The sequence below is a fragment of the Pseudomonas sp. GL_139_B genome, from assembly GCF_057834475.1.
This window is the reverse complement of the sequence record NZ_CM174403.1, coordinates 5970893-6026928: the sequence shown is the minus strand read 5'-3', so window position 1 is coordinate 6026928 and position 56036 is coordinate 5970893. Positions and strand designations below refer to the sequence as shown.

Sequence of the window (56036 nt, the reverse complement as noted above, 5' to 3'; positions counted from 1 at the left end):
TTGGGAGCATAACCTTGGGGTGTTGAAGGCCAAGTTCGACCGGCCTCAGGTGTTGATGTTGCCAGAGGCGCGGCATCATCTGGCGAATGAGACGCGGGTGATGCGGGAGGAGTATTTCGGGTTTTTGACCAAGCGGATCAAGGGCCGGAATCTGTAGGAGCTGGCTTGCCAGCGAAGGCGATTTATCAGGCGCCGATGATCATTGGCTGAGGTTCGAAGTATCCTGCCCCACCGCCAACCCCGCCCGAATCGCCGCCAGCGCCGCCTGGTAATAAGCCTGGCCCTCGGTGGACTCGGCAAACGTGGCGAACTCTTCCAGTTCGTCATCCGAGAGGTCACGATAGACATACAGCAGCGTGTTGTTCAGGTCGCTGGCGATCTGGTCCATCAGGCGCTGGCGTTGACCGTTCAACATCCCTTGCGCCTGACCGCCACCGAGCAACCCTGGGATCATTGAACTCAGGCTGTCGGCTGCAACGCCAGCAATCGCCAGACTGACTTCGGCCCCCGCCTCGCGAGCGGGCAGGGCCTGGGCCAGGTGGCCGATGATCAGTTGACGGCTGTCGCTGGCCTGAATCTTCGGCAGGCCCTTGGCGTTTTTCGCCAGTTGGTCGCGACGGGTTGCCAGCAGTTCGGCAGCTACGACTTTTTTGCCCAGCGGCGATTGAAAGAAGGTCAGTGCAGGTTTTGGATCGGCGAGGCTCTTGCGCATTTGCGCTTCGGCACGCTGATCGACGGACTGGGCAGCGAAACGCTGATTGCTGTTATTGACCAGCGCCTGAAACACCGCCGGTGGCAGGCTGCTCTCATAGCGTTTTTGTGCGGCTGAGAGGGCATCGTTGAAATGCGCGCGTTGCTCTGGCCAGCCGGCGACTTTATACAACTGGTCGTGGCCGTCTGCCCAAGCGGGCAAAACACAGAGCATCAACAGTAAAAAAAGCAACCGGCGCATAGGGACTCCTGTCAGCAGCCGACTATTCTCCGTGTGGCATCCGCACTTGTCGAGAATTCGTATCAACCCGCTGCGTGGCTCTGTCGGATTTTCAGACACAGGAATACTATGCGCGGCATGCAAATACCCTCTGATCACCCGCTGCTGTTACGTATCGTTGACGACCTGGCTGCGCGCGGCTGGTCACAGCAGAATATTTTCCTGCCTCAGGATCTGACCCGAGCGCTGGCGGCTGAGTGCCGCAAACGTGCGGCCGAGGGTGAACTGGCCCCCGCCGCCGTGGGCCGAGGTCCCTCATCGGAGGTTCGCGAAGGAATTCGCGGTGACCATATTCAGTGGATCGACCCCGGCCAGGCCGAGGCGTGCGACAGCTATCTGGCGTTGATGGACAGCCTGCGCCAAGCGATGAATCGCGGTTTGTTTTTGGGCCTGGAAGATTTCGAAAGTCATTTCGCGCTGTACCCGCCCGGTGCGTTCTACCTCCAGCACCTCGACCGTTTCCGCGATGACGACCGGCGCATGGTGTCGGCGGTGGTGTACCTCAATGACGCCTGGCTGCCCGAGCACGGCGGTCAGTTGCGCATGTTTCTGGATGAAGGTGTCGAATACGATGTCGTGCCCACCGGCGGATGCCTGGTGGTGTTTCTGTCGGGCGAGGTGCCCCACGAAGTCCTGCCCGCCACCCGGGATCGCCTGTCGTTGACTGGCTGGTTCCGGCGTCGGGGTAATGAGCCGTTCTGATCATGCAAAAGATTCTGGTAAGCCGCTGCCTGCTGGGTCACCGCGTCCGTTACGACGGCGGGGCGAGCGGGCCATTTGATCAACTTCAGCAGTGGCTGGACGAAGGTCGGGTCATACCGTTGTGCCCCGAGATTGCTGGCGGCTTGCCGACACCCAGGGCTGCCGCGGAAATACCGGGCGGGCAGGGTGGTGAAGTGCTGGATGGGCAGGCCCGCGTGATCACCACCGAAGGCGAGGATGTTAGTGCCGAGTTCCTTTCGGGGGCTTATCAGGCGCTGGAGCTGGTGCAAAAGCACGGCATCCGCATCGCCGTGCTCAAGGCCAACAGCCCGTCCTGCGGGAATTTGCAGACGTATGACGGCAGCTTCAGTGGCGTGAAGGTCAGCGGCGAAGGTGTGACGGCGGCTTTGCTCAGGCGCAATGGCGTGCAGGTTTTCAGTGAGCTGGAGTTGCCTGAAGCGGCGGCAGCGCTGAGTTCTCTCGCTTGACGCCGAGCAACTGTGGGAGCGGGCTTGCCCGCGATGGCGGATTAACATTCAACATCTGTGCTGACTGATATACCGCTATCGCGGGCAAGCCCGCTCCCACAGGGTTATTCGTTCAGCCTCAAATCAAGGCTTCGGCGCCACGCTCGCATCCGCCGCAAACCACTTCTTCTCCAGTGCTGCCATCCGGCCATCGTCCTTGATCCGCTGCAGGGCGTTCTCCAGGCTGGCATGAAACGCCGGGTTACCTTTCTGAAACGGAATCGCCAGGCCCACCGGCAGGCTGGCCTTGGGTTTCTCTTCTGCAAACGACTGCACCAGCAGCATTGAGTGCGGTTGTTCTTTCTGCGCGATCAATTGGGCATTGGTTTGAAGGTAAGGCTCGCTGAAGTCGAAACGATCTTTCAGATCCGGAGTCATTGCTATGTGATTGATGGCGACGTCGTACCTGCCGCTTTCAACGCCGGTCAACAAGTCACCCGAATCGGTGACGACGAAGTCGGCCCGGACATCGAGCTCGTTGGCCAGCAGTTGACCCAGCTCGACTTCGAACCCGGTGAGTTTGCCTTCATCCTTGAAATTGAAGGGCGGTGTATTAGCCTCAAGCGCAATGCGCAGTTCACCACGGTCGTTGATGTCGTCAATCAGTTCGGCGTGAGCGAAAGGGCTCAGAAGGGGTAGCAAGCAGATCAGGCCAGGCAGAAAACGCATGGTCACTCCTTTGAATTCATTATCGCGATGCTCTGAGTCAGGCTCGCTTTGCTATGGTTATCGAGTGCCTTCGACAACGATTGACCATGAAGTTGTCATGGTCACGCGGATTTTACGGAAAAACTGGAGAAGAGAATGAAAACCTTTATGTCTCGTGCTGCATTGGCTGGCCTGCTAATGGGTGTTTCGGTGCTGGCCAATGCTGCAACGCCGGCTCCCGCGGGTGCTGAAGTGCACATCGTTACTCCCGAAGACGGGGCCACGATTCCACAAGTCGTCATCGTCAAGTTCGCCGTCGAGAACATTGCGCTGGCGCCTGCGGGCGACCCCACCAAGAACACTGGCCATCACCACTTGCTGATCGATGTCGATGAACTGCCAGCGGCCGGTGCACCGATCCCCAAAGACGCCAACCACATGCACTTCGGCAAGGCGGAAACTCAGGGTGAAGTAAAGCTGACCCCGGGCAAACACACCTTGCAGCTGGAACTGGGCGACAGCAACCATATGCCGTTTGATCCACCGATCGTGTCGGAGAAAATCACCGTCAACGTCAAGTAACCTGCTCGGAATAAAGAACCGCGCCCATGAAAAAGGAGACCCGAAGGTCTCCTTTTTTGTCGCTCAAGTCGCTATCAGAACAACACGCGGCAACGAATGGTGCCGTTGATGTGCTGCAGTTTCTCTTGGGCGATTTCCGAGTAGTCGGCGTCGACGTCGATAACGACGTAGCCGACTTTCTCGTTGGTCTGCAGGAACTGACCGGAGATGTTGATACCGTTTTCGGCGAACACCTTGTTGATCTCGCTCATCACACCCGGAATGTTCTCGTGGATGTGCAGCAGACGGTGCTTGCCAGGGTGAGCCGGCAGGGCCACTTCCGGGAAGTTCACCGACGATACGGAGGTACCGTTGTCGCTGTACTTGACCAGTTTCTCTGCCACTTCCAGACCGATGTTGGCTTGCGCTTCAGCGGTGGAGCCACCGATGTGCGGGGTCAGGATCACGTTGTCCAGGCCACGCAGCGGGCTTTCGAACTCTTCTTCGTTGGAGCGAGGCTCCACCGGGAATACGTCGATGGCCGCGCCGATCAGGTGCTTGTCCTTGATCGCGTCCGCCAGGGCTTGCAGTTCGACCACGGTGCCGCGAGCGGCGTTGATCAGGATGCCGCCCTTCTTGATGGCGCGGATTTCCTTCTCGCCGATCATCCACTGGGTCGCAGCGGTTTCCGGAACGTGCAGGGTGACGATGTCGGACATGCCCAGCAGCTCGTGCAGGTTGCCGACCTGAGTGGCGTTACCCAGTGGCAGCTTGGTCACGGTGTCGTAGAAGTACACCTGCATGCCCAGGCCTTCAGCCAGGACCGACAGTTGAGTACCGATCGAGCCGTAACCGACGATGCCCAGTTTCTTGCCGCGGATCTCGAAAGAGTTGGCCGCGCTCTTGATCCAGCCGCCACGGTGGCAGGAAGCGTTCTTCTCAGGGATGCCGCGCAGCAACAGGATCGCTTCGGCCAGCACCAGCTCGGCTACGGAGCGGGTATTGGAGTACGGGGCGTTGAACACCGCAATCCCGCGTTCGCGCGCTGCGTTGAGGTCAACCTGGTTGGTGCCGATGCAGAAACAGCCGACAGCGACCAGCTTCTTCGCGTGATCGAAGATCTCTTCGGTCAGTTGAGTGCGGGAGCGAATGCCGATGAAGTGCGCATCAGCGATCTTTTCCTTCAGCTGGGCTTCCGGCAGAGAACCGGTGAGGTACTCGATGCTGGTGTAGCCCGCCGACTTGAGAACGTCGACAGCCGATTGGTGGACGCCTTCGAGAAGAAGGAACTTGATCTTGCTCTTATCGAGAGAAGTCTTGCTCATCTGCGTAAACCTGTATCCCGGAGAAAAATGGCAGGAAATGGTCAACAGATGCTGACCCGGACGGCAAGAAGGCCGTCACCGCAGATTGGCCGTTGGGCACTATGCTGCGGGGTCGTTATGCTAGCATATGCACCCCGCTAAACACTCATTCCTGCGACGTGAAGCGTTCTCAGGATGACCATGAATTGTTCGAGAGTTCTGTCGATGACCAATCCCGCCTTGATTGAAGAGCTGAAGACCCTGGTTGAGCCTGGCAAGGTGCTGACCGATGCCGACTCCCTGAATGCTTACGGTAAGGATTGGACCAAGCATTTCGCCCCGGCCCCGACCGCCATCGTGTTTCCCAAGACCACCGAGCAGGTGCAGGCCATTGTCCGTTGGGCCAATGAACACAAGGTGGCGCTGGTGCCGTCCGGCGGTCGTACCGGGCTTTCCGCCGCAGCGGTGGCCGCCAATGGCGAAGTGGTCGTGTCCTTCGACTATATGAATCAGATTCTTGATGTGAACCTCACCGACCGCACGGCCGTTTGCCAGCCAGGCGTGGTCACCGAGCATTTGCAGAACGTCGCTGAAGAAAAAGGCCTGTATTACCCGGTGGACTTCGCTTCGGCAGGTTCCAGCCAGATTGGCGGCAATATCGGCACCAATGCCGGCGGGATCAAGGTCATTCGCTACGGCATGACCCGCAACTGGGTCGCCGGCATGAAAGTCGTGACCGGCAAGGGCGATTTGCTGGAACTGAACCGCGACCTGATCAAGAACGCCACCGGCTACGACTTGCGTCAGCTGTTCATCGGTGCGGAAGGCACCCTCGGTTTTGTGGTTGAAGCAACCATGCGCCTGGACCGAGCCCCGAAAAACCTCACTGCCATGGTCCTCGGCACCACTGATTTCGACTCGATCATGCCGGTGTTGCACGCGTTCCAGAGCAAACTCGACCTGACCGCCTTCGAATTCTTCTCCGATAAAGCCCTGGCCAAAGTCATGGCGCGCGGCGATGTCCCGGCGCCCTTCGAAACCGATTGCCCGTTCTACGCGCTGCTGGAATTCGAAGCGACCACCGAAGAAGTGGCCAACCACGCCCTGGAAACCTTCGAGCACTGCGTCGAGCAGGGCTGGGTGCTGGACGGCGTGATGAGCCAGAGCGAAACCCAGCTGCAGAACCTCTGGAAGCTGCGCGAATACATCTCCGAAACCATTTCCCACTGGACGCCGTACAAGAACGACATTTCGGTCACCGTGTCGAAAGTCCCGGCGTTCCTCAAGGAAATCGACGCGATCGTCGGTGAACACTACCCGGATTTCGAAATCGTCTGGTTCGGCCACATCGGCGACGGCAACCTGCACTTGAATATCCTCAAGCCGGAAAACCTGAGCAAGGACGAGTTCTTCGCCAAGTGTGCGACGGTGAACAAGTGGGTGTTCGAAACCGTCGAGAAGTACAACGGTTCGATTTCCGCCGAGCACGGCGTGGGCATGACCAAGCGTGATTACTTGACCTACAGCCGTTCGCCGGTTGAGATCGAGTACATGAAAGCGGTAAAAGCGGTGTTCGACCCGAACGGCATCATGAACCCGGGCAAGATCTTCGCTGTTTGAATCAACACACCAGGAGTCGGTCAATGAGCTATCAGCACCAGTATGTCGACGGTACGCGTATTCATTTCCCGCTGGGGAAAGTGGTGTGCATCGGCCGTAACTACGCCGAACACGCCAAGGAGCTGGACAACCCGGTGCCTACCGAGCCGCTGCTGTTCATCAAGCCGGGCAGTTGCGTAGTGCCGCTGGAAGGCGGTTTTGCCATTCCAACCGAGCGCGGTTCGGTGCACTACGAAGCGGAAATCGCTGTGTTGATCGGCAAGCCGTTGTCGACCAAGCCGAGCCGCGAAGAAGTGCTGGACGCTATCTCCGGTTTCGCCCCGGCTCTGGACCTGACGCTGCGTGACAAGCAGGCCGAGCTGAAATCCAAAGGCCTGCCATGGGAAATCGCCAAGTCGTTCGACGGCGCGGCGGTGATTGCGCCGTTCGTGTCCGGCAGCACCTTTGCGGACCTGACCGATATCGGCATTCGCCTGACCATCAACGGCGAAGTGCGCCAGGATGGCAACAGCAGCGCGATGCTCAACCCGATCGTGCCGATGATCCAGCACATGGCCGGCTGCTTCTCGCTGCAGGCCGGTGACGTGATCCTGACCGGCACGCCAGTGGGCGTTGGTCCGTTGAATGTCGGTGATGAACTGGTGATCGAACTCCCAGGCGCTAGCCGCTTCACCAGCAGCGTGCGCTAAGTCCAGCGCAAATCCCTGTAGGAGCTGGCTTGTCGGGTCGCCGCATCACAGCGAAAGCGGTGCAACAGTCAACATGGATGTTGAATGTAAGGGCCTCTTCGCTGACAAGCCAGCTCCTACAAGGGCTTAGGGCAATCCCGTCATTTCCCGCTTTTTTCACATTTTGTCAGGATAATTCCAGCGCTTGCGGCGTCTGATCCGGCCCCAATTGTGCTATTCCTCCTCGCCTGAAATTCTGGAACGCATCCCTCAATGGCTACCCAACCACTGCCCACGCTCAAAACTGCCCGCCGCTCCCGTTTCGGGATGCGTTGGTATTCCTGGCTTTTGCTGATTGCAGTCATCGCCTACGGCTTGGCGTTTGCGATGCGTTGGGATGCCCGGGGTGTGCTCTGGGTGAAAGAGCAATTCAAAAGCCCGGCCGAGCGTCAGGCCAGTATCTGGCTTCCAGACTACCGGGCAGTGATCGATGCCAAAACATTGCCGGGCATGGAAAAGGACGAAGCATCGGATCTCGCCTACGACCCTCAGACCAAAACGCTGTTTTCGGTCATGGGCAAGAACCCGTTTCTGGTCGAGCTGACATTACAGGGCGATGTGCTGCGCAAAATTCCATTAGTGGGCTGGAGCAACCCTGAAGGCGTAGCCGTGTTGGGCAACGGCCTGCTGGCGATTGTCGATGAGCGCGAACACCTGATCACCATCGTCAAGGTTGATGCCGATACCCGTGAATTGAACGCCGCCAACTTTGCGAAGTACGACCTAGGGCCTTCGAAAGACCAGAACAAGGCCTTTGAAGGTGTCACTTGGGATGCCAGCAACCAGCAGCTGCTGCTGGGCGAAGAACGTCCGCCGGCATTGTTTGCCTGGCAGGGTGACGGCAAGGTCCTTACCGGTGACAAGCTGAAGCTGGCCAGTCATGCGCTGGACATGCGCAACCTGTCGGCCCTGGCCATCGATCCGAGGACTGGCCACATGCTGGTGCTGTCCGCTGATTCCCACTTGTTGATGGAACTGGACAAAAAGGGTGAGCAAGTCAGTTTCATCGCCCTGTTGAGCGGCTTCAACGGTCTGAAAAAAACCATTCCTCGTGCCGAGGGTGTGGCCATGGACGAAGCGGGTACGTTGTACATGGTGAGTGAGCCGAACCTGTTCTATCGCTTCGAAAAGCAGAAGTAGGCGGCAAAAATCGCGCAGTTGTGGTCGAAAGCCACTGGCCATTAAGCTTGAGTTCATACAGGCGTGATATTTCATCCGCCTGTTTTGTTTTCGAGCTTGCCTGAATGCGCCGACTTGCCCGTCCCAAACCCCTTCTTTTGATCCTGTCAGTGATTGCGCTGATCGTACTGGTTGCGGTTGTGCAATACATGCGTCTATTCGAACGAGCCTGGTTCAACCTGCATACCCATTGGCAGCCGCAGAGCAGTGAATCCATCGGCCTGGATCAATATCGGGTGGACATCGAAGCGCGGGTGATCGACGGGTTGGACGATAACGTCTCGGCGCTGACGTTCGATCCTGTGCGCAAAAGCCTGTTCACCGTCACCAATAAAAACTCCGAGCTGATCGAGCTGTCCCTTGAGGGCAAAATCTTGCGCCGTGTGGCGTTGATTGGTTTCGGCGACCCGGAGGCGGTGGAATTTATCAGCCCCGACACCTACGTAATCACGGATGAAAGCCAGCAGCGGCTGATCAAGATTCATCTGGAGGCGGACACCACCTTCCTCGATGAGGCGGACGCCGAGCAGATGACCCTCGGCGTGCACATGGGCAGCAACAAGGGTTTTGAGGGGCTGGCTTACGATTCGGTGGGCAAGCGGTTGTTCGTCGCCAAGGAGCGCGACCCGATGCTGATCTACGAAGTGCAGGGTTTCCCGCATTACAATCCAGAGAAATCCTACGCCGTGCACGTGGTGAACAACCCCAAGCGCGACGCCGGAATGTTCGTGCGAGACCTGTCGAGCCTGCAATACGACGAGCGCAGCGGTCATTTACTGGCGCTGTCTGACGAGTCGCGGCTGATTCTGGAACTGGATGTGGATGGGCGACCGTTGAGCACGATGTCTCTGAACAAGGGGCGTCAGGGCCTGCAAAAGGCCGTGCCGCAAGCGGAAGGCATCGCCATGGACGACGACGGCACGATGTACCTCGTCAGCGAGCCCAATCTGTTCTACGTCTTCAAAAAGCCAACACAACCCTAAAAAACACCCCAAAGCCACTGTGGGAGCCGGGCTTACCCGCGATGGCGGTATATCAGTCACATATTTATAGACTGACACGACCTCATCGCGGGCAAACCCGGCTCCCACAGGTTTTGCGTTGTGGCGAGATTACTCAGCGCGCAGGGTTTTCACGCCTTCGCTGGTGCCCAGCAACAGCAAATCCGCCGGACGCGCCGCGAACAGCCCGTTGGTGACCACGCCAACAATCGCGTTGATCTGGCTTTCCAGTTCCACGGGGTTGGTGATCTGCATGTTGAATACGTCGAGGATGATGTTGCCGTTGTCGGTCAGCACGCCTTCGCGGTAAACCGGGTCGCCGCCCAGTTTCACCAGCTCGCGGGCCACGTGGCTGCGGGCCATCGGGATCACTTCGACCGGCAGCGGGAACGCGCCGAGCACCGGCACCAGTTTGCTGGCATCGGCAATGCAGATGAAGGTCTTGGCCACGGCGGCAACAATCTTCTCGCGGGTCAGGGCTGCACCGCCGCCCTTGATCAGGTTCAGGTGTTCGTCACTTTCATCGGCGCCGTCGACGTAGAACTCCAGGTCGCTGACGGTGTTCAACTCATACACCGGAATGCCATGGCCCTTGAGACGGGCGGCAGTGGCTTCGGAACTGGCGACCGCGCCGTCGAACGCGCCTTTGTGCTTGGCCAGGGCGTCGATGAAGCAGTTGGCGGTGGAGCCGGTGCCGACCCCGACAATGCTCTTGTCGTCGAGTTTCGGGAGGATGAAGTCGACGGCGGCCTGAGCTACTGCCTGTTTGAGTTGATCCTGTGTCATGCGGGCTCCGGAAGCGGGCAATGTAAGAACGGAAAGGCCGGCATTATAGCTCCATGCCGAGCTAAAACCTCCGGAATCGTGTGGTCGTACGCCCAAAAGCCGGGTTAGACTCCTTGGCCCTGCCCAACCCGCTCAGTGATGCTTTCCGATGCTCGAACAGTACGTCAAAAAGATCCTCACCTCGCGCGTTTATGACGTTGCCATAGAAACCCCGTTGCAGACTGCCCGCCAGCTCTCCGAGCGGCTGGGCAACAGTATTTGGCTCAAGCGTGAAGACCTGCAGCCCGTGTTCTCGTTCAAGATTCGCGGCGCTTACAACAAGCTGACCCAGTTGAGCGATGAAGAACGTGCTCGCGGCGTGGTGACGGCTTCGGCGGGCAACCACGCGCAAGGCTTGGCCTTGGCGGCGAAGGTGTTGGGTGTCAAAGCCACTATCGTCATGCCCAAGACCACCCCGGAAATCAAAGTCGAAGGCGTGCGTTCGCGTGGCGGCAAAGTGGTACTGCACGGGGATGCGTTCCCGGAAGCCCTGGCCTATTCGCTAAAACTGGTCGATGAAAAAGGTTACGTCTACATCCACCCTTACGACGATCCCCATACCATTGCCGGGCAGGGCACGGTGGCCATGGAGATTCTGCGCCAACACCCCGGGCGTCTGGATGCGATTTTCGTTCCGGTGGGCGGCGGCGGACTGATCGCCGGCATCGCGGCCTATGTGAAATACCTGCGCCCGGAGATCAAAATCATCGGCGTCGAGCCGGACGACTCCAATTGCCTGCAAGCCGCCATGGCGGCGGGTGAGCGCGTGGTGTTGCCGAGTGTGGGTCTCTTCGCCGACGGCGTGGCGGTGGCGCAAATCGGTCAGCACACCTTCGATATCTGCAAAGACTATGTCGATGAAGTGATCACCGTCAGCACCGACGAGATCTGCGCGGCGATCAAGGATATCTACGACGATACCCGCTCGATCACTGAGCCGGCCGGCGCCTTGGGCGTGGCTGGGATCAAGAAATACGTGGAGCAGAACGGTGTCACCGGCCATACCTTTGTGGCCATCGATTCCGGCGCTAACGTCAACTTCGACCGTTTGCGCCACGTCGCCGAACGCGCCGAACTGGGTGAGGGTCGCGAAGCAATCATCGCCGTGACCATCCCAGAGAAACCGGGCAGCTTCAAGGCGTTCTGTGAAGCCATCGGCAAGCGCCAGATCACCGAATTCAACTACCGCTACAACACCGGCGGCGAAGCGCACATCTTCGTGGGCGTGCAGACGCACCCGGAAACCGATCCGCGCAGTGCGCTTTTGGCGAGCCTGGCCGAGCAGGGTTTCCCGGTGCTGGACCTGACCGACAACGAATTGGCCAAGCTGCACATTCGGCACATGGTCGGTGGTCGTGCAGCCCATGTCGTCGATGAAGTGGTGCTGCGATTCGAATTCCCGGAGCGCCCGGGGGCGTTGTTCAACTTCCTCAATAAGTTGGGCGGACGCTGGAACATCTCGATGTTCCACTACCGCAACCACGGTGCGGCGGATGGCCGGGTGGTGGCGGGCCTGCAAGTGCCACATGACGAGCGCCATCTGGTGCCGGCGGCCCTTGAGGACATCGGCTACCCGTACTGGGACGAAAGCGACAACCCGGCCTATCAGCTGTTTCTCGGCTGAGTGGCTACTCTGAAGGGCAGGTCATAAGGAAACCGGACAATGGAAACGTTAACTGCCCTTAAAGCGGCGCACATGGTTGCAACGGTGATGTTGCTGATCGGCGCGCTGGGCCTGGGGATCTGGGTCTGGCGCACGCGGCGCAATGGCGACGCGACGGCGGCAAGCCGCACTTTGCAACGACCACGCGTGTTTATCTGGCTGTTGATGGGCCTGGCGCTGCTGAGCATGCCGGTGACTGGCTGGTGGATGGTGCATCTGGTGGGCTGGTCGTTGGGGCAGACGTGGTTATTGGCTTCGAGCGTGCTTTACACCGTGGCGGCGCTGGCGTGGTTTTGGCTGTTGGTGCGGCTGAATAAGTTGCGCAAGGCGCCGGGAGGGGTGGGGAGATTTACCTTTGCCTTGGCGCTGTTCAGCTTTGTCTGCTTTATCGCTATTGCGGGGTTGATGGGTGCCAAGCCTGTTTAAGGCTTGAGACCGGGTTGACCCAATCGCGGGCTTGCCCGCGATGGCGTAATCAGTCGCGCAGACTGATCACCGGCCAGCCACGCTTCTCGGCTTCAGCACGCAGATTTTGATCAGGATCGACCGCTACCGCATGTGTAACCTGCTCCAGCAACGGCAAATCATTCATCGAGTCGCTATAGAAATAGCTGTCCTCCAGCGAATGTCCGGTCTCTTCCAGCCAACGATTCAACCGCGTCACTTTGCCTTCCCGGAAGCACGGAACGTCAGTGCTGCGCCCGGTATAACGACCATCGACCATCTCGCACTCGGTGGCGATCAAGGTCTCAACACCCAGGCGCTGGGCAATGGGTCCGGTCACGAAGCGGTTGGTCGCGGTGATGATCACCAGCTTGTCGCCCGCCTCGCGGTGTTTGGCCAATAGCGCCATGGCCTTGGGCAACACGATCGGTTCGATGCAGTCGCGCATGTAATCCAGGTGCCATTGATCCAGCGTGGCCATCTCGGTGCGGCCGAGGACTTCCAGGCAGAAGTTCAGATACGCGGCGTTATCCAGCTTGCCGGCCAGGTAATCCTGATAGAACTCGTCGTTGCGGGCCTTGTAGGCGACGGCGTCGAGAAAGCCGCGCTCACACAGGTAATCGCCCCAGGCGTGGTCACTGTCGCCGCCGAGAAGGGTGTTGTCCAAGTCGAATAAAGCCAGGCGCATTGCAGTTACTCGCTGAAAAGTCTGTAGAAAGGCGCCCAGAATACGGACTTTTCACAAGAGTGCACATAAGGTCGGTCGGCGCGTTGCTGCTTTCACAACCTTTGTGGAACAATGCGGCGACATGCGTTTGCGAGGTTGTTGCCGTGATCGACCCCGATGGTTTCCGCCCCAATGTCGGGATCATTCTCACGAATGATGCCGGACAGGTGCTATGGGCTCGCCGTATCAATCAAGATGCGTGGCAGTTTCCTCAGGGTGGGATCAACCCCCAGGAGACGCCGGAAGATGCCTTGTACCGCGAGTTGAACGAAGAAGTGGGTCTTGAGCGCGAAGATGTTGAAATTCTCGCCTGCACCCGGGGCTGGTTGCGCTATCGTTTGCCGCAACGTCTGGTCCGTACCCACAGCCAACCGCTGTGCATCGGCCAGAAACAGAAATGGTTTCTCCTGCGCCTGGTCTCCAACGAGCAGCGGGTGCGGATGGATTTGACCGGTAAACCGGAGTTCGATGGCTGGCGCTGGGTCAGTTATTGGTATCCGTTGGGCCAGGTGGTGACATTCAAGCGCGAGGTGTATCGACGCGCTCTCAAAGAGCTTGCCCCGCGCCTTTTAACGCGCGACTGACGACGGAGTTCGACCCCGAGCCATGCTCAATACGCTGCGCAAGATCGTCCAGGAAGTTAACTCCGCCAAGGATCTCAAGGCGGCGTTGGGGATTATTGTGTTGCGCGTCAAAGAGGCCATGGGCAGCCAGGTCTGCTCGGTCTACTTGCTGGACCCTGAGACCAACCGCTTCGTGCTGATGGCCACCGAGGGCTTGAACAAGCGCTCGATCGGCAAGGTCAGCATGGCGCCCAACGAAGGTCTGGTCGGCCTGGTCGGCACGCGTGAAGAACCCCTGAACCTCGAAAACGCCGCGGATCACCCGCGCTACCGTTACTTCGCCGAGACCGGCGAAGAGCGCTACGCCTCCTTCCTCGGGGCGCCAATCATTCACCACCGTCGCGTCGTCGGTGTGTTGGTCATTCAGCAAAAAGAACGCCGCCAGTTCGATGAAGGTGAAGAAGCTTTCCTCGTGACCATGAGCGCGCAGCTCGCCGGTGTTATCGCCCACGCCGAGGCGACCGGTTCGATCCGGGGTCTGGGCCGTCAGGGCAAGGGCATTCAGGAAGCCAAGTTCGTCGGCGTCCCGGGTTCACCGGGTGCGGCGGTCGGTACGGCGGTGGTCATGCTTCCGCCAGCCGATCTGGACGTGGTGCCGGACAAGACCATCACCGACATCGAGGCCGAGCTCGGGCTGTTCAAGACCGCCATCGAAGGCGTGCGCGCCGACATGCGCGCATTGTCGACCAAGCTCGCGACGCAGTTGCGCCCGGAAGAGCGCGCCTTGTTCGACGTCTACTTGATGATGCTCGACGATGCCGCGTTGGGCAGCGAAGTCACGACCGTGATCAAGACTGGTCAGTGGGCCCAGGGCGCATTGCGCCAAGTGGTCACCGATCACGTCAACCGTTTCGAATTGATGGACGACGCCTACCTGCGTGAGCGTGCCTCGGACGTCAAAGACCTCGGTCGCCGCTTGCTCGCCTATTTGCAGGAAGAGCGTCAGCAAACCCTGGTTTACCCCGACAACACCATTCTGGTCAGCGAAGAACTGACGCCGGCGATGCTCGGCGAGGTGCCGGAAGGCAAGCTGGTGGGCCTGGTGTCGGTACTCGGTTCCGGCAACTCCCACGTGGCAATCCTGGCGCGTGCCATGGGCATCCCGACGGTAATGGGCCTGGTCGACTTGCCGTATTCGAAAGTCGACGGCATTCAGATGATCGTCGACGGCTACCACGGCGAGGTCTACACCAACCCGAGTGAAGTGCTGCGCAAGCAGTTCGCTGAAGTGGTCGAGGAAGAAAAACAACTGGCCCTGGGGCTGGATGCACTGCGTGACTTGCCGTGCGTGACCCTCGATGGCCACCGCATGCCGCTGTGGGTCAACACCGGCCTGCTGGCAGACGTGGCGCGGGCGCAGAAGCGCGGCGCTGAAGGCGTGGGTCTGTACCGCACCGAAGTGCCGTTCATGATCAATCAGCGCTTCCCGAGTGAAAAAGAACAGCTGGCGATTTACCGCGAGCAGCTCGCCGCGTTCCACCCGCAACCGGTCACCATGCGCAGCCTGGACATCGGTGGCGACAAGGCGTTGTCGTACTTCCCGATCAAGGAAGACAACCCGTTCCTCGGCTGGCGCGGCATTCGCGTCACCCTCGACCATCCGGAAATTTTTCTGGTGCAGACCCGCGCCATGCTCAAGGCCAGTGAAGGCTTGAACAACCTGCGGATTCTGTTGCCGATGATCTCCGGCACCCACGAACTCGAAGAAGCCCTGCACCTGATTCACCGGGCTTGGGGCGAAGTCCGCGACGAAGGCACCGATGTTCCGATGCCGCCGGTTGGCGTGATGATCGAGATTCCGGCGGCGGTGTACCAGACCAAGGAGCTGGCGCGGCAAGTGGACTTCCTGTCGGTCGGTTCCAACGACCTGACCCAGTACCTGCTGGCCGTGGACCGTAACAACCCGCGGGTGGCCGATCTTTACGACTACCTGCACCCGGCGGTGCTTCAGGCGTTGCAGAACGTGGTGCGTGACGCCCATGCCGAAGGCAAGCCTGTGAGCATCTGCGGTGAAATGGCCGGCGATCCGGCAGCGGCGGTGCTGTTGATGGCGATGGGCTTCGACAGCCTGTCGATGAACGCCACCAACTTGCCGAAAGTGAAGTGGATGCTGCGGCAGATCAACTTGAGCAAGGCCAAGGATTTGCTCGCGGAGCTGATGACCATCGACAACCCGCAAGTTATCCACAGCTCGCTGCAACTGGCGCTGAAGAATCTCGGGTTGGCGCGGATGATTAATCCGGCTTCGGTCAAGACTCTCTAAAAGGCTGATGCCGCCATCGCAGGCAAGCCAGCTCCCACAGGATTTGGGTTGGTCCACTAATTTGTGATCAACACCAAACCCTGCGATGGGGCCCGTCCCACAACACAAAACTAAACCCTGATCTCCACTTCCCCCAGATGCCCGCCATACGGCCCGAAACTCCTTTCGACCATATGCCGCGACCCATCCGCCTGAACAATCAGCGCCGTACTCGCCCGCGTCCCATAACTCTGACTGGCAATAAACACACTCGACAACAACGTCTCGGTCGCCAGCCCAACCCCGGTGTCCGGCAGTTCGGCAAACGGCGCGGTCTGGGAATCTGCCAATAACGCCAACAATGCCTGCGGCTGCGGGTCCTCCAGCACTTCTTTCAGCGCCGCCCGCGCCTTGAGCAATTTCGGCCACGGTGTATCCAGCCCGGCATTCGACAGTCCATAAACACCGGGTGCCAGCATCACCGCCTCAGACGCCCGCGCATTGAAATACCACAGCTCGTTGGCATTGCCGATCAACAGATTAAACCCGGAATATTCCAGCGAACGTCTGACAACATCGTCCAAATAGTCATCTATAGGTTTGTCGCCTAACAGAAAACCAGCCACCAGCTCACCCCGCGATTTGCGCGACGGCGGTTGATGGGGATCACGGATGTTGGTCAGCGCGGCGAAGCGCCCGTTCGCGCCGATACCGAGCCAGGTGCCGCCGGCTTCCTGGTCTCGGCCGGCATAAACGTGTGGCGCTTCGGGCCATTGCGCCAGGGGCAGGCTCGGGCGGGCATAGAACTCGTCGCGGTTGGCGGCCACGATCAGCGGCTGGGCGTGGCCGGGTCGCCAGGCGAAGACAATCAGGCACATAAGGTGGTCCTTGTGTGTTTTTTGCCCACTCTACGCAGACATCACGCGGGTATCCATCGCCATCCAGTGGAGCCCAAGGCCATGCATCCGTTACCATGCCGCTCCGGTTTGGGTGAAGAGTGGGATGCAGGCATGGAATTTCTGCTCTATCTGGCGCTGGGCGCCTGCGCAGGCGTGCTGGCCGGATTGTTTGGGGTGGGTGGCGGGATCATCATCGTCCCCGTGTTGGTATTCAGTTTCACCTTGCAGGGCTTTGACACGTCGATCCTGACCCACTTGGCGGTCGGCACGTCCCTGGCGACGATTATCTTTACGTCGATCAACGCTGTGCGCGAACACCAGCGTCGTGGCGCGGTGCGTTGGCCGATTTTCGTCTGGATGACCGTTGGCATTCTGATCGGCGCCGGTTTCGGCGCGCTGACGGCCGAGGCGATCTCCGGGCCGAACCTGCAGAAGATCATCGGTGTATTCGCCCTGGTCATCGCTGCGCAGCTGGCGCTGGACGTCAAACCCAAGGCCAGTCGAACGGTGCCAGGTAAACTCGGTCTGACCCTCGCAGGCAGCGTGATTGGCTGGGCTTCGGCGATTTTCGGGATTGGTGGCGGCTCATTGACCGTACCGTTTCTGACCTGGCGCAGTGTGCCGATGCAACAAGCTGTGGCCACATCATCGGCCTGCGGTCTGCCCATCGCGTTGGCCAGTGCATTAAGTTTCATGATTCTGGGCTGGCACGATCCGTTGTTGCCGGCCCATAGTCTCGGATTTATTTATTTGCCGGCGCTGCTGGGGATCGCTCTGACCAGCATGTTTTTCGCCCGTATCGGTGCGCGATTGGCCCACAGGCTGTCGCCGAAGTTGCTGAAAAGACTGTTTGCCGCTTTGCTGTTCTGCGTTGGCCTGAATTTCTTGCTCTGATGCACGGCACAATCCTGGCTTAATCCTGAGGTGGCAGCGTCGCCCGGGAATTTTGGTTTCAACTCTAACGAGGAGTCGCAATGCTGCCTTACCCGCAGATCGACCCGGTGGCCCTGGCCATCGGTCCGCTGAAAATCCACTGGTACGGGTTGATGTACCTGGTCGGCATTGGCGGCGCTTGGCTGCTGGCGTCTCGCCGGTTGAACCGGTTCGACCCGACCTGGACCAAGGAGAAACTCTCCGACATGGTCTTCTGGATGTCGATGGGCGTCATTGTCGGCGGCCGTTTGGGGTATGTGCTGTTCTACGATCTGCACGCCTACCTGGCCAACCCGACGCTGATTTTCGAAGTCTGGAAGGGCGGTATGTCGTTCCACGGTGGGTTCATCGGCGTGATGCTCGCGGCGTTGTGGTTTGGTAAAAAGAACAACAAGTCGTTTTTCCAGCTGATGGATTTCGTCGCGCCAATGGTGCCGATTGGCCTGGGTGCCGGGCGTATCGGTAACTTCATCAACGCCGAATTGTGGGGCAAGCCGACCGACGTGCCATGGGCGATGATCTTCCCGCCGTTCAGCGATCCGTCGCAGTTGCCGCGCCACCCGTCGCAGCTGTACCAGTTCGCGCTCGAAGGCGTGGCGCTGTTCCTGATCTTGTGGTTGTTCTCGCGCAAGCCGCGGCCAACCATGGCGGTGTCCGGGATGTTTGCGCTGTTCTACGGCATCTTCCGTTTCATCGTCGAATTCGTCCGCGTACCGGACGCGCAACTGGGCTATCTGGCCTGGAACTGGCTGACCATGGGCCAAGTGCTCTGCGTACCGATGATCGTCGGCGGCCTGTTCCTGATCTGGCTGGCGTACCACCGCGCCCCGGCGACCCCAGCGGCGGCCGTATAAATTCGAATCCCGGAGGCGACGGCCTCCGGGTTCAAGGACACAGGTAACTCATGAAGCAATATCTCGAACTGGTCGCCCACGTCATCAAGAACGGCACCAAGCAAGCCAATCGCACCGGCGTGAACACCATCAGCTTTCCCGGCGCGATGCTGCGTTATGACCTGAAAGAAGGGTTCCCGGCGATCACCACTCGCAAAATGGCGTTCAAATCGGCCATTGGCGAGATGTGTGGTTTTCTGCGTGGCGTGAATAACGCCGCCGAATTCCGTGCGCTGGGCTGCAAGGTCTGGGACCAGAACGCCAACGAAAATGCGCAGTGGCTGGCCAACCCGTTCCGTCAGGGCGAAGACGACCTCGGCGAGATCTACGGCGTGCAATGGCGCAAATGGCCGGCGTACAAGCAGATCCCGGTCAGCAACCAAGCCGCAATCGAGCAGACGCTGAACCAAGGCTACCGCCAGATCGCTGAAGGCGAAGAAGACGGTCAGGCTTATGTGGTGCTGTACAAGGCGATTGACCAGATCCGCCAGTGCGTCGACACCATCATCAAGGATCCGGGCAGCCGCCGTATCCTGTTTCACGGCTGGAACGTCGCCCAACTCGATGAAATGGCCCTGCCGCCGTGCCATTTGCTGTACCAATTCCATCCGAATGTCGAGACCAAGGAAATCTCCCTGACCCTCTACATCCGCTCCAACGACCTGGGCCTGGGCACGCCGTTCAACCTCACCGAGGGCGCCGCGCTGCTGAGCCTGATCGGTCGCCTGACCGGCTACACGCCGCGCTGGTTCACCTATTTCATTGGTGATGCGCACGTCTACGAAAACCATTTGGACATGCTCAATGAACAGCTCAAGCGCGAGCCGTTCCCGATGCCGAAACTGGTGATCAGCGACCGTGTGCCGGAGTTTGCCGAGACTGGCGTTTATCAGCCGGAGTGGCTGGAGCTGATCGAACCGGGCGATTTCTCGCTTGAGGGTTATCAGCACCACGCGCCGATGACGGCGCCAATGGCGGTCTAAAAAACCCCCGTAAACCTAATGTGGGAGCGAGCCTGCTCGCGAATACGGTGTGTCAGTCGACATCAATGTTGAATGATTGACCGCATTCGCGAGCAGGCTCGCTCCCACAGTGGTTATGGAGTGTGCTCAATGGCCGTGGCTCCTCCCGACATGGGAATGCTCCACCTCCGTCGCCACAACCCCGCCACTGACTTCCAACCGCTGCAAAATCCCACACTGTTCAATCTCCGGCCCTTCGCCACAGCGTTGGCGCAGGTCGAGCAGTTGTGTCTGCAATGCCAGTAATCCATCGATCCGCGCTTTGACGTGGTGGATGTGCTCGTCGATCAACGCATTCACGCTTTCACACTGATCCTGCGGACTGTCGCGCAGGGCCAACAAGCTGCGGATTTCCTCGAGCGTCATGTCGAGGGTGCGGCAGTTGCGGATAAACGTCAGGCGTTCGGCGTGGGCCTGGGTATAGACGCGGTAGTTGCCGTCGCTGCGGGCCGGTTCCGGCAGCAGGTTTTCGCGTTCGTAATAGCGGATGGTTTCCACGGCGCAGTCGGTGAGCCTGGCCAGTTCTCCGATCTTCATGACGGCAATCTCCAAATGGGTGCTTGACCCTATAGTGGCTACAGGGTCTTTACTTGGCAACAGGCACCTTCATGGACGCGACCCGATGAGCGATTCCCGACACACCCACACACACGAGGCTAGGCACGATCACAGCCACAAGCTGCAGCCTGTGCAGAAGCATGAGCATGGCGGGCACGGCGATTCCTGCTGTTCCGCCAAAGTGGCGGCACCGTCGCTGATCAAGTTGAGCGAAACGCCAAACGCCGGTGCACGCCTGAGCAGCTTTCGCATCGATGCGATGGACTGTCCGACCGAGCAGACGCTGATTCAGAACAAACTCGGCAAACTCGCCGGTGTGCAGCAGCTGGAGTTCAACCTGATCAACCGGGTATTGGGCGTGACCCACGACCTGCCAGGTACCGCGCCGATCATCGAGGCGATCAAGTCGTTGGGCATGGTTGCCGAGCCGCTGGAGCAGGGCGTCGAAGCACCTGCGCCGACTCCCGAGAAAAAACCGTGGTGGCCATTGGCACTGTCTGGTGTGGGAGCGCTGGCCGCCGAGGTCATCCATTTCACCAATGCCGCGCCCAACTGGGTGGTGGCGGTCATCGCGCTGGTCTCGATCCTCTGCGGCGGGCTGACCACGTACAAAAAGGGCTGGATCGCCCTGAAGAACCTCAACCTCAACATCAACGCACTGATGAGCATCGCTGTGACCGGCGCGATCCTGATCGGGCAGTGGCCGGAAGCGGCGATGGTGATGTTCCTGTTCACCGTGGCCGAGTTGATCGAAGCCAAATCCCTGGATCGTGCGCGTAACGCCATCAGTGGCTTGATGCAGATGACCCCGGAACAGGCCACGGTGCAGTTGGCCGACGGCAGTTGGGTCGAGCAGGACGTCAAAACCATCGAACGGGGTGCGCGAGTTCGAGTACGTCCCGGTGAGCGGATCGGTCTCGACGGTGAAGTGGTTGTGGGCAGTTCGACCATTGATCAGGCGCCGATTACGGGCGAAAGCCTGCCGGTGGAGAAGACCGTCGGCGACAAAGTCTTCGCCGGCACCATCAATCAGGCGGGATCTCTTGAATATGCCGTGACCGCAGCGGCCAACAATTCGACGCTGGCGCGCATCATCCACGCCGTCGAGCAGGCTCAGGGCGCGCGGGCGCCGACCCAGCGTTTCGTCGACAGTTTCTCGAAAATCTACACGCCAGCGGTGTTTATCCTGGCCCTCGCGGTGGCCGTGATTCCGCCGCTGTTCATGGGCGCCGTCTGGTTCGACTGGATTTATCGCGCGCTGGTGTTGCTGGTGGTCGCGTGCCCCTGTGCACTGGTGATTTCTACCCCGGTGACCATCGTCAGCGGCCTCGCGGCAGCGGCTCGTAAAGGGATTCTGGTCAAGGGGGGGGTCTATCTGGAGGGCGGTTACAAGCTCGATTACCTGGCCTTGGACAAGACCGGCACGATCACCCACGGCAAACCGGTGCAAACCGATTACCTGTCGCTTGACCCGACTGCCGACGAAACCGCTCCGGCAATCGCCGCAGCGCTGGCCGGTCGTTCGGATCACCCAGTGTCGCTGGCAATCGCCAACGCGGCTGTGGATAAACCATTCGCGCCGCTGATTGTGGATAACTTCGAAGCGCTGGCCGGTCGCGGGGTGCGCGGTGACATCAACGGCCAGACCTACCACTTGGGCAACCATCGTCTGGTGGAAGAGCTGAACCTCTGCTCGCCAGCGCTGGAAGAGAAGCTGTTCGCGCTGGAGAAACAAGGCAAGTCGGTGGTGCTGCTGCTCGACAAATCCGGTCCGTTGGCGTTGTTCGCCGTTGCGGATACGGTCAAGGAATCCAGCCGCGAAGCGATCCAGCAACTGCATGATCTGGGCATCAAAACCCTGATGCTCACCGGCGACAACGTCCACACCGCTCAGGCGATTGCCGCGCAAGTGGGCATCGACGAAGCCAAGGGCGATCTGTTGCCCACCGACAAACTGCAAGCCATCGAAGCCCTTTATGCGCAGGGGCATAACGTCGGCATGGTCGGCGATGGCATCAACGACGCGCCGGCACTGGCCCGGGCCGAGATCGGTTTTGCCATGGCCGCAGCCGGTACCGACACTGTCATCGAAACCGCCGATGTCGCCCTGATGGACGACGATTTGCGCAAGATTCCAGCGTTCATTCGGCTGTCGCGACAAACCTCCAGCATCCTTAAACAGAACATTGCCCTGGCATTGGTGATCAAGGCGATCTTTCTTGGGGTAACCTTCGCCGGGATCGCCACCATGTGGATGGCGGTGTTCGCCGACATGGGCGTGAGCCTGTTGGTGGTGTTCAATGGTTTGCGCCTGTTGCGCAAATAAGCGATGAGGGACGGGTGTGCTGAGTGCCGAGCTGAAGGCGTTTTACATGGTGGCCCGCCTGGGCAGCATTACCCTGGCGGCGAAGAAGCTCGGTCTGAGCCAGCCCACGGTGACGACGCAGATTCGTAACCTGGAAAATCAGTATTCGGTTGAACTGTTTTACCGTGGCGGCCGCCGCCTCAGCGTCAGCGATGAAGGCGCGCGGTTGCTGCCGATGGTCAAGGCGTTGTTGCAGCAGGAAGCCGACATCGAGTTTTTCCTGCGTAACAGCGGTCAGGTCCAGGGCACGCTGCGTATTGCGGCCACGGCGCCGTATTACATCCTGGATCTGGTGAAGACTTTTCGTGAGCGCTTGCCGCAAGTGGAAGTGTCGGTAGAAATCGGCAACTCTCAACAGGTGCTCGAAGCGCTGGAGGATTACCGGGTCGATGTCGCTGCGTCGTCGCAGTTGCTGGACGACGCGCGACTGATTCGCCGGGTGCTCGGCAGCGATCCGCTGGTGCTGGCGGTGCATCGCAATCATCCGCTGGCGGTTCACGACCATGTGCCGCTCAGTGCGTTGGCCGGGCATACATTATTGATGCGCGAGTCGGGCTCGACCACTAGGCGCTTGACCGAAGAGTTGCTGGCCAGCGCCGGGGTGAGTTTCGGGCCGCTGCTGGAGATTGGCAGCCGCGAGTCGATTCGTGAGGCGGTGCTGCGCAACATCGGCATCAGCATCATTGCCCGGCAGGAAGTGCCGCATGATCCGCAACTGCGGGTGCTGACCATCGAAAATGCGCCGCAGATTCCCGAGTACCTGTATTGCCTCAAGGAGCGCAAAGGTGCGCGGCTGCCGGCGGCGTTTCTCGGGTTGGCACAGGAAATGGCCCCGGCCTGAGACGTGTGGTGACTGTGCGGGCCTCTTCGCGGGCAAGCCTCGCTCCTACAGGTTGATCGCCTGCCCCTGTAGGAGCGAGGCTTGCCCGCGATGGCGTCAGTCCAGACAACGCATCGCTCAACCCAAATCCCTGAATACCACTATCAGCCTTTTTTGCCTCACTGCCACATGACGGACGCATTACATCCCTAGGATGGCCTTCATCTGCTTGATGAGGCCTGTCCATGAACCACTCGATCGCAACTGCCCTGACCAATCCCGGCGCCCCGATGAAGGTGCGCGGCGTACAGAAACGCTTCGGTGCCTTCACCGCACTGGATAATGTTTCCCTCGACGTGGCGGCCGGTGAACTGGTGTGTCTGCTCGGTCCATCAGGTTGTGGCAAAACTACATTACTGCGCTGCATCGCCGGCCTGGAAAAACAGGACAGCGGCGAGTTGTACCTCGGTGATCGCGACGTTTCCCACCTGGCACCCCAGGCGCGGGACTACGGCATTCTGTTCCAGTCCTACGCGCTGTTCCCCAATCTCACCGTCGAAGCGAACATTGCCTACGGCCTCGCGGGCAGCGGTCGTGATGAAGTGCGCAAGCGTGTCGGTCAGATGCTGGAACTGGTCGGCCTGATCGGCAGTGAGAAAAAGTACCCCGGCCAATTGTCCGGCGGCCAACAGCAACGCGTCGCCCTGGCCCGAGCCCTGGCGCCAGCGCCCTCACTATTGCTGCTGGACGAACCGATGTCGGCGCTCGACGCCCGGGTTCGCGAGCACCTGTGCACCGAGCTGCGCCAATTGCAGCGCAACCTCGGCATCACCACCCTGATGGTCACGCACAATCAGGACGAGGCCATGCTGATGGCCGACCGCATTGCCGTGATGAACAACGGCAAGGTCGAGCAGTACGCCACGCCGCAGGAAATCTACGACCGTCCGGCCACACCGTTTGTGGCGGAGTTCGTCGGCCAAGGCAATTGGCTGCCGTTCCGCCGCAGCAGTGACAGCCACGCCCAGGTCGGCGGGCTGAATATGCGCCTGGCCGATGGCAGTGCGAAAACCGCCTCCGGCCGGTTGTTCTGCCGCCCCGAGGCGATCAACGTCAATCCGCTGGTACACGAAGAAAACCTGTTCCCGGCCAAAGTGCGCGAAATCACCTTCCTCGGCAACCGTTGCCGCATGAGCTTCGAACTCGACCAATTGCCAGGTCACCCATTGCTGGCCGAACTGGCGCCGGAAGCCATGCCGCGCCTCGGCGCGCAGCAGATTATGGTCGCCTTGCCGCCTCGCAGCTTGCAGGTGTTTGCCTGATGAGCGCGAACATCGCGCTGCCGATACCGCACAAGCAGGTTCGGCAGATCTCCCGTGTCGGAATCGGCGACCGGGTGTTCGTGGTCGGCGGCAAAGTCCTGTTGCTGATATTGCTCGGCGTCGCTGTGTTGATGCCGTTGCTGGCGATCTTCTGGCGCGGCTTCAGCTCCGAAGCCGGGCAGGGCGGTGGCCTGGTGGCCGCGTGGGATTTGGTGACCAGCGAGAATTTCCACTGGCTGTTAGGAAATAGCCTCAAGGTTTCCCTCAGCGTCGCGGCGATTGTCGTACCGCTGGCCTATCTGTTTGCCTACGCCCTGCAACGCACATTGATTCCCGGCAAGGGGATCTGGCGCGGGATTTCGCTGCTGCCATTGATGGCGCCGTCGATGCTGCCCGGTATTGCACTGGTCTATCTGTTCGGCAATCAGGGCCTGTTGCGCAGTTTGCTCTCGGACAATATCTACGGCTTCTGGGGCATTGTGCTGGGCGAGGTGATCTACACCTTCCCACACGCCTTGATGATTCTGCTGTCGGCGCTGTCCCTGGCGGATGCGCGACTGTTCGATGCCGCCTCCAGCATGGGCGCGAGCCCGGCGAAAGCCTTCCGCAGCATTACCTGGCCGGCGACGCGTCAGGCCGTGTTCGCCGCGTTCTGCCTGGTCTTCACGTTGACCATCACCGACTTCGGCGTGCCCGTGGTGGTCGGTGGCGACTATCAAGTGCTGGCCCTGGAAGCTTACAAAGCCGTGGTCGGTCAGCAGCAATTCGGTCGAGGCGCATTGATTGGCATGGTGTTGTTGCTGCCGGCGTTGTTCAGCTTCGGCGTCGATGCCTGGTTGCGTCGACGTCACGGCGACTCCATGAGCGGGCGTGCGCAAGTCTTCAAGCCTGCGCCATCGAAACTGCGCGACGGCTGCTACCTGGGCATCGTGTTGCTGATCAGCGCGGCGTTGCTGCTGGTGTTCGGCATGGCGATATTCTCTTCGCTGGTCAAATTCTGGCCGTACAACCTGTCGCTCTCGCTCAACCACTACCAGTTCAACGACACGGCGGGCGGCGGCTGGCTGGCGTACGGCAACAGCGTGAAGATGGCGTTGTGCACAGCGTTGATCGGCAGCGTGCTGATCTTCACCGGCGCGTACCTGATGGAAAAAACCAAGGGCCAGCGCGGACTGAACCTGACCCTGCGCATGCTCAGTTTCATACCGATGGCGGTGCCGGGACTGGTGCTGGGCCTGGGTTACGTCTTCTTCTTCAATCTCACCGGCAACCCGCTGCATGTGCTCTATGGGACCATGACTTTGCTGGTGGTCTGCACCATTGCTCACTATTTGACCACCGCACAAATGACCGCAACCACTGCGCTGCGTCAGCTCGACGCCGAGTTCGAAGCCGCCGCGTTGTCGCTCAAGGCGCCGCTGTACCGGCACTACCTGCGGGTCACCGTGCCGATCTGCCTGCCGGCGCTGCTGGACATCGTGCGCTACCTGTTCGTCTCGGCCATGACCACGGTCTCGGCAGCGATCTTCCTCTACAGCCCCGACACCATCCTCGCGGCGGTGGCGGTGCTGAACATGGATGACGCCGGCAATGTCGGCGGCGCGGCGGCAATGTCGACCCTGATTCTGTTCACCTCGGCGGGCGTGTCCCTGCTGCTGGCCTGGGCTTCGCGCGGTTTGCTGCGCCGCTCTCAGGCCTGGCGGCAGACCGCGCCTGGCCATTGATTTTGTACAACCCACTCAACTCAACAACAGGAAAACGATCATGTTCAAGCCCCTGGCCCTGGCCGCTGCTGTTCTCTCCGCTTTCAGCCTGAACGCCTTCGCGGCGAAAACCGAGTTGACGGTGTACACCGCCCTCGAAGCTGAACAACTGACCGCTTACAAGGCAGCGTTCGAAAAGACCAATCCGGACGTCGAAATCAAATGGGTACGTGATTCCACCGGGATCATCACCGCCAAGTTGCTGGCCGAAAAAGCCCGCCCACAAGCCGACGCCGTCTGGGGCCTGGCCGCTTCGAGCCTGGCGATCCTCGACCAGCAAGGCATGCTGCAAAGCTACGCGCCGAAGGATCTGGGCAAAATCGGCGGCAACTACCGCGATGCTGCTAACCCGCCAGCCTGGGTCGGCATGGATGTCTGGGCCGCGACCATTTGCTTCAACACCGTCGAAGCCGAGAAGCAGGGTTTGACCAAACCCGTGAGCTGGCAAGACCTGACCAAGCCTGAGTACAAAGGCAAAATCGTCATGCCTAACCCGGCCTCGTCCGGCACCGGTTTCCTCGACGTCAGCGCCTGGCTGCAAACCTTCGGCGAGAAGCAGGGCTGGGCGTACATGGACGGTCTGCACCAGAACATCGGCCAGTACGTTCACTCCGGTTCCAAGCCTTGCAAACTGGCAGCTGCCGGCGAATTCCCGATTGGTATTTCCTTTGAATACCCGGCCGTTCAGCTGAAGCGCCAAGGCGCACCGCTGGACATCATCCTGCCGAAAGAAGGCCTGGGCTGGGAGATCGAAGCAACCGCCGTGATCAAGGGCACACCGCATGAAGACGCGGCGAAGAAGCTGGCTGACTTCTCGGCCAGCCCTGCGGCGATGGAGCTTTATAAAGAGAACTTCGCTGTTCTTGCCCAGCCTGGGATCGCCAAGCCGCAGACTGAATTGCCGGCCGATTATGAGCAGCGCTTGATCAAGAACGACTTTGCCTGGGCTTCCAAGAATCGCGATGAAATCCTGACCGAATGGCGTAAGCGCTATGACGGCAAGTCCGAGAAAGTGGTTGCCAAGTAAGATCTTCATTGGCTGACAGGGTCTCTTCGCGAGCAGGCTCGCTCCCACATTGGATCTCCAGTGGATGGAAATTTGGGGCTATCCCCGATCAAGTGTGGGAGCGAGCCTGCTCGCGATAGCGGTCTCGAATTCAGAGCAAAAACACCATGACACACCACAACCACATGCTGATCGTAGGCGCCGGCATCCTCGGCCTGTCCCACGCCTACGCCGCCGCCAAACGCGGTCTAAAGGTCACCGTCTTCGAACGCAGCGAAACACCTTTGGGTGCCTCGGTGCGCAACTTCGGCCAGGCCCTTGTCACCGGCCAGCCACCCGGCCCGATGCTCGAACTGGCCAAGGCCAGCCGCGAGATCTGGGGCCAGTGGGCGCAACTCGCCGGCCTGCAACTCAAACGCAACGGTTCGTACCTGTTCGCCCGCACCGAAGCGGAAGAACACCTGCTGGAAGCCTTTTGCGTCGGCCGCGCTGTGGAGCACGGTTACCGCGTCGAGCTGCTGCGCGGCGCGGCGTTGCGTGATCTGTACGGCGGCCAGTTCAGCCATCACCGCGCCGCGTTGCACGGGATGGACGATCAGCAACTGTATTCCCGGGAGGCGATTCCGGTGCTGATTGATTACCTGCGCCACGAACTCGGCGTCACCTTTCACTTTTCGACCCTGGTCCGCGACATCGAGCCGGGTCGTTTGCACAGCACTGCCGGCACCTTCAGCGCCGAGCAGATCATCGTGTGCTCCGGACACGATTATCAGACCTTGCTGGCCGAGCCAATCGCCGCACTCAACCCACAAATTTGCCGTCTGCAAATGCTCCGCGCTCGCCCGCAGATCAACCTTAACCTGCAACATGCGTTGCTCACCGGATTGAGTTGCGTGCACTACGGCGCCTTCGCCGATCTGCCGGAAGCGGCGGCGGTGCAGGCGCAGATTCTGCGAGACGAGCCGCATCTGCATGACAACGGCATTCACTTGCTGATCAGTCCGACGCCATATGGCGAATTGATCATCGGCGACTCCCACCACTACAGCAGCGATCCGTCGCCGTTTAACGTCGAGCAAGTGGACGACTGGATGATCGAACTGGCCGAGCAGACGCTGCGTTGCAAGGTGCAAGTGGTTGAACGCTGGCAGGGTGTCTATGGATCACGAGGGCCTGGGCCGTTTTCATTCCTGCGACCAGCACCGGGATTGAGCGTGGCGCTGATGCATACCGGTGTTGGCATGAGCGTCGGGCCAGCGATGGCTGAACGTAATGTGGCGACTTTGTTGGGAGAGCGTTGATGAGTAACCACGAACAGGTGATCACCGAGGTGTTCGGTCTGTACGAACGCTTTGGCGCCAGCGATTACATTGGCGAACCGGTGTCACAGATCGAGCACATGTCCCAGGCGGCGCAACTGGCGATGGCTGAAGGCTTCGATGATGAAGTGGTGCTGGCCGCTTTCTTTCATGATATCGGGCACATCTGCGTCGAAAGCGCCGAGAACATGGGCGGCTTTGGCGTTGTCAGCCACGAACGACTGGGTGCCGATTACCTGCGCCGTGCCGGTTTCAGCGAACGCATGGCGCGACTAGTGGAATACCACGTGCAGGCCAAGCGCTATCTGACGCTGAAAGAGCCGGGGTACTTCGAGCGTTTGAGCGAGGCCAGTCGCCGTACTCTGGAATATCAGGGCGGGGTGATGACCTCTGCCGAGGCAGAAGCCTTCGAGCAAGATCCTCTGTGCGAAGTCAGTTTGCGCATGCGGCAGTGGGATGAGTTGGCTAAAGAGATGCGCGTGCCGGTGATCGACCTCGATATCTTGAAGCACAAGGCTGTCGGTCTGTTATCTCGCGAAGTGAGTTGAATTGTCCCACGTGCAATAGAGAACGGGCGCATGGACCGTAGGGACGATCAGGTCCAGGCTGATCTTTTCGACAGGAGCGCATGGATGCGTTATCTAAAAGTCATCGCACAGGATCGAAGTGGTAACGGGCAAGCCGATACGCTGGATTTCCGCTTTTATGAAGATGAGCAGCTACAGCGCGTAGCCACGCAAGCGGACCTGCAAAGACTGAAGCGCTTGGGTACCACCTATTTGAAATGTGCCTGGTACAACGCTGGCGAAAGCGAGGCGCGGCATTTGCGAATCTTCTCGCAAAACCCCAGCGCCGATGGCACCCCGGAAACGGTGCGGTTGCACTTTCATGAAGGGTCGCAAATTGCCTATAAAGCGGCGGTGCACGACCTTGATAACGATGGAGCGTATGAGGTGGTGTTGAGTACTGACGTCGACAACGATGGCCGGGCGGATCGCACGGATCGAAACCGGGTTAGTGCGTTGGTGCGTGAGTTTTTGAAGGTTGGCTGGTGGTGAGCGAAGCTGAAACCGCGTCGTGGCCATCGTCGGAACGCCGCCCGGGGCCGGCTCACTCCTACAGGGGGAGCGCATTCCAATGCAGGAACGAGCCTGCTCGCGATGGGGCCAGCCCAAACACCACAAGCATCGAAGCTCACAACTGCTGCGCCAACACCTCAATCTGCTCCTGCCTTTGCGCCTGATTCAACTTCGCCTGCGGATTCAGTGAAGACCATTGCGGATGCGCCCGAGCCTTGTTCAATGCCTCGGGCAGCTTGCCTTCGCGCCAGGTTTTATCTTGGGGTGTAGCAACATGAATGCTGTTCATTGCCGCGTGCCCACGCGCATTCAGCGCCTGTAGCAACTGGCGCTGACGTAATGCCAACAACCGCAGCACGCTGTCATCGATGGTCAGTTCTCGCTGGCCTTTAATCTTGCCTATTAACCGGCTGCCATAGCTGCGAACGGTTTGCAGTGCGCCACCGGCAATCGCGCCGGCCAGTGCTGCTGCGCCAAGTGTCAGGCCGCCCACCAGCAAGTCGACTCCGGCCCCGGCTGCCGCGCCGGCTGCGATCCCGCTGCCGACCCGCACACCGAGCTGTTTCAGGGTTTCCGGGTTGAACAGATCATCGCCCCAACGGCCATCAAGCAGCGGCAGATCACTGGCCGCAGCATCCTGTGGACGAAACGCGTAAAGCTTGAGCAGCGCTTCAACGCAACGTTGTTCCCGTTGGCGCACGGCTTTGTGCAGATCGATGATGGCGTGCTGTTCCAGCTCCGCATCGCTGGCCACGCTGCGTCGGCAGGCGGCGCAATCAATCAGCAATTCGGCAATCAGCCGCTCTGCGCTTTGCTGGCGGGCCAGGCGTTGAGCCTGTTGATCGGCGATCAATCGCTCAAGCTGTTCACGGGAGTTTTCCAGCAACAAAGCGAGGCTTTCATAGAGGCGACGTTCGCCATCTTCCGGCGGTGCGACGCTGTCGAAACGCACCAGGGCATGCAAGCCCAGACGCGCCAATGCTTCACGCCAATCCGGCTCGCGGTGATTGGCACTGCTGACGAAGTTCAGCACCGGCAGCAGCGGTTTGCCGCAACTGGCCAGCACTTCCAGTTCATCGCGGTACTTGGCCAGCACCGGTTCGCGGGCATCGATCACATAGAGGCCGGCGTCGCAGGTGAGCAGTTGCCGCAACACTTTGGCTTCCTGCTCAAAGCGCTGCCGGGCTTCACTGCCCTCAAGGAATCGCGCCAGGCGTGCCGGGCCGTCGAGGCGTTCGCCAGGACGCTCCAGGCGTTCGAGGTAGTCGAGCAGGGCAATGGCGTCTTCCAGACCGGGCGTGTCGAAGAGGTCGAGCAACGGCTCGCCATCCACCGACAAACGTGCGCCTTCGACATGGCGCGTGGTGCTGGGACGATGGGACACTTCGCCGAAGCCGACATCACGGGTCAGGGTGCGCAGCAATGAGGTTTTGCCGACGTTGGTGTGGCCGACCACAGCGAGTTTCAATGGGGCCTTCCAGGCGTTACTCATGACCGGTCTCCAGCCAGTTCATCGGCGCGCAATCGGCGAACGGTAACTCCAGCTGCTGCAATGCGACGTGCCAGTCACCCAGTCGTTCGGCATCCAGCGCTTCGCCGGGTGGCGCTTGCAGCAGCCAGACACGGGTGGCGCCAGCATTGCGCGCCAGTTCGGCGATCAGCGCGAGGCTGCCACGGTCCGGCGAGCGACGTGGGTCGCAAGCGATGACCAGACGCGCGGGTGGAAAACGGCTCAATTGTTCGAGGAGTCGGTTACGCGATTCACGGCTGTCGAGGACACCGGCGTTGGCCACGCTTTTCGGCAATTGCGGAGGCCATGGACGCTGGCCATCCAGTTCGATGGCGACCAGCAGGGCGCCGTCGCTTTGCTGGTCAGTGACACCGCGTTCCACGCGATGAATTTGCTCCGGCGCTGCATCACTGATGCCCAGGCGCTCGCTGGTGGGCATCAATCGCTCGCGCAGTTGGGCATAGCCGGGCAGGTTCAGGTCCAGATGCAACTTCGCCTGCCCGGTTTTCCAGCGCCACCGGCAAAACAGCATCAGCAGAAGGCGCGGCAGCACCCCGTAGATCAACAGGACACCCACCAGCCAAGCGGCCCAGGCCTGTCGAGCGCTTTCAATGCTCAGCGCGCCATCGCCACTGGCGCGGATCATCTCCACACTGGGCACGCTGAAGCCGAGCAGGGCTGGCAACGCGCCGAGAGCCTGGGTCATGGCGACGAAGGTGTCAGCGCTCAAAATAGTGGTTTCCCAGACGAAGCCGTAGCGCCGGGTGGCCATCAACGTCAGCAGAATCGCCAGCGCGCTGAGCATCGCCAGCAGCCACAAGCCATTGACCAGCGTGCCAATGGCCCAGCGATTGAGTTTCTGTCGTTGCAACAACAGCAATAGGGCCGGGGCCAGTTGCGCGGCTTTGGCATCGCGCGCGAGTTTTTCGCTGAGCCACAGCCACAAGCGCCCGAGGGTGGCGCCGTGTTCGCCGGCGAAGACCAGGCCCAGCGCCCAACTCAGCAACAGAATCAGATTCAGCCCGAGCAAACTGCCCAAGGCCCAGAACACGTTCACCGGGGTTTGCCCGTCACCCATCGCGGCGAAGGACAGACCTGCACCGCTGATCACGGCCAGCACCGCCATTACGATCAGCGCCAGTCGCGCACCTTGCAACCAGTGTTGCAGGGCGTTGGCCAAACCATCGCGTTCGGCCAGCCACACGGCTCGTCGTTGAATCCGTGTCGGCAGGTCGCCGCCAGCGCTGCGGGCCAATCGGTTGGCTTCCAGATCTTCAAGGGGCCCGGCGTGTTCTTCGCGCAGGCGGATGGTTTCTGTCAGCCAGAGGTTGTTCAGTTCAGTCACGCGGCATCCCGTCGCTTAGATTGAGTCGTGAGCATAACCGCTGTGGCGCTTATCGGGGTACGGATGGCTCTGGTATCCTCGGCGGCATGACTAAATCACTCCCCCTCAGCCTGATCGCAGCCCTCGGTGAAAACCGCGTGATCGGCGTCGACAACAGCATGCCCTGGCACTTGCCGGGGGATTTCAAATACTTCAAGGCCACCACCCTCGGCAAGCCGATCATCATGGGTCGCAAGACCTGGGATTCCCTCGGTCGGCCGCTGCCGGGCCGATTGAACATCGTGGTCAGCCGTCAGGTGGATCTGGTGTTGGAGGGCGCGGAGGTCTATCCGTCGCTGGAAGCCGCGGTGGTTCGCGCCGAAGCATGGGCGAAGGCGCAGGGCGTCGATGAGTTGATGCTGATTGGCGGCGCGCAGTTGTATGCGCAGGGGATGGCCCAGGCGGACCGGTTGTATCTGACCCGCGTGGCGCTGAGCCCGGAAGGGGATGCGTGGTTTCCGGAGTTTGATTTGGGGCAGTGGAAATTGGTGTCCAACACTCCGAACCCAGCTGAAGGCGACAAGCCTGCGTACAACTTCGAAGTCTGGGAAAAAGCCTAAAAGCATCGCGAGCAAGCTCGGCTCCTACAGGGTTTTGAGGTGGTACACACACCGTGTGAACACCACTGATCCCTGTAGGAGCCGAGCTTGCTCGCGATGAGGCCCGCCCGATCGCTGGAAGACTCAGGCGTGAGCCAACTCCGAATGCTCATCCGCATCCAGCAATTCTTTATCCGTCTGCTGCATGATCTGGCTGGTAATCGCCCCCGCTGTCATCGACCCGCTGACGTTCAAAGCCGTGCGCCCCATATCAATCAGCGGCTCGACCGAAATCAGCAACGCCACCAGTGACACCGGCAAACCCATCGCCGGCAACACGATCAGCGCGGCGAACGTCGCGCCACCACCCACGCCCGCCACACCGGCCGAACTCAGCGTCACGATTGCCACCAGCGTCGCGATCCACAACGGGTCCAGCGGGTTGATGCCCACGGTCGGCGCGACCATCACCGCCAACATCGCCGGGTACAGACCGGCACAGCCGTTCTGGCCAATGGTTGCGCCAAACGATGCGGCGAAGCTGGCGATGGACTGAGGAATGCCCAAACGGCTGGTCTGCGCTTCAATGCTCAGCGGAATCGTCGCCGCGCTAGATCGGCTGGTAAAGGCAAACGTCAGCACCGGCCAGACCTTGCGGAAGAATCGCAGCGGGTTGATCCCGGCGAGGGACACCAGCACACCATGAACCACAAACATCAGGCCCAGTCCGAGGTAGGACACCACTACAAAACTGCCGAGCTTGATGATGTCTTGCAGGTTGGACCCGGCGACGACTTTGGTCATCAGCGCCAGTACGCCATACGGCGTCAGCTTCATCACAAGCCGAACCAGACGCATCACCCAGGCCTGCAGGGTGTCGATGGCGTTGATCACTTTCTGACCTTTCTCGACGTCATCCTTCAGCAATTGCAAGGAGGCGACGCCGAGGAACGCCGCAAAAATCACCACGCTGATGATCGAGGTCGGTTTGGCGCGCGCCAGATCGGCAAACGGATTTTGCGGAATGAACGAGAGCAGCAGTTGCGGCACGTTCAAGTCGGCGACCTTGCCGGCGTAGTCGCTCTGGATGGTTTGCAGCCGCGCCATTTCCTGGGTGCCGGCCACCAGGCCTTCGGCGGTCAGGCTAAACAGGTTGGTCAGACCGATGCCGATCAACGCCGCGATGGCGGTGGTGAACAGCAGCGTGCCAATGGTCAGGAAGCTGATCTTGCCCAAGGACGACGCGTTATGCAGACGGGCCACAGCGCTGAGGATCGAGGCGAACACCAGCGGAATCACGATCATTTGCAGCAGCTGCACGTAACCGTTGCCCACCAGATCGAACCAGCCAATCGAGGCTTTCAATACCGGATTGCCGGCGCCATAAACGGTGTGCAGTGCCACACCAAACGCCACGCCCAACACCAGGGCGAGCAGGACTTTTTTCGCCAGGCTCCAGGTGGTGTGGCGGGTTTGTGCCAGGCCAAACAGCAGGGCAAGGAACACCAGCAGATTGAGGATCAGCGGTAGATTCATAAAAACTCCGATCAGACGTGTGCCAGCTACCTTCCGGGGCAGCCGCGAGCCGGCAAGCCTAACAGCTTGATATCTAATGAATTAATATCAAAAACAGAGGTTAAGTGTCGTTTTTGGAATAAGCGGGTGTCGCTGTCAGGGATGCAGCTGGCGCGATAGGTACGGTACTGGTCGCTGGCAGACGGGGACTGTCACACTTATTTGTTAGCGTCGATGTCTTTCACATTCAGGGAGAATCGTCGATGAAGTTCGTACCGAAATTACTGGCTGCAGCACTTTGCCTGGGCCTTGCCGGCCAGGCACTCGCCACCGACTTGAAACACTGGCCCGCCGATCAGGCCAAGGCGCTGGATGCAATGATTGCCGCCAACGCCAACAAAGGTAACTACGCGGTGTTCGACATGGACAACACCAGTTACCGCTACGACCTGGAAGAGTCGTTGCTGCCATTCATGGAGAACAAGGGCCTGATCACCCGCGAGAAACTCGATCCCTCCCTGAAACTGATGCCGTTCAAAGACACCGCCGACCACAAGGAAAGTCTGTTCAGCTACTACTACCGCCTCTGCGAAATCGACGACATGGTGTGCTACCCATGGGTCGCCCAGGTGTTCTCCGGCTTCACGCTCAAGGAACTCAAAGGTTATGTCGATGAGTTGATGGCGTCCGGCAAGCCGGTGCCGGCCACTTACTACGACGGTGATGTGGTCAAGAACCTCGACGTCAACCCGCCGAAAGTCTTCACCGGCCAGGCCGAGTTGTACAACAAGCTGATGGAGAACGGCATCGAGGTCTACGTGATGACCGCCGCGTCCGAAGAGCTGGTGCGAATGGTCGCCTCCGATCCGAAGTACGGCTACAACGTCAAACCGCAGAACGTCATCGGCGTGAGCCTGCTCCTCAAGGACCCGAAGTCCGGCGAGCTGACCACCGCGCGTAAACAGATCACCGCGGGCAAGTATGACGAGAAGGCTAACCTTGGCCTCGAACTGACCCCGTACCTATGGACCCCGGCGACCTGGATGGCCGGTAAACAGGCGGCGATCCTGACCTACATCGATCAGTGGAAAAAACCGGTGCTGGTCGGCGGCGACACCCCGAGCAGCGACGGCTACATGCTGTTCCACAGCGTCGACGTGAAAAAGGGCGGCATCCACTTGTGGGTCAATCGCAAAGACAAATACATGACCCAGATTAACGGCATGATGGCCACAAACGCCGCGGCCCAGGCCAAGGAAGGGCTGGAGGTTACGGCGGACAAGAACTGGGTGATCGTGAAGCCGGAAGAAATCCAGTAAGCCCACACAGATCCAAATGTGGGAGCGAGCCTGCTCGCGAAGACGGTGTGTCAGTTGTCATCTCTGTTTCTGACATACAGCTTTCGCGAGCAGGCTCGCTCCCACAGGGGATCTACAGTGTTTGGGAGTTTTGATCAGACAAAAAAAATGCCCCGCACTTGGCGGGGCATTTTTATTGCTGCGATTGACGCTTACAGCCCATCGAGCATCGCCTTGTTACGCACGGCACCCTTGTCGGCGCTAGTCGCCAGCAGGGCGTAGGCTTTCAGTGCGGTGGTCACCTTGCGTGGACGTTTTTCCACAGGCTTCCAGCCTTTCTGATCCTGCTCGGCACGACGCCCGGCCATTTCTTCGTCGCTGATCAACAGGTTGATCGAGCGGTTCGGAATGTCGATCAGCACTTTGTCGCCGTCCTGCACCAGACCAATGGCGCCGCCCGCCGCTGCTTCTGGCGAAGCGTGGCCGATGGACAGGCCCGAGGTGCCGCCGGAGAAACGGCCGTCGGTGAGCAGGGCGCAGGCTTTGCCCAGGCCTTTGGATTTAAGGTAGGACGTCGGGTACAGCATTTCCTGCATGCCCGGGCCGCCTTTCGGGCCTTCGTAACGAATGATCACGATGTCGCCGGCCTTCACTTCGTCAGCGAGGATGCCGCGCACGGCGCTGTCCTGGCTTTCGAAGATCTTCGCGTTGCCTTCGAAGACGTGGATCGATTCGTCGACGCCAGCGGTTTTCACCACACAGCCGTCCAGCGCAATGTTGCCGTAGAGGACGGCCAGGCCGCCTTCTTTCGAATAAGCGTGCTCGACACTGCGGATGCAGCCGTTTTCACGGTCGTCGTCCAGGGTTTCCCAGCGGGTCGACTGGCTGAACGCAGTTTGCGTCGGAATGCCCGCCGGGCCGGCCTTGAAGAAATGATGCACGGCTTCGTCGCTGGTCTGGGTGATGTCCCACTTGGCGATGCCTTCGGCCAGGGTCTTGCTGTGCACGGTCGGCAGGTCGGTGTGCAACAGGCCGCCACGGGCAAGCGAGCCGAGAATGCTGAAGATCCCGCCGGCACGATGCACGTCTTCCATGTGGTACTTCTGGATGTTCGGCGCGACTTTGCACAGTTGCGGCACATGACGGGACAGGCGGTCGATGTCGCGCAGGTCGAAATCGATCTCGGCTTCCTGGGCCGCGGCCAGCAAGTGCAGGATGGTGTTGGTGGAACCGCCCATGGCGATGTCCAGCGTCATGGCGTTTTCGAACGCCTTGAAGTTGGCGATGTTGCGCGGCAATACCGACTCGTCGTTCTCGCCGTAGTAACGCTTGCACAGCTCGACGATGGTGCGGCCCGCTTGCAGGAACAATTGCTCGCGATCGCTGTGGGTGGCCAGGGTCGAACCGTTGCCCGGCAATGCCAGGCCCAGGGCTTCGACCAGGCAGTTCATCGAGTTGGCGGTGAACATGCCGGAGCACGAACCGCACGTCGGGCAGGCGCTGCGCTCGTACTCAGCGACTTTCTCGTCAGAAGCGCTGGAGTCGGCGGCGATCACCATGGCGTCGACGAGGTCGAGACCGTGGCTGGCCAGTTTGGTCTTGCCGGCTTCCATCGGGCCGCCGGAGACAAAGATCACCGGGATGTTAAGGCGCAGAGAGGCCATCAACATGCCAGGGGTGATCTTGTCGCAGTTGGAGATGCAGACGATGGCATCGGCACAGTGGGCGTTGACCATGTACTCGACGGAGTCGGCGATGATCTCGCGGCTCGGCAGCGAATACAGCATGCCGTCGTGGCCCATGGCGATGCCGTCATCCACGGCGATGGTGTTGAATTCTTTTGCCACACCGCCGGCGCGTTCAATCTCGCGGGCGACCAGTTGGCCCAGGTCCTTGAGGTGGACGTGGCCCGGAACGAACTGGGTGAAGGAGTTGGCAATGGCGATGATCGGCTTTTTGAAGTCGTCATCTTTCATCCCCGTGGCGCGCCACAGTGCGCGGGCACCGGCCATGTTGCGGCCGTGGGTGGATGTTTTCGAGCGGTAATCAGGCATGAAGCACTCCGGGCGGCTAATCAGGTATCAAAAGGGAAGTGAGCTTCTATTGACGTCTGGAACACTCAGAAATGGCCGTGTGTCCGGATGTTGCCGATAACTTTGCGGGATCGCCGCGCGCTTCAGCTTGAGCTCATAAACCCGCCGGGGGATGACTGGCGATGAATGTCGCGATTCTACACGGCTGGCGTCAGGAGGGAATGCCGGGAAGCGTTGATCCAGTGCTGATGGAGCGGGCGAGATGACGACTGGCACGTATTACCCGGAATTGAGTGCCTGTTGAGTCTTGTGGTTGATCACTGCGTTCACCCCAAGCCCTGCAATGCTCAGTGTCAGGAAACCCATGGCTAGAGTCGTGGTCAGGTTTTCGGGGGTCAGATTGATCACCGAGCTGATCACGCCACCAAACATGAAAATCAGCATGGCGCCGACAGAGGTAGAGGCTCCGGCATTTTCCGGGTAGAGACTCATGGCTTTTGAGTTGGCAATCGGCCTGGCAATAGTGGTACCGAGGGTGCAAACCAGCATCGAAATCAACACTGACGCCGCAGAAAGACCGAACTGGCGAGTCAGCCACAGCATGAGCCCGCCTGAAACGACAATCAGGCCCAGACCGATAATGATTTGGGTGTTGGCTTGCAGGCATCGATGCAACACGCTGGCTAATACCCCACCGAATACGTACGCCACGCCATACAGTAGCAACGCCCAGGCGAACTCATACGGCGAGAGCGCCAGACGCTCCATGAAAATGATGGGCGAAGAAACGATGAACGAAAAATGGCAAGCGAAGGCCAAGGCTGAAATCAACCAGTAACCCATAAAACGTACATCCGAACATAAGCGCCAATAGGCACTGAAAAAACCTGTGTGCGCTGAGCTACGGACAGGCGAAACTTCCTTGAGTAACCGGTAGGCGCCGAACCATGCAACAACCGCCAGTGCAATGAATACATAAAAACTGCCTTGCCAGCCAAAGCACGATTGCAGCCAGGTTCCCAGCAGGGGTGAAATTGAAATGAATACTCCACCCGCCGTCACCATCCAGATCCTGATGCGCTCCCGTTCACGCCCGGCGAACAGATCCTGGATCAGTGCCTGCGACAATGAAAATGATCCGCAACCCATCGCCTGAACCATGCGAAACACCAGAAACCCGCGGTAGTCGCTGGCAACCAAGCAGCCGACCGCCCCAATGGCTGCGATGGCAATGCCTCCCAGCAGCAGCTTCTTGCGTCCCCACCTATCTGACATTGGCCCGACCAGCATCACGGACAGTGCCAGGCTGATGGCGAACACGCTGACGGATAGGGAAACCTCGGACGGTGAAGTCTGGAAGAAGCCAGCCAGATCGGGAAAGGACGGGAGCACGACGTCGAGGGGGAAGACACCCAGCAGTGTCATGGTCATCAAGAGAGTGATGGTGGCCCGACGTTTTTTGACGTGGGCTATATCGTTTCCGTTATCCATCAAGAAGCCCGGCTCTGGTGAAGAGTTGCCGGTTGTAAGGCAGATCGAAGAACCCCGCTTTTTTCAGGGCGCTCAGAGTAGCGCTGGCCCCCGAGCGGGCACGTTGCAGGCAGGCTTGCGCGTCGGACAGCCCTTCGATGATTTCCAGGCAGGCTGTCTCGCTTAGGCCGACATGGCGAAGGCTCGCCCTTAGCCAGCGCCCATCGACCTCAAAGAAAACCCGAATGAGCTCCGGCAACAGACCCGCACAAAACAGACGTTGAGCGCTGGTCAGGTGCAGCCACAGATAATGGAACACTTCGCAGAAATAGCGACTGTGTCGCGCCTCGTCGGTGAGGTGGTCCCTGAGCATCTCCTGAACCCCGTCCACCAATGCATCGCGACAGATGTCGAGCAGATCCTTGGCGATGATCGTCTCGCAGACGAAGCCGGTGAGGAACCAGGCCAATGGCTTGTGCTTGTCAGGTGTGCGCTCAAGCAGGGCGTGCAGCCGGGTGATTCGCTGCGGCATGACAGGCCGATCGAACATGCCGTAGAACGCGGCAATCTGTTCAGCGAGGCCATTGGAAAATAGGGCGTGATACCCCTCGTCGGTGTAGAGCTGCAGCGCGGCGTTTTTCATCCGTAGGGGAATGCACACACCGAGTTCGTCGTGGACGATGGTTTCGACAGATCGATTAACGATGCGGTGTTCGAGCAAGGTCGTGTAGTCGAGGAAATACACCAAATGATTGGCTGACAGTCGATGAGTGATCGCCCGGCCGGCGTCTTTGACTGCCGGGTGATTCAAATAAGGCAGGAAGGCCGGCGGAAACCAGTGCCGGGTTTCCAGTTGCTGTTCAACATCGGGCGGTAATAAATAGGTGTGTTTGCTGGATCGCACTGCAGCGCGGTTATCCCAGTCGCCGAGGGTAAAACGATCGGCCCAGCCGGTGGGGAACGTTGCCTGTTCAAGGCGCGTGTCAGTCATGATTGCGAGTCCTGGCGCGTCAGCAGCGCCTTCAATTCCTTGCACAGCGCGTCCCCTTCGCTCTTGCCACAACCGACAAAAAACAAGGGCTGCTCCGGGCTGTCATTGAGTCCCAGCAGCGTTTCAACCTGATCGTCCGTCAGCGCACCGGTCAGCCAGGTGTTCAGGCCCAGCGAAGTGGCCACCAGCTGGAAGGTCTGGGAGATGTGCCCGGCTTCCACGTAGGCCATTCGGTAGGCACGCGAGTGTTCGTATTTCCACCACAGCTTGTCGAACCGACTGGTGATGAACAGCCCCACGGGCAGGTTGTTGATGAAGTGTTGCCCGCACAGCAGTTGCCCCAACGGCCGACAGGGCAGTGGGTTGACGAGTCTCAGCGCATGCCCGGTTGGAAGGTAGGCATAGAGCCCGGGGTTCAGGCCGCTGACATTCTGTACAAGCAGGAAGCCTTCACAGGCGTTGAGCCCCCCCCGGAGGGGCTGGTACGCCGGGCGCCAAGTCCTTCAACACTGTTTTCGTCAATGGCGTCTTCACGTTCTCGCAAGTAGCCCAGCGACAAGTAAAGCAACGTGCTGACCACTTCAAGCGAGAGGGCGTCCCCGGTGAAGGTGCGGCAGGTTTTTCGGTCGATCAGGGTGTTTGCCAAAGTACCTTCTGGCAGGCAAGCAGGTTTTGGCAGCGTTATCAGGTCGCCTGCGAGGCGTTCGGCAAGCCTGTTGTCGGGCGCTGGTGTGGCCAGAACTTCGCTGCAATGGTTCAGATACTCTCTTGACCACTCGTGAATATCTTGTGGAGTATGTTGGCAGGGGATGTTCTTTGTGCCGATATGGAATATTTTCGACAGTTCATCCCAGCCCCATTCAATAATGGCGGGTGCTGATGATGTGAGTATTCCTGCCTCAAGAAGTTGTGTGTCTATGCTGTTGCTGTTATTGAATTTGTTCGGGTTGCTGATTAGTTCTGCAAGCCGGGTTGAATACTCAAGATCCAACTCGTATTGTTTGTGGTTTTTGTAATCCCACACTATTTGGTCGGGCGTGCGCGGAAGTATGAAGAGATGAGGATTTATCTGCATGATAGGCGGTTTGCTCTGGAGTTTTTCATGAGAAGCGCTGGGTAGCCGGCACTCCCAGCGCTTCATTTACTTAGCGGGCTTTCGGGGCAACCAGAAAAGCCAGGTTGGCGAGAGTGTTTGTTTCCAGAGTAATTGCTTTCATGTTTGGAACTCCTTGTCATTGATAATGAGCGTCACTTCAATGTGACAACTCAATCATAGTTGTTAATGAGCCCTTATCAAGGAGAGATTGTGTGGGAATATTCTAGTAGTTTTGTCGGATTGGTCGCAGGTATGGCTCGATTTTGTAAGGCGTATTCTCTTAAGTAACAGATACAGAGAAACGTCCTGCATATCGCCCGGTTTGCAAGTGTAGGAAGTTGTAGGAATGAATGTCGAATAATAAAACGGGGAGCCGATGGGCTCCCCGTCAAACCGGCGTAATCAGCTGTTTGGCAGCAGGCGGCAGGTGATGCTCTTAATGTAGCGAGTTTCAGCGATGGCCGGGTGAACCGGGTGATCCGGGCCTTGAGCGCCACGTTCCAGCAACTGGATGTTGCGGTCCAGGTGACGGGCGCTGGTCAACAGGATGTTTTGCAGGTCATCTTCAGGCAGGTGCATCGAGCACGAAGCGCTGACCAGGATGCCGTCCTTGCTGAGCAGGCGCATGGCTTGCTCGTTCAGGCGACGGTAGGCGCCTTCGCCGTTCTTCATGTCTTTCTTGCGTTTGATGAAGGCCGGAGGGTCGGCCACGATCACATCGAAACGCTCTTCACTGGCTTTCAGCTCTTTCAGGGCTTCGAACACGTCGCCTTCAATGCAGGTCATTTTGTCGGCGAAACCGTTCAGCGCGGCGTTACGCTCGACGCCGTCAAGGGCGAAGGCGGAAGCATCGACGCAGAACACTTCAGTGGCGCCAAACGCGGCGGCTTGCACACCCCAGCCACCGATGTAGCTGTACAGGTCCAGTACGCGTTTGCCTTTGGCATACGGGGCCAGGCGCGCGCGGTTCATGCGGTGATCGTAGAACCAGCCGGTTTTCTGGCCTTGCATGACCGGCGCTTCGAATTTCACGCCGTTTTCTTCCAGTGCTACCCACTCCGGTACCAGGCCGAACACGGTTTCTACGTAGCGGTTGAGACCTTCGGCATCACGGGCGGCGGAGTCATTCTTGAACAGAATGCCGCTTGGCTTGAGCACTTGGGTCAACGCGGCGATCACGTCTTCTTTATGGGCTTCCATGGTCGCCGAGGCGATCTGCACCACCAGGATGTCGCCGAAACGGTCGACCACCAGGCCTGGCAGCAGGTCGGAGTCGCCGTAGACCAGGCGGTAGAACGGCTTGTCGAACAGGCGATCGCGCAGCGACAGGGCGACGTTGATACGGTGAACGAGCAACGACTTGTCCAGCGGCAACTTGATGTCGCGCGACAACAGGCGGGCGCATATCAGGTTGTTCGGGCTCATCGCAACGATGCCCAGCGGCTTGCCGCCAGCTGCTTCGAGGATCGCCTGGTCGCCGGCCTTGAAACCGTGCAAAGGAGTGGCGGCTACATCGATTTCGTTGCTGTAGACCCACAAGTGGCCGTTTCGCAGGCGACGGTCGGCGTTGGCTTTGAGGCGCAGGCTAGGCAGGGACATGACGTCGCTCCGGAAAAAAGAGCGGGAGTATAGCGTGTTGCGCAAGGCCACGGTTTGGCGGTTAGACATGCGGTGAAGGCCGTAGTCGGAGATGAAACATCAGCTGATGCACCGTCCAAGGTGTCGGATCCAACTTTTAGAAGCTAGAATCTGCGCCTGGCCCAGAGTGTGTACCTATGTCCCAAGAGCTGACTACCGAACAGATCCAACAGTCCCTGCAAGGCATCAGCGTGCCCGCCCAGCCGCAAATCATGGTGGATTTGCAGATGGAGCAATACATGCCTGACCCGGACCTGGAAGTGATCGCGAAGCTGATCTCGCAAGACCCGGGCCTCTCTGGCGCTTTGCTGAAAATTGTCAACTCGCCGTATTACGGCTTGAGCAACAAGATCGCCTCGATCCAGCGTGCGGTGAACTTGCTGGGTAGCCGTTCAATCATCAACCTGATCAACGCGCAGTCGATCAAGGGTGAGATGAATGACGACACCATCGTTACGTTGAACCGTTTCTGGGACACGGCTCAAGACGTGGCGATGACCTGCCTGACGCTGGCCAAGCGCATTGGCGCTCAGGCCGGCGATGAAGCGTACGCCCTGGGGTTGTTCCACGATTGCGGTGTGCCGTTGATGCTTCAGCGTTTCCCGCAATACATGACGGTTCTGGAAGAGGCGTATGCTAACGCCAGTACCGAATGCCGGGTGGTGGACACCGAGAACCGGGCGTTTAACACCAACCACGCGGTGGTGGGTTACTACACCGCCAAGTCCTGGCGTCTGCCGGATCATGTGACTGCCGCTATCGCCAATCACCACAATGCGTTGGCGATCTTCAGCGATGAGTCGTCGCGCAATGCCCAGCTCAAGAACCTGCTGGCGATCCTCAAGATGGCCGAACACATTTGTGCGTCCTATCGGGTATTGGGTAACCAGGCCGAAGACCACGAATGGAACAGCATCGGGCATTTGGTGCTCGATTATGTCGGCCTCTCGGACTACGACTTCGAGACGCTCAAGCAAACGATTCGCGACCTCGGCACTCACCGCTGAATGTTGGATAGCCTGATTCGAGTGCACCATGCCTGAATTGCCAGAAGTCGAAACCACCCGCCGCGGAATTGCACCGCACCTGGAAGGCCAACGGGTCAGCCGGGTGATCGTGCGTGACCGGCGCTTGCGCTGGCCGATTCCGGAAGACCTCGATGTGCGGCTGTCCGGGCAGCGCATCGTGCTGGTGGAACGGCGCGCCAAATACCTGTTGATCAATGCCGAAGTTGGCACGTTGATCAGCCATTTGGGAATGTCGGGGAATTTGCGGCTGGTGGAGGCCGGCCTGCCAGCGGCCAAGCATGAGCATGTGGATATCGAACTGGAATCCGGTCTGGCACTGCGTTACACCGACCCGCGACGGTTTGGCGCGATGCTCTGGAGTCTCGACCCGTATAACCACGAATTGCTGATTCGCCTGGGACCGGAACCCTTGACCGACCTGTTCGACGGCGAGCGCTTGTTCCAGCAGTCTCGCGGGCGCTCCATGGCGGTCAAGCCGTTCATCATGGATAACGCGGTGGTGGTGGGCGTCGGTAATATCTACGCGACCGAAGCGCTTTTCGCCGCCGGCATCGATCCGCGCCGCGAAGCCAAGAGCATTTCCCGGGCGCGTTATTTGAAACTGGCAATCGAGATCAAACGCATACTGGCCGCAGCCATCGAGCGCGGCGGTACCACGTTGCGTGACTTTATCGGGGGTGACGGTCAGCCGGGTTACTTCCAGCAGGAGCTGTTCGTGTACGGCCGAGGCCATGAGCCTTGCAAGGTCTGCGGCACGGAACTGCGGGATATGAAACTCGGGCAGCGCGCCAGCGTCTTTTGCCCGCGATGCCAGAGCTGAGAGGCCCTGCGGTCTATAGTCTGGCGTAAGGACGCAGTTGCATCTTCGGTGTGGCTGATGGTCTCTTCGCTAGCAAGCCAGCTCCTACAAGGAGCGGGCTTGCTCGCGAAGGGAAGGACAGGCAGCAAAAATCTCAAGCCTTACCGGTAATCTTCCGGTACTTCTCCATCAACTCGTCTTCAGTCTCCGGATGCGCTTCGTCCAGTGGAATGCAATCCACCGGGCACACTTGCTGGCACTGAGGTTCGTCGTAGTGGCCGACACACTGCGTGCACAGGTTCGGGTCGATCACATAGATCTCTTCGCCTTGGGAAATGGCGGCGTTCGGGCACTCAGGTTCGCAGACGTCGCAGTTGATGCAATCGTCGGTGATGATCAGGGACATGCTAACTCCAGCCAGGGCGGCAGGCCCGGGCGTAATAAACCAATGCGCACAATTGTGCCGCATTGGCGCCTGTAGTGCACGCAGGCGCCGATTCAGCGGTCGTTACTTCTTGAAGCGCTCGGTGAGGGCATCCGCCACCGCAGGGTGGACAAACTTGGTGATGTCGCCGCCAAGCGCAGCGATTTCACGGACCAGCGTCGAGGAAATGAACGAATAACGCTCGGACGGGGTAAGGAACAGGCTTTCCACATCCGGTGCCAGCTGACGGTTCATGTTGGCCAGCTGGAATTCATATTCAAAGTCCGACACCGCACGTAAACCGCGCAAGAACACGTTGGCGTTCTTCTCTTTGGCGAAGTGTGCGAGCAGCGTCGAGAAACCGACGACTTCAACGTTCGGCAGATGTTTAGTGACCTCGCGAGCCAGATCCACGCGTTGTTCCAGAGGAAACAACGGGTTTTTCTTGGGGCTGGCGGCAACGGCAATGATCACATGATCGAACAGGCGCGCGGCGCGTTCGACCAAGTCGCCATGGCCCTTGGTAATAGGGTCGAAGGTACCTGGGTACAACACTCGGTTCATCGCGTCGTCCTGGCGGGAGTCCGTTGGGGAGTCGGATGGTATCGCAGCCGTCCCGGTCGGCCAAGTCGCCTGTTGGGTAAGAAAGCACTATAGACGATACGAATATTCCCCCTTTTCATGGATTTTTTAAACGTTCGGCCAGCGAAGTGGCCAGTTGTGCCGTCAACCCGTAGACCGACAACTGCGGGTTGGCGCCAATGCTGGTGGGAAACAGTGAGCCGTCATGGACCGACAGATTACTGAGCTGGTGATGGCGGCCGAGACTGTCGGTGACGGCGTTTTTCGGGTCTTCACCCATCGCACAACCGCCCATCACGTGGGCGCTGCCCAGGCGTGTGCGATACAACTCAAGGCTCAACCCATCAATCAACGCGCGCGCTTCGGCCAGGGATTTCACGTAGCGTGCATCGGCGTGCATCGGCATCACCGCTTTGGCGCCACCGGCGAACTGGATCTCGGCCATGCTGTGAAAGGCTCGGCGCAAACCGTCCCAGGCATAGGGCGAGACTTGATAGTCGAGTACTGGCGTATTGTCGCCGCGCAGTTCGACGCTGCCGCCAGCGCTGTCAGGATGGAAACCGTCGCGCAGCAACGCGAGCATGGCGTGGGTATGGGGCAGTTGCTCCATGTGCTGGGCGTTTTCCTTGCCGAAACCGCCGAGCAGGGTCGTCGCCAGGGCCGGGTGCAGCGGCGGGACTTCGAGTTTGTAGGACATCTTGCCGGTGGTGCCGTCCTGCCATTGGAAATGGTCGGAATAGATCGACTGCGGTGCGCCGTAGAACGGATTGATCACCTCGTCGAACAGCCCGGCGGACATGTTCACCAAATGCAGGAACGTGCGTTTGCCCAGGCGTTTGTGCGGATCCGGCGCATCAGAACGCATGAGCAGCGCCGGGCTGTTGATCCCGCCGCCAGCCAGTACGTAATGTCGCGCCTTGACTGTGATCGTGCGTCCTGTCGGCGCGACGCAACGGTCGTCCATCGCCACGCATTGCAGGCCGGCGACCTTGCCGTCCTTGATCGACAGCTTTTCGGCGCGGGCCAGGTACAGCAGCTCACCACCTTTTTCCAGTGTTGCCGGAATGGTCGTGACCAGCATCGATTGCTTGGCGTTGGTCGGGCAGCCCATGCCGCAATAGCCGAGGTTCCAGCAGCCGCGCACGTTGCGCGGGATGACGTGCCAGCTATAGCCGAGTTTTTCACAGCCTTTGCGGATCACGTCGTTGTTGGCGTTGGGCGGCACCATCCACGGTGCGACGCCGAGACGTTGTTCCATTTTCTCGAACCACGGCGTCATCTCGGCTGGTGAGTGGCCTTTGACATCGTGCTCCTTGGCCCAGTGTTCGAGCGTCGGGGCTGGCGTGCGAAAGCTCGAGGTCCAGTTGATCAGCGTCGTGCCACCCACTGCGCGGCCCTGAAGGATGGTGATTGCACCGTCCTTGCTCATGCGGCCGATGCCCTCCTGGTAGAGGCTGGAGTAGGCCGGGCCTTCGAGCATCTTGAAGTCGGTACTGGTCTTGAGTGGGCCTTCTTCGATCAGCAGCACTTTGTAGCCGGCCGCGCTGAGGATTTCAGCTGTGGTGCCGCCGCCAGCGCCGCTGCCGATGATCGCCACATCCGCTTCGAGGGTCAGGTCTTGGGTCAGTTGCGAGCCATTGTAGGTTTTCCAGCCACGGGACAGGCCTTCTCGGAACGGATCGGGTACAGGCATTCTCAGGTTCTCTATTTGTTATTTTTTGGGTGTTCTTGCGGGCGTCATCGCGAGCAGGCTAGCTCCCACATCCCCTGTGGGAGCGAGCCTGCTCGCGATAGGGTCGACTCGATTTCAGACCGTAGGCGGTCCGGGATACCCGCTATGCGCCCACGATTCCGCCCGGCTGTACCACGCCATCATCACCAATTGCAGCAATGAGCTATGCCCCATGCGCAACAGGCTCAATGAGCTGTTTTCCCATCGATCAAGGAAGTGTCGGACTTCATCAGCACTGGCGTTTTCCCAACTGCCCCAGATCCCGGTCAGCGGTCCGCGAGTCACGGCCATCCCCAGCACATCGAACAATTGCTGGGTCAGCTTGAGCATTTCCGGCGACAGGTGATTCAGGCTGTTGTCCAGGCTGTGCAAGGTCTGGTCGACCGATGCCGGCATTTTCTCGGCCGCGACAGCCCCTTCGAGCATCACCGGGATCAGGGCCCGCAAAAACAGCAGGTCGCCGCTGCGCAGCAACATGAAGCCGGTTGCCGGAGTACTCGACGAGCAGCCGCTGAGGCTCGCGCCCAAGCCGGCCGTGGCCAGAAAGGCGCTCGCGCCGAGGCTGAATTTCAGCAAGCCGCGCCGTGACAGCGCGGGTGTATCGGTCAAGCTTGGGTTCATTATTGTTGTTACCCGATGGTGGTGATCGTTAGCGGATAAACAGCTTCTGGATCAGTTTCTGAATGGATTTTCCGTACGGCGGGTAGATCAGCTTCGAGGCATTGAAGCGCTGTTTGATCAACACGCCTTTGGCCTTGCTGAAGGTCAGGAATCCTTCGTGGCCGTGGTAATGGCCCATGCCCGAGGCACCGATGCCACCAAACGGCATGTCGTCCTGAGCGACGTGCAGCAGCGTGTCATTGAGGCAAACACCCCCGGAATGGGTTTCGTGGAGCACGCGGTTCTGTTCGCGTTTGTCATAGCCGAAGTAATACAGCGCGAGTGGGCGAGGGCGTTGGTTGATGTAGGCAAACGCCTCGTCCAGATTTTTGTACGGCACGATTGGCAGCAGGGGACCAAAGATTTCGTCCTGCATCACGGTCATGTCATCCGTGACGTTGAGCAGCAGGCTATGACTCATGCGACGGCCTTGCCCCTGATCGAACAGAGGAATCAGCTGCGCGCCTTTGCTGGTGGCATCGGTGATGTAGCCGTTGAGGCGCGCCAGTTGTCGCTCGTTGATGATGGCGGTGTAGTCCGGGTTGTCAGCCAGTGTTGGGTAAAAACCGCGAATCACCTGACGATAAGCGTCGACGAAATCATCCACACGGTCTTGCGGCACCAATACGTAATCCGGTGCCACGCAGGTTTGCCCGGCGTTCAGGGTTTTGCCGAAGGCGATACGTTCGGCGGCGTCTTTCAGTGGCACATCATGGGACACGATGGCCGGGGACTTGCCGCCGAGTTCGAGGGTCACCGGGGTGAGGTTCTCGGCCGCCGCACGCATCACGTGTTTGCCGATGCTGGTGGCACCGGTGAACAGCAGGTGATCGAAAGGCAGGCGAGAGAACGCTACGCCGACATCGGCTTCGCCCAGCACGACGCAGACCAGGTCTTGAGGAAACACCCGCGCGAGCAATTCCTTTAGCAGCAGACCTGTGGCCGGGGTCGATTCGCTGAGTTTAAGCATCACCCGATTACCCGCCGATAACGCGCCCACCAATGGGCCGATGGCCAGGTACAGCGGGTAGTTCCACGGCACGATCACGCCGACCACGCCCAATGGTTGGTAAACAACTTTGGCCGACGCCGGCTGAAAAGCGATGCCCACCTTGCGCCGCGAGTCCTTCATCCAGCCTTTAAGGCGCTGGCTGGCGTAATGAATACCGTGAAGGCTGGGCATTATTTCGGCGAGCAGGGTTTCATCGGCGCTGCGGTGGCTGAAATCCTGGCTGATCGCCTCGATCAACGCCTGACGTTCACTGTTCAACAGGTCGCGCAATGCTTTGAGCCATTGCTGGCGCTGGGCGGCCGGCGGCATCGGGTTGGCGGCGTATGCGGCACGTTGCGCGTCGAACAGCGTTTGCAGTTCTTCCAGAGGCTGATTCAGGTTCTGAAGATAGGCGATGTCAGCAGTCATGGTCGGCTCCGGATTTATTGTAATGAAGGTCTTTTTAGAGTCTATACTCTAGAAAGTCAAATGACATCCCAGAACAGCTTTGTTTTATCCACTCGCGGATAGGTCGTAAGATGCCCGTCATCGCACTCTGAATTTAAGCTCAAGCCATGGCCCCTCGGATCAAAACCAGCGAGCGCATCGTGCAGAACAGCCTGGAGCTGTTCAATCAGCAGGGTGAGCGCAGTATCAGCACCAACCACATTGCTGCCCACATGGAGATTTCGCCGGGTAACCTGTACTACCACTTCCCCAACAAGCAGGCGATCATCGCCGTGCTGTTCAGTGAGTACGAAAGCTTGGTGGACAGCTTCCTGCGCCCGCCTCAGGGGCGTGCGTCGACGGTGGACGACAAGCGCTTCTACCTTAAGGAACTGCTGGCAGCGATGTGGCGCTACCGGTTTTTGCATCGTGATCTGGAGCACCTGCTCGACAGCGACCCGGAACTCGCCGCCCGTTATCGGCGGTTTTCCCAGCGCTGCCTGATCCATGGCACGCACATCTACGCGGCCTTCGTCGAAGCCGGCATCCTGCAAATGGACAAGGTTCAGATCGAGTCCCTGACGCTCAACGCATGGATCATCCTGACGTCCTGGGTGCGGTTTCTGTGCACCACGCGGGAAAACTCCAATCACCTGAGTGAACAGGCCATTAAACGTGGGGTGTATCAGGTGCTGGTGCTTGAGGCCGGTTTCGTGACGGATCAGTCTCGCGATGCCGTGAACGCGCTATACGAAGAGTTTTACGTGCCGCTGGCCCAAGCCCTTGAAGAAGTGCAGTAGGATTAAAAACCGACTTAGTCACAGGAGCCCGCTATGCCCATTGCGCAATTGATCAGCCCGCAAGCACTGGACCTGAAAAAGGACGAGCCGGGGTTGGTGATTCTGGATTGTCGTTTTGCCCTCGAAGACTCGGATTATGGCCAACGCAGCTACGCCGAAGGGCACATTGCCGGGTCGAAGTTTGCCGATCTTGAGCGTGATTTGAGTGGGCCGGTGGTCAAGGGCGTGACGGGGCGCCATCCGCTGCCTGACGCTGAGGCGTTGGTTGAACGCCTGCAAGCCTGGGGCATCAACGCCGACAGCGAAGTGGTTTTGTACGATGACGGCCCGGGTGCCTACGCGGCGCGGGCCTGGTGGTTGCTGGCGTGGCTGGGTAAGCGCGACGGTGTATTTATTCTGGACGGCGGACTCAAGGCCTGGCACGCGGCGGGTTTGCCGCTGAGTCTGGATGCGTGCGACAACAAGCACGGCACCTTCAGCGGAACACCGGACCACGCGCTGATCTTGAGCGCCGAACAGCTTCAGCAGCGTCTCGGCCAGCCTGCGCTGACGTTGCTGGACGCCCGCGCCTTGCCCCGTTTCAAGGGTGAAGTGGAGCCGATCGATCCGATTGCCGGGCACATTCCGGGGGCGCAATGTGCGGCGTTTACCGACAATTTGGCCAGTGACGGGCGCTTTTTGCCGGCCGATCAGCTCAAGCAGCGATTTGCCACGAAACTCGGTGATCGTTCGCCAACCGATCTGGTGGCTTACTGCGGTTCAGGCGTGACGGCTTGCCATAACCTGTTTGCGTTGTGCCTGGCGGGTTATCCGTTGGGGTCGTTGTATGCCGGATCGTGGAGCGAGTGGATCAACGATCCTGCGCGTGGCATCGCCACCGGCGAATAACCCCGGTTCCCCTGTGGGAGCGAGCAGGCTCGCTCCCACAATGGTGCTCTTCTCCCGCCCTGATCGATGTCTTTGGCCTACTATCGCCCCTTGGCTGCCAGCCACTGCGGGATGCGCCGCTCCAGGTAATAACCCAGTTGCCTGAACGAGCCATCGACGAAACCAACATGCCCACCTTTGGTTTGTAATTCGAGTTGCGTGGAGGCAGACAGTTCGTCGGCGTGCGGCAGGCTGTGGGGGAAGACGAAGGGATCGTCCGCCGCCTGAATGATCAGGGTCGGTGTGCGAATCTCCCTCAGAAAATAACGGCTCGACGCTCGACGATAGTAGTCCTCGGCATCGATATAGCCATTTAACGGTGCCGTGACCCGGCCGTCGAAATCCCAGAAGGTGCGCATGTTCTCCAGCGAACCCAGTGCCGCCAATGCCGCCAGGCCCTCTTCGCGTCCGTCATGTTGGAACTGGCGCTGTTTGTTCTTGATGTAGGCAAGCATCTCGCGCATGAAGTGCGCCTGGTAGACCCTGGAAAAACCCTGGCCGATACGATCGGCGCATTGGTCGAGGCGAAACGGTACCGACACAGCCACCGCACCGGCCACGCCACTGTCACTGCCGGATTCGCCCAAGTGCTTGAGCAAGACATTGCCGCCCAGGGAATAGCCCACCACATACAGAGGCGCTAACGGACGTTTGGCCCGTAGATGCCTGATGACTTCGGCCAGATCTTCGCTGGCACCGGAATGGTAGCTGCGCGCCAGAAGATTCGGCTCACCCGAGCAGCCGCGCCAGTTCAGCGCGACACTGGCCCAGCTTTGGGCGGCGAGTGCCTTTTGCACGCCGGCCACATAAGGTGAATTCGACGACCCCGTCAGTCCGTGCAGCACCAGCACCAACGGTGCCGTCGCGCTGTGTGGGCCATGCCAGTCGAGGTCGAGAAAGTCGCCGTCTTCGAGCCACAAGCGTTCGCGCTCGCGTTCAATGTGCGTGGTTTTGCGCCATAGCGGTCCCCACAAGGTTTGCAAGTGCGGGTTGCCCAGGCCCAAGGCGGGGGTGAAACGGTCTGGCGGATGGGACACGATTACTCTCGATGCAGCGGTGCGCAACGGGTGCGCACCTTTTCAGGCCGGTCGATTAACCGGCGATCTCTGCCATACGTTGCCACAACGCGTAGTAAACCCGCCCGGATTTCTGCTCGCGGTGCAGGCGCCAGTTGCCAGGCAAGCCAAGGGACGACGGCGCGTTCTCGCTTTCGGTGTAGATCCAGGCCTCGTTGGCCAGCCACTGACGCTCTTCCAGCAGCGTGCAGACGCTCGGCAGCAAGTTCTGGTTAAACGGCGGGTCGAGGAACACCAGGTCGTAGGCCGTGGCTGTCTGGGTTTCCAGGTAGCGCAGGGCGTCGGCAGTCTGAATGTGGCCGGTGGTGCAGCGCAGTGTGCCCAAATGTTCCTTGATGCTGGCAACCGCAATGTTGCTGGCGTCCAGCGCCTGGCCCATGGCCGCGCCACGGGACAGGGCTTCCAGGAACAGTGCGCCGCTGCCGGCGAACGGGTCCAGCACCTTGGCGCCTGCGACATAAGGTGCGAGCCAGTTGAACAGGGTTTCACGCACCCGGTCTGGCGTCGGGCGCAAGCCCGGGGCATCCGGGAAGCTCAGCTTTCGGCTGCCCCATTCGCCGCCAATGATGCGCAGTTGATTCACGCCGTTATGGACGTTGTGAACAGGTTTCTTAGGACGCGTGGCCATTAATGCTCCGGAACCCCGAGCGGCTGCTCGGCAGGTTTATCAGATGGGGCCGGTAACGGCTTTTGTGGCACGGTCGGGCCAACGCTGACGATGACCATTTTGTCCGTGCTCAAGTGTTTGTTCAGTGCGGTTTTGACTTGTTCGACGGTCAGGCTCTGAGATTGACGCATGAAATCATCCAGATAACTGAGCGGCAGGTTGTAGAAACCCATGGCGCCCAACTGGCCGACGATATCGGCGTTGCTGGCGGTGGACAGCGGGAAGCTGCCGGCCAGTTCACGCTTGGCGTCATCGAGTTCTTTCTGAGTCGGGCCGGTTTTAAGGTAGTCGGCCAGCACGTCCTGCACCAGTTTCAGCGTGCCTTCACTCATCTCGGCGCGAGTCTGCAGGTTGATCATGAACGGGCCGCGCGCCTGCATCGGGGTGAAACCCGAGTACACGCCGTACGCCAGACCGCGTTTCTCACGGACTTCGCTCATCAAACGGGTGCCAAAGCCACCGCCGCCGAGGATCTGGTTGCCCATGGACAATGCGGCGTAGTCAGGGTCGTCACGGTCGATGCCCAGTTGCGCAAGCATCAGGTTGGTTTGCTTGGACGGAAACTCGATGTGGCCGACGCTGGCTTTGGGTTCTTCAGGTTGTGCGATCTTCGCCAGTGCGGGGCCTTTTGGCAGCGCGCTGGAGACTTGCGCGGCAATCGCCTCGGCTTCGGTGCGGGACAGGTCACCGACCAGCGCAATCACCACGTTGCCAGCCGCGTAGGCTTTCTCATGGAACGCCTTTAACTGAGCCTGGGTGATCGCTGGAACGGATTTCGCCGTACCGTCACTGGCATGTGCGTAAGGGTGAGCACCGTACAAGCGGTTCATCAGCTCCAGGCTCGCCAGTTTGCCGGGGTTTTGTTTCTGATATTCGAAACCGGCGAGCATCTGGTTTTTGATGCGCGCGAAGGAATCGGCCGGGAAGGTCGGTTTGCCGATCACTTCAGAGAACAACTTCAGGGCCGGCTCGCGCTTGTCCACGGCACTTAGGCTACGCAAGGAAACCAGTGCCATGTCTTTGAACGCGCCGTTGCCAAAGTCAGCGCCCAGGCCTTCGAAGCCCTGTGCGATAGCGCCGGCATCTTTGCCCGCTACACCTTCGTTGAGCATCGCGTTGGTCAACAGGGCGAGGCCCGCTGCATTGCCATCCTGGCTGCTGCCAGCGGCAAAGATCAGGCGCATGTCGAACATCGGCAGTTCGCGGGACTCGACGAACATCACCTTGGCGCCTTCGGCGGTGGTCCAGGTCTGTACGTCAAGGGCGCGGTGGCTCGGTGCCTTGCCGTCGAGTTCGGTCAGCGATTGCAGCTTCTGGCTGGACTTGGCTTTGTCCAATGCTTCGCTGGCCCTGGAGTCATTGCTTCTGGACAGGTAGAAGGCTGCGGAACCGATCAGTGCGACAGCCATCAAGCCGATCAGGGCCAGACGTGGTTTTTTATGCTCACTCATGAGTCGTCTCCAGTGGCAGTACATGGGCGACGCTGAGACGTTCGCGGGTGAAATACAGCTTGGCGGCGTTCTGGATATCTTGCGGCGTTACGCTTTGCAGGTCGGCCAGTTCGGTGTCCATCAGCTTCCACGAAAGGCCGACCGTTTCCAGTTGGCCGATTGAAGTGGCCTGGCTGGTAATCGAGTCACGCTCGAAGACCAGGCCGGCAATCACCTGAGCCCGTACGCGTTCCAGCTCTTCGGCGGACGGTGCGGTGGTTTTCAACTGTTCGAGCAACTTCCACAGACCCGCTTCAGCCTGGGCCATGGTTTTCTTTTTCTGGCTGTTGGGTGCCGCCGACAAGGTGAACAGGCTGTCGCCACGGGTGTAGGCGTCGTAACTCGACGAACCGCCCGTCACCAACTCTTCGCCGCGTTCCAGTTGCGTCGGGATGCGACCGCTGTAGCCGCCGTCGAGCAGGGCCGAGATCAGGCGCAAGGCGTTGACCGAGCGCTTGTCTTCGGCGGTGGCGATGCTCGGCACGTTGAAGCCCAGCATCAGGCTTGGCAATTGAGTTTGCACATGCAAAGTGATCAGGCGCTCGCCGGGTTCGGCCAGTTCCAGCGGAATTTTCGCCGGGGGTACATCGCGTTTGGCGATGGGGCCGAAGTAACGCTGGGCCAAGGCTTTGACCTCGTCCGGGGTGACGTCACCGACCACCACCAGCGTGGCGTTGTTCGGCGCGTACCAGGATTGATACCAGTGGCGCAGTTCTTCGACTTTCATGCGGTCCAGGTCGACCATCCAGCCGATGGTCGGTGTGTGGTAACCGCTGGCCGGGTAAGCCATTGCCTTGAAGCGTTCGTAGGCTTTGGACATGGGCTTGTCGTCGGTACGCAGGCGACGTTCTTCTTTAATGACCTCGATTTCGCGGGCGAACTCGTCAGCCGGCAGACGCAGACTGGCCATGCGGTCTGCTTCCAGTTCGAATGCCACGCCCAGGCGGTCGCGGGCCAGCACTTGGTAGTAAGCCGTGAAGTCGTCGCTGGTGAACGCGTTCTCTTCAGCGCCGAGGTCGCGCAGGATCAGCGAGGCTTCACCGGGGCCGACTTTCTCGCTGCCCTTGAACATCATGTGTTCGAGGGCATGGGAAAGGCCGGTCTGACCCGGTGTTTCGTAGCTGGAACCGACCTTGTACCAGACCTGTGAAACTACCACCGGCGCACGATGGTCT

52 protein-coding genes and 1 pseudogene (2 of these 53 running past the window's edge) are annotated in these 56036 nt (G+C 59.6%); 29 read left to right on the top strand and 24 right to left on the bottom strand.

What is annotated here, in order from left to right; translation table 11 throughout:
* Positions 1–157, top strand: the end of a protein-coding gene (gene bipL / locus AC3ISI_RS27655) for a phospholipase BipL (protein WP_489334658.1). It extends 791 nt beyond the left edge of the window; only the last 157 of its 948 coding nucleotides appear in the window; its start codon lies beyond the left edge, outside the window; it ends in the stop codon at positions 155–157.
* Between the two features lie 42 nt (positions 158–199).
* On the opposite strand, the gene AC3ISI_RS27650 is transcribed toward bipL, so the two are convergent.
* Positions 200–952, bottom strand: a complete 753-nt coding sequence (locus AC3ISI_RS27650) for a DUF2059 domain-containing protein (protein ID WP_489334657.1) — start codon at positions 950–952, stop codon at positions 200–202.
* Positions 953–1060: 108 nt separating this feature from the next.
* On the opposite strand from AC3ISI_RS27650, the gene AC3ISI_RS27645 reads away from it, so the two are divergent.
* Together AC3ISI_RS27645 and AC3ISI_RS27640 are read left to right on the top strand one after the other, a co-directional pair.
* On the top strand, positions 1061–1693 hold the full coding sequence (locus AC3ISI_RS27645) for a 2OG-Fe(II) oxygenase (protein ID WP_489334656.1): 633 nt from the start codon (positions 1061–1063) through the stop codon (positions 1691–1693).
* Positions 1694–1695: 2 nt separating this feature from the next.
* The gene (locus AC3ISI_RS27640; protein WP_489334655.1) at positions 1696–2181 is read left to right on the top strand and encodes a 2-thiouracil desulfurase family protein; all 486 of its coding nucleotides are present in this window, start codon (positions 1696–1698) and stop codon (positions 2179–2181) included.
* A gap of 123 nt (positions 2182–2304) precedes the next feature.
* Here AC3ISI_RS27640 and AC3ISI_RS27635 read toward each other — a convergent pair whose 3' ends face one another.
* Entirely contained in the window at positions 2305–2889 is a 585-nt protein-coding gene (locus AC3ISI_RS27635) for a transporter substrate-binding domain-containing protein (protein ID WP_489334654.1), read from the bottom strand.
* Positions 2890–3024: 135 nt separating this feature from the next.
* On the opposite strand from AC3ISI_RS27635, the gene AC3ISI_RS27630 reads away from it, so the two are divergent.
* Positions 3025–3450, top strand: a complete 426-nt coding sequence (locus tag AC3ISI_RS27630; RefSeq protein ID WP_489334653.1) for a DUF4399 domain-containing protein — start codon at positions 3025–3027, stop codon at positions 3448–3450.
* Positions 3451–3524: 74 nt separating this feature from the next.
* Here the strand turns inward: AC3ISI_RS27630 and serA are convergent, their stop codons facing one another.
* Positions 3525–4754 (bottom strand): phosphoglycerate dehydrogenase, encoded by a 1230-nt coding sequence (serA, locus tag AC3ISI_RS27625; RefSeq protein WP_477789840.1) that lies wholly within the window; start codon positions 4752–4754, stop codon positions 3525–3527.
* Between the two features lie 204 nt (positions 4755–4958).
* Between serA and AC3ISI_RS27620 the strand changes: the two genes are divergently transcribed.
* From AC3ISI_RS27620 to AC3ISI_RS27605, 4 genes are all read left to right on the top strand, one after another.
* Positions 4959–6353 (top strand): FAD-binding oxidoreductase, encoded by a 1395-nt coding sequence (locus AC3ISI_RS27620; protein ID WP_489334652.1) that lies wholly within the window; start codon positions 4959–4961, stop codon positions 6351–6353.
* Positions 6354–6376: 23 nt separating this feature from the next.
* Positions 6377–7042 carry a fumarylacetoacetate hydrolase family protein gene (locus AC3ISI_RS27615; RefSeq protein WP_007945571.1) on the top strand — a complete coding sequence of 222 codons (666 nt, stop codon included), beginning with the start codon at positions 6377–6379 and terminating at the stop codon, positions 7040–7042.
* Between the two features lie 252 nt (positions 7043–7294).
* Positions 7295–8221, top strand: a complete 927-nt coding sequence (locus tag AC3ISI_RS27610; RefSeq protein ID WP_489334651.1) for an SdiA-regulated domain-containing protein — start codon at positions 7295–7297, stop codon at positions 8219–8221.
* A 104-nt stretch (positions 8222–8325) separates the two neighbouring features.
* Positions 8326–9243 (top strand): SdiA-regulated domain-containing protein, encoded by a 918-nt coding sequence (locus AC3ISI_RS27605; protein ID WP_489334650.1) that lies wholly within the window; start codon positions 8326–8328, stop codon positions 9241–9243.
* Positions 9244–9372: 129 nt separating this feature from the next.
* Here AC3ISI_RS27605 and rpiA read toward each other — a convergent pair whose 3' ends face one another.
* Positions 9373–10047, bottom strand: coding sequence for a ribose-5-phosphate isomerase RpiA (gene rpiA, locus AC3ISI_RS27600; RefSeq protein WP_223517915.1), 675 nt, complete (start codon positions 10045–10047; stop codon positions 9373–9375).
* A gap of 148 nt (positions 10048–10195) precedes the next feature.
* On the opposite strand from rpiA, the gene ilvA reads away from it, so the two are divergent.
* Positions 10196–11710, top strand: coding sequence for a threonine ammonia-lyase, biosynthetic (gene ilvA, locus AC3ISI_RS27595; RefSeq protein ID WP_489334649.1), 1515 nt, complete (start codon positions 10196–10198; stop codon positions 11708–11710).
* 39 nt (positions 11711–11749) lie between these two features.
* Complete coding sequence (locus tag AC3ISI_RS27590) at positions 11750–12175, top strand: DUF2269 domain-containing protein (RefSeq protein ID WP_489334648.1); 426 nt, start codon at positions 11750–11752, stop codon at positions 12173–12175.
* Between the two features lie 49 nt (positions 12176–12224).
* Here the strand turns inward: AC3ISI_RS27590 and AC3ISI_RS27585 are convergent, their stop codons facing one another.
* The gene (locus AC3ISI_RS27585) at positions 12225–12881 is read right to left on the bottom strand and encodes a histidinol-phosphatase (protein ID WP_489334647.1); all 657 of its coding nucleotides are present in this window, start codon (positions 12879–12881) and stop codon (positions 12225–12227) included.
* 143 nt (positions 12882–13024) lie between these two features.
* Here AC3ISI_RS27585 and AC3ISI_RS27580 point away from each other — a divergent pair, with 143 nt between their 5' ends.
* Together AC3ISI_RS27580 and ptsP are read left to right on the top strand one after the other, a co-directional pair.
* Complete coding sequence (locus AC3ISI_RS27580; RefSeq protein WP_095083604.1) at positions 13025–13504, top strand: RNA pyrophosphohydrolase; 480 nt, start codon at positions 13025–13027, stop codon at positions 13502–13504.
* 22 nt (positions 13505–13526) lie between these two features.
* On the top strand, positions 13527–15806 hold the full coding sequence (gene ptsP / locus AC3ISI_RS27575) for a phosphoenolpyruvate--protein phosphotransferase (RefSeq protein ID WP_489334646.1): 2280 nt from the start codon (positions 13527–13529) through the stop codon (positions 15804–15806).
* Positions 15807–15916: 110 nt separating this feature from the next.
* Here the strand turns inward: ptsP and AC3ISI_RS27570 are convergent, their stop codons facing one another.
* Positions 15917–16663 carry an NRDE family protein gene (locus AC3ISI_RS27570; protein ID WP_489334645.1) on the bottom strand — a complete coding sequence of 249 codons (747 nt, stop codon included), beginning with the start codon at positions 16661–16663 and terminating at the stop codon, positions 15917–15919.
* A 132-nt stretch (positions 16664–16795) separates the two neighbouring features.
* Here AC3ISI_RS27570 and AC3ISI_RS27565 point away from each other — a divergent pair, with 132 nt between their 5' ends.
* From AC3ISI_RS27565 to AC3ISI_RS27555, 3 genes are all read left to right on the top strand, one after another.
* Positions 16796–17578 carry a sulfite exporter TauE/SafE family protein gene (locus AC3ISI_RS27565; RefSeq protein WP_489337796.1) on the top strand — a complete coding sequence of 261 codons (783 nt, stop codon included), beginning with the start codon at positions 16796–16798 and terminating at the stop codon, positions 17576–17578.
* A gap of 80 nt (positions 17579–17658) precedes the next feature.
* Entirely contained in the window at positions 17659–18471 is an 813-nt protein-coding gene (gene lgt / locus AC3ISI_RS27560) for a prolipoprotein diacylglyceryl transferase (protein WP_489334644.1), read from the top strand.
* 50 nt (positions 18472–18521) lie between these two features.
* Entirely contained in the window at positions 18522–19493 is a 972-nt protein-coding gene (locus AC3ISI_RS27555) for a thymidylate synthase (RefSeq protein ID WP_489334643.1), read from the top strand.
* A 126-nt stretch (positions 19494–19619) separates the two neighbouring features.
* Here AC3ISI_RS27555 and cadR read toward each other — a convergent pair whose 3' ends face one another.
* On the bottom strand, positions 19620–20069 hold the full coding sequence (cadR, locus tag AC3ISI_RS27550; protein WP_489334642.1) for a Cd(II)/Pb(II)-responsive transcriptional regulator: 450 nt from the start codon (positions 20067–20069) through the stop codon (positions 19620–19622).
* Between the two features lie 85 nt (positions 20070–20154).
* Between cadR and AC3ISI_RS27545 the strand changes: the two genes are divergently transcribed.
* The 8 genes from AC3ISI_RS27545 (at position 20155) to AC3ISI_RS27510 (ending at position 29743) form a co-directional block, all read left to right on the top strand.
* On the top strand, positions 20155–22416 hold the full coding sequence (locus AC3ISI_RS27545; protein ID WP_489334641.1) for a heavy metal translocating P-type ATPase: 2262 nt from the start codon (positions 20155–20157) through the stop codon (positions 22414–22416).
* 16 nt (positions 22417–22432) lie between these two features.
* Positions 22433–23296, top strand: a complete 864-nt coding sequence (locus AC3ISI_RS27540; RefSeq protein ID WP_489334640.1) for a LysR family transcriptional regulator — start codon at positions 22433–22435, stop codon at positions 23294–23296.
* A gap of 224 nt (positions 23297–23520) precedes the next feature.
* A complete protein-coding gene (locus tag AC3ISI_RS27535) occupies positions 23521–24597 on the top strand; it encodes a putative 2-aminoethylphosphonate ABC transporter ATP-binding protein (protein WP_194940457.1) in 1077 nt (358 codons plus the stop codon).
* Complete coding sequence (locus tag AC3ISI_RS27530; RefSeq protein ID WP_489334639.1) at positions 24597–26321, top strand: putative 2-aminoethylphosphonate ABC transporter permease subunit; 1725 nt, start codon at positions 24597–24599, stop codon at positions 26319–26321. The genes AC3ISI_RS27535 and AC3ISI_RS27530 overlap by 1 nt, the downstream gene beginning before the upstream one ends.
* A 40-nt stretch (positions 26322–26361) precedes the next feature.
* On the top strand, positions 26362–27387 hold the full coding sequence (locus tag AC3ISI_RS27525) for a putative 2-aminoethylphosphonate ABC transporter substrate-binding protein (RefSeq protein ID WP_489334638.1): 1026 nt from the start codon (positions 26362–26364) through the stop codon (positions 27385–27387).
* Between the two features lie 146 nt (positions 27388–27533).
* On the top strand, positions 27534–28667 hold the full coding sequence (locus AC3ISI_RS27520; RefSeq protein WP_489334637.1) for a TIGR03364 family FAD-dependent oxidoreductase: 1134 nt from the start codon (positions 27534–27536) through the stop codon (positions 28665–28667).
* Positions 28667–29233, top strand: coding sequence for a phosphonate degradation HD-domain oxygenase (locus AC3ISI_RS27515; RefSeq protein ID WP_489334636.1), 567 nt, complete (start codon positions 28667–28669; stop codon positions 29231–29233). Before AC3ISI_RS27520 ends, AC3ISI_RS27515 begins: the two co-directional genes overlap by 1 nt.
* An 84-nt stretch (positions 29234–29317) precedes the next feature.
* Positions 29318–29743, top strand: coding sequence for a hypothetical protein (locus tag AC3ISI_RS27510; RefSeq protein WP_489334635.1), 426 nt, complete (start codon positions 29318–29320; stop codon positions 29741–29743).
* A gap of 136 nt (positions 29744–29879) precedes the next feature.
* On the opposite strand, the gene AC3ISI_RS27505 is transcribed toward AC3ISI_RS27510, so the two are convergent.
* The gene (locus AC3ISI_RS27505; RefSeq protein WP_489334634.1) at positions 29880–31256 is read right to left on the bottom strand and encodes a GTPase/DUF3482 domain-containing protein; all 1377 of its coding nucleotides are present in this window, start codon (positions 31254–31256) and stop codon (positions 29880–29882) included.
* Positions 31249–32619 carry a DUF2868 domain-containing protein gene (locus tag AC3ISI_RS27500; RefSeq protein ID WP_489334633.1) on the bottom strand — a complete coding sequence of 457 codons (1371 nt, stop codon included), beginning with the start codon at positions 32617–32619 and terminating at the stop codon, positions 31249–31251. The genes AC3ISI_RS27505 and AC3ISI_RS27500 overlap by 8 nt, the downstream gene beginning before the upstream one ends.
* Positions 32620–32705: 86 nt before the next feature.
* On the opposite strand from AC3ISI_RS27500, the gene AC3ISI_RS27495 reads away from it, so the two are divergent.
* Positions 32706–33218 (top strand): dihydrofolate reductase, encoded by a 513-nt coding sequence (locus AC3ISI_RS27495; protein WP_489334632.1) that lies wholly within the window; start codon positions 32706–32708, stop codon positions 33216–33218.
* A gap of 123 nt (positions 33219–33341) precedes the next feature.
* On the opposite strand, the gene AC3ISI_RS27490 is transcribed toward AC3ISI_RS27495, so the two are convergent.
* Positions 33342–34733: an L-cystine transporter gene (locus AC3ISI_RS27490; protein ID WP_489334631.1), complete on the bottom strand. Its 1392-nt coding sequence runs from the start codon at positions 34731–34733 to the stop codon at positions 33342–33344.
* Between the two features lie 242 nt (positions 34734–34975).
* Here AC3ISI_RS27490 and AC3ISI_RS27485 point away from each other — a divergent pair, with 242 nt between their 5' ends.
* Complete coding sequence (locus AC3ISI_RS27485; RefSeq protein ID WP_489334630.1) at positions 34976–36031, top strand: HAD family hydrolase; 1056 nt, start codon at positions 34976–34978, stop codon at positions 36029–36031.
* A gap of 191 nt (positions 36032–36222) precedes the next feature.
* On the opposite strand, the gene ilvD is transcribed toward AC3ISI_RS27485, so the two are convergent.
* The 5 genes and pseudogenes from ilvD to AC3ISI_RS27460 all read right to left on the bottom strand — a co-directional run bounded on the left by ilvD (position 36223) and on the right by AC3ISI_RS27460 (position 43199).
* Positions 36223–38064 carry a dihydroxy-acid dehydratase gene (gene ilvD / locus AC3ISI_RS27480; protein ID WP_489334629.1) on the bottom strand — a complete coding sequence of 614 codons (1842 nt, stop codon included), beginning with the start codon at positions 38062–38064 and terminating at the stop codon, positions 36223–36225.
* A 258-nt stretch (positions 38065–38322) separates the two neighbouring features.
* Positions 38323–39534: an MFS transporter gene (locus AC3ISI_RS27475; RefSeq protein ID WP_489334628.1), complete on the bottom strand. Its 1212-nt coding sequence runs from the start codon at positions 39532–39534 to the stop codon at positions 38323–38325.
* Positions 39527–40504 (bottom strand): diiron oxygenase, encoded by a 978-nt coding sequence (locus tag AC3ISI_RS27470; RefSeq protein WP_489334627.1) that lies wholly within the window; start codon positions 40502–40504, stop codon positions 39527–39529. Before AC3ISI_RS27470 ends, AC3ISI_RS27475 begins: the two co-directional genes overlap by 8 nt.
* A pseudogene (locus AC3ISI_RS27465) lies at positions 40501–41579 on the bottom strand (SagB family peptide dehydrogenase). The gene AC3ISI_RS27470 and the pseudogene AC3ISI_RS27465 overlap by 4 nt, the downstream one beginning before the upstream one ends.
* Positions 41580–42002: 423 nt before the next feature.
* On the bottom strand, positions 42003–43199 hold the full coding sequence (locus AC3ISI_RS27460; protein WP_489334626.1) for a class I SAM-dependent rRNA methyltransferase: 1197 nt from the start codon (positions 43197–43199) through the stop codon (positions 42003–42005).
* Between the two features lie 230 nt (positions 43200–43429).
* Here AC3ISI_RS27460 and AC3ISI_RS27455 point away from each other — a divergent pair, with 230 nt between their 5' ends.
* Positions 43430–44245 (top strand): HDOD domain-containing protein, encoded by an 816-nt coding sequence (locus tag AC3ISI_RS27455; protein WP_223518208.1) that lies wholly within the window; start codon positions 43430–43432, stop codon positions 44243–44245.
* Positions 44246–44273: 28 nt separating this feature from the next.
* Complete coding sequence (gene mutM / locus AC3ISI_RS27450; RefSeq protein WP_489334625.1) at positions 44274–45086, top strand: bifunctional DNA-formamidopyrimidine glycosylase/DNA-(apurinic or apyrimidinic site) lyase; 813 nt, start codon at positions 44274–44276, stop codon at positions 45084–45086.
* Between the two features lie 133 nt (positions 45087–45219).
* Here the strand turns inward: mutM and AC3ISI_RS27445 are convergent, their stop codons facing one another.
* From AC3ISI_RS27445 to AC3ISI_RS27425, 5 genes are all read right to left on the bottom strand, one after another.
* Complete coding sequence (locus AC3ISI_RS27445) at positions 45220–45471, bottom strand: YfhL family 4Fe-4S dicluster ferredoxin (RefSeq protein ID WP_007945532.1); 252 nt, start codon at positions 45469–45471, stop codon at positions 45220–45222.
* 102 nt (positions 45472–45573) lie between these two features.
* Entirely contained in the window at positions 45574–46053 is a 480-nt protein-coding gene (gene coaD, locus AC3ISI_RS27440; protein ID WP_489334624.1) for a pantetheine-phosphate adenylyltransferase, read from the bottom strand.
* Positions 46054–46168: 115 nt separating this feature from the next.
* Positions 46169–47764 carry a GMC family oxidoreductase gene (locus tag AC3ISI_RS27435; protein WP_489334623.1) on the bottom strand — a complete coding sequence of 532 codons (1596 nt, stop codon included), beginning with the start codon at positions 47762–47764 and terminating at the stop codon, positions 46169–46171.
* 114 nt (positions 47765–47878) lie between these two features.
* Entirely contained in the window at positions 47879–48424 is a 546-nt protein-coding gene (locus AC3ISI_RS27430) for a twin-arginine translocation pathway signal protein (RefSeq protein ID WP_489334622.1), read from the bottom strand.
* 28 nt (positions 48425–48452) lie between these two features.
* Positions 48453–49883, bottom strand: a complete 1431-nt coding sequence (locus AC3ISI_RS27425; protein WP_489334621.1) for a coniferyl aldehyde dehydrogenase — start codon at positions 49881–49883, stop codon at positions 48453–48455.
* 146 nt (positions 49884–50029) lie between these two features.
* Here AC3ISI_RS27425 and AC3ISI_RS27420 point away from each other — a divergent pair, with 146 nt between their 5' ends.
* Together AC3ISI_RS27420 and AC3ISI_RS27415 are read left to right on the top strand one after the other, a co-directional pair.
* Entirely contained in the window at positions 50030–50701 is a 672-nt protein-coding gene (locus AC3ISI_RS27420; protein WP_489334620.1) for a TetR/AcrR family transcriptional regulator, read from the top strand.
* Positions 50702–50734: 33 nt separating this feature from the next.
* On the top strand, positions 50735–51589 hold the full coding sequence (locus AC3ISI_RS27415; RefSeq protein ID WP_489334619.1) for a sulfurtransferase: 855 nt from the start codon (positions 50735–50737) through the stop codon (positions 51587–51589).
* Between the two features lie 80 nt (positions 51590–51669).
* Here the strand turns inward: AC3ISI_RS27415 and AC3ISI_RS27410 are convergent, their stop codons facing one another.
* The 4 genes in view from AC3ISI_RS27410 to AC3ISI_RS27395 are tightly spaced (at most 55 nt apart) and all read right to left on the bottom strand, a layout consistent with a single transcriptional unit that may run on beyond the window.
* Positions 51670–52665: a hydrolase gene (locus AC3ISI_RS27410; RefSeq protein ID WP_489334618.1), complete on the bottom strand. Its 996-nt coding sequence runs from the start codon at positions 52663–52665 to the stop codon at positions 51670–51672.
* 55 nt (positions 52666–52720) lie between these two features.
* Positions 52721–53332: a 16S rRNA (guanine(966)-N(2))-methyltransferase RsmD gene (rsmD, locus tag AC3ISI_RS27405; RefSeq protein WP_489334617.1), complete on the bottom strand. Its 612-nt coding sequence runs from the start codon at positions 53330–53332 to the stop codon at positions 52721–52723.
* Positions 53332–54822, bottom strand: coding sequence for a M16 family metallopeptidase (locus tag AC3ISI_RS27400; protein ID WP_489334616.1), 1491 nt, complete (start codon positions 54820–54822; stop codon positions 53332–53334). The genes rsmD and AC3ISI_RS27400 overlap by 1 nt, the downstream gene beginning before the upstream one ends.
* Positions 54815–56036, bottom strand: partial view of a M16 family metallopeptidase gene (locus AC3ISI_RS27395; protein WP_489334614.1) — the 3' portion only. Its footprint extends 134 nt past the window's final position; only the last 1222 of its 1356 coding nucleotides appear in the window; its start codon lies beyond the right edge, outside the window; the stop codon is at positions 54815–54817. Before AC3ISI_RS27395 ends, AC3ISI_RS27400 begins: the two co-directional genes overlap by 8 nt.

Excerpts from the sequence above, each read along its gene's own strand:
- AC3ISI_RS27650 (WP_489334657.1), bottom strand. The coding sequence starts at position 952 with ATGCGCCGGTTGCTTTTTTTACTGTTGATGCTCTGTGTTTTGCCCGCT.
- AC3ISI_RS27645 (WP_489334656.1), top strand. The coding sequence starts at position 1,061 with ATGCGCGGCATGCAAATACCCTCTGATCACCCGCTGCTGTTACGTATC.
- AC3ISI_RS27640 (WP_489334655.1), top strand. The coding sequence starts at position 1,696 with ATGCAAAAGATTCTGGTAAGCCGCTGCCTGCTGGGTCACCGCGTCCGT.
- AC3ISI_RS27635 (WP_489334654.1), bottom strand. The coding sequence starts at position 2,889 with ATGCGTTTTCTGCCTGGCCTGATCTGCTTGCTACCCCTTCTGAGCCCT.
- AC3ISI_RS27630 (WP_489334653.1), top strand. The coding sequence starts at position 3,025 with ATGAAAACCTTTATGTCTCGTGCTGCATTGGCTGGCCTGCTAATGGGT.
- serA (WP_477789840.1), bottom strand. The coding sequence starts at position 4,754 with ATGAGCAAGACTTCTCTCGATAAGAGCAAGATCAAGTTCCTTCTTCTC.
- AC3ISI_RS27620 (WP_489334652.1), top strand. The coding sequence starts at position 4,959 with ATGACCAATCCCGCCTTGATTGAAGAGCTGAAGACCCTGGTTGAGCCT.
- AC3ISI_RS27615 (WP_007945571.1), top strand. The coding sequence starts at position 6,377 with ATGAGCTATCAGCACCAGTATGTCGACGGTACGCGTATTCATTTCCCG.
- AC3ISI_RS27610 (WP_489334651.1), top strand. The coding sequence starts at position 7,295 with ATGGCTACCCAACCACTGCCCACGCTCAAAACTGCCCGCCGCTCCCGT.
- AC3ISI_RS27605 (WP_489334650.1), top strand. The coding sequence starts at position 8,326 with ATGCGCCGACTTGCCCGTCCCAAACCCCTTCTTTTGATCCTGTCAGTG.
- rpiA (WP_223517915.1), bottom strand. The coding sequence starts at position 10,047 with ATGACACAGGATCAACTCAAACAGGCAGTAGCTCAGGCCGCCGTCGAC.
- ilvA (WP_489334649.1), top strand. The coding sequence starts at position 10,196 with ATGCTCGAACAGTACGTCAAAAAGATCCTCACCTCGCGCGTTTATGAC.
- AC3ISI_RS27590 (WP_489334648.1), top strand. The coding sequence starts at position 11,750 with ATGGAAACGTTAACTGCCCTTAAAGCGGCGCACATGGTTGCAACGGTG.
- AC3ISI_RS27585 (WP_489334647.1), bottom strand. The coding sequence starts at position 12,881 with ATGCGCCTGGCTTTATTCGACTTGGACAACACCCTTCTCGGCGGCGAC.
- ptsP (WP_489334646.1), top strand. The coding sequence starts at position 13,527 with ATGCTCAATACGCTGCGCAAGATCGTCCAGGAAGTTAACTCCGCCAAG.
- AC3ISI_RS27570 (WP_489334645.1), bottom strand. The coding sequence starts at position 16,663 with ATGTGCCTGATTGTCTTCGCCTGGCGACCCGGCCACGCCCAGCCGCTG.
- AC3ISI_RS27565 (WP_489337796.1), top strand. The coding sequence starts at position 16,796 with ATGGAATTTCTGCTCTATCTGGCGCTGGGCGCCTGCGCAGGCGTGCTG.
- lgt (WP_489334644.1), top strand. The coding sequence starts at position 17,659 with ATGCTGCCTTACCCGCAGATCGACCCGGTGGCCCTGGCCATCGGTCCG.
- AC3ISI_RS27555 (WP_489334643.1), top strand. The coding sequence starts at position 18,522 with ATGAAGCAATATCTCGAACTGGTCGCCCACGTCATCAAGAACGGCACC.
- cadR (WP_489334642.1), bottom strand. The coding sequence starts at position 20,069 with ATGAAGATCGGAGAACTGGCCAGGCTCACCGACTGCGCCGTGGAAACC.
- AC3ISI_RS27545 (WP_489334641.1), top strand. The coding sequence starts at position 20,155 with ATGAGCGATTCCCGACACACCCACACACACGAGGCTAGGCACGATCAC.
- AC3ISI_RS27535 (WP_194940457.1), top strand. The coding sequence starts at position 23,521 with ATGAACCACTCGATCGCAACTGCCCTGACCAATCCCGGCGCCCCGATG.
- AC3ISI_RS27530 (WP_489334639.1), top strand. The coding sequence starts at position 24,597 with ATGAGCGCGAACATCGCGCTGCCGATACCGCACAAGCAGGTTCGGCAG.
- AC3ISI_RS27525 (WP_489334638.1), top strand. The coding sequence starts at position 26,362 with ATGTTCAAGCCCCTGGCCCTGGCCGCTGCTGTTCTCTCCGCTTTCAGC.
- AC3ISI_RS27520 (WP_489334637.1), top strand. The coding sequence starts at position 27,534 with ATGACACACCACAACCACATGCTGATCGTAGGCGCCGGCATCCTCGGC.
- AC3ISI_RS27515 (WP_489334636.1), top strand. The coding sequence starts at position 28,667 with ATGAGTAACCACGAACAGGTGATCACCGAGGTGTTCGGTCTGTACGAA.
- AC3ISI_RS27510 (WP_489334635.1), top strand. The coding sequence starts at position 29,318 with ATGCGTTATCTAAAAGTCATCGCACAGGATCGAAGTGGTAACGGGCAA.
- AC3ISI_RS27505 (WP_489334634.1), bottom strand. The coding sequence starts at position 31,256 with ATGAGTAACGCCTGGAAGGCCCCATTGAAACTCGCTGTGGTCGGCCAC.
- AC3ISI_RS27495 (WP_489334632.1), top strand. The coding sequence starts at position 32,706 with ATGACTAAATCACTCCCCCTCAGCCTGATCGCAGCCCTCGGTGAAAAC.
- AC3ISI_RS27490 (WP_489334631.1), bottom strand. The coding sequence starts at position 34,733 with ATGAATCTACCGCTGATCCTCAATCTGCTGGTGTTCCTTGCCCTGCTG.
- AC3ISI_RS27485 (WP_489334630.1), top strand. The coding sequence starts at position 34,976 with ATGAAGTTCGTACCGAAATTACTGGCTGCAGCACTTTGCCTGGGCCTT.
- ilvD (WP_489334629.1), bottom strand. The coding sequence starts at position 38,064 with ATGCCTGATTACCGCTCGAAAACATCCACCCACGGCCGCAACATGGCC.
- AC3ISI_RS27475 (WP_489334628.1), bottom strand. The coding sequence starts at position 39,534 with ATGGATAACGGAAACGATATAGCCCACGTCAAAAAACGTCGGGCCACC.
- AC3ISI_RS27470 (WP_489334627.1), bottom strand. The coding sequence starts at position 40,504 with ATGACTGACACGCGCCTTGAACAGGCAACGTTCCCCACCGGCTGGGCC.
- AC3ISI_RS27460 (WP_489334626.1), bottom strand. The coding sequence starts at position 43,199 with ATGTCCCTGCCTAGCCTGCGCCTCAAAGCCAACGCCGACCGTCGCCTG.
- mutM (WP_489334625.1), top strand. The coding sequence starts at position 44,274 with ATGCCTGAATTGCCAGAAGTCGAAACCACCCGCCGCGGAATTGCACCG.
- AC3ISI_RS27445 (WP_007945532.1), bottom strand. The coding sequence starts at position 45,471 with ATGTCCCTGATCATCACCGACGATTGCATCAACTGCGACGTCTGCGAA.
- coaD (WP_489334624.1), bottom strand. The coding sequence starts at position 46,053 with ATGAACCGAGTGTTGTACCCAGGTACCTTCGACCCTATTACCAAGGGC.
- AC3ISI_RS27435 (WP_489334623.1), bottom strand. The coding sequence starts at position 47,764 with ATGCCTGTACCCGATCCGTTCCGAGAAGGCCTGTCCCGTGGCTGGAAA.
- AC3ISI_RS27430 (WP_489334622.1), bottom strand. The coding sequence starts at position 48,424 with ATGAACCCAAGCTTGACCGATACACCCGCGCTGTCACGGCGCGGCTTG.
- AC3ISI_RS27425 (WP_489334621.1), bottom strand. The coding sequence starts at position 49,883 with ATGACTGCTGACATCGCCTATCTTCAGAACCTGAATCAGCCTCTGGAA.
- AC3ISI_RS27420 (WP_489334620.1), top strand. The coding sequence starts at position 50,030 with ATGGCCCCTCGGATCAAAACCAGCGAGCGCATCGTGCAGAACAGCCTG.
- AC3ISI_RS27415 (WP_489334619.1), top strand. The coding sequence starts at position 50,735 with ATGCCCATTGCGCAATTGATCAGCCCGCAAGCACTGGACCTGAAAAAG.
- rsmD (WP_489334617.1), bottom strand. The coding sequence starts at position 53,332 with ATGGCCACGCGTCCTAAGAAACCTGTTCACAACGTCCATAACGGCGTG.
- AC3ISI_RS27400 (WP_489334616.1), bottom strand. The coding sequence starts at position 54,822 with ATGAGTGAGCATAAAAAACCACGTCTGGCCCTGATCGGCTTGATGGCT.